Annotated in this window: 50 protein-coding genes and 1 pseudogene (2 of these 51 running past the window's edge); 33 read left to right on the plus strand and 18 right to left on the minus strand. The window is 56.7% G+C overall.

From position 1 onward, the window contains the following. The 3 genes from yieE to cirA form a co-directional block, all read left to right on the plus strand. Window positions 1–297, plus strand: partial view of a DNA-binding transcriptional regulator YeiE gene (gene yieE, locus ACHH0Z_RS01290; RefSeq protein ID WP_008500932.1) — the end only. Its footprint begins 570 nt before the window's first position; the window shows 297 of its 867 coding nt (coding positions 571–867); its start codon lies off the left edge, out of view; its stop codon occupies window positions 295–297. 158 nt (window positions 298–455) lie between these two features. Continuing rightward, the gene (locus tag ACHH0Z_RS01295) at window positions 456–1,925 is read left to right on the plus strand and encodes an amino acid permease (RefSeq protein WP_008500931.1); all 1,470 of its coding nucleotides are present in this window, start codon (window positions 456–458) and stop codon (window positions 1,923–1,925) included. Between the two features lie 224 nt (window positions 1,926–2,149). Next, window positions 2,150–4,120 (plus strand): catecholate siderophore receptor CirA, encoded by a 1,971-nt coding sequence (gene cirA / locus ACHH0Z_RS01300; protein WP_045407653.1) that lies wholly within the window; start codon window positions 2,150–2,152, stop codon window positions 4,118–4,120. A 99-nt stretch (window positions 4,121–4,219) separates the two neighbouring features. Here cirA and fghA read toward each other — a convergent pair whose 3' ends face one another. Next, window positions 4,220–5,047: an S-formylglutathione hydrolase gene (gene fghA, locus ACHH0Z_RS01305; protein ID WP_045407651.1), complete on the minus strand. Its 828-nt coding sequence runs from the start codon at window positions 5,045–5,047 to the stop codon at window positions 4,220–4,222. 138 nt (window positions 5,048–5,185) lie between these two features. On the opposite strand from fghA, the gene ACHH0Z_RS01310 reads away from it, so the two are divergent. The 7 genes from ACHH0Z_RS01310 (at window position 5,186) to mglC (ending at window position 13,380) form a co-directional block, all read left to right on the plus strand. Further along, window positions 5,186–6,334, plus strand: a complete 1,149-nt coding sequence (locus ACHH0Z_RS01310; protein WP_045407648.1) for a YbfB/YjiJ family MFS transporter — start codon at window positions 5,186–5,188, stop codon at window positions 6,332–6,334. 102 nt (window positions 6,335–6,436) lie between these two features. Beyond that, entirely contained in the window at window positions 6,437–7,105 is a 669-nt protein-coding gene (folE, locus tag ACHH0Z_RS01315; protein ID WP_008500927.1) for a GTP cyclohydrolase I FolE, read from the plus strand. A gap of 19 nt (window positions 7,106–7,124) precedes the next feature. Next, a complete protein-coding gene (gene yeiB / locus ACHH0Z_RS01320; protein ID WP_023344548.1) occupies window positions 7,125–8,282 on the plus strand; it encodes a DUF418 domain-containing protein YeiB in 1,158 nt (385 codons plus the stop codon). Between the two features lie 155 nt (window positions 8,283–8,437). Next, a complete protein-coding gene (gene galS / locus ACHH0Z_RS01325) occupies window positions 8,438–9,460 on the plus strand; it encodes an HTH-type transcriptional regulator GalS (RefSeq protein ID WP_021241505.1) in 1,023 nt (340 codons plus the stop codon). Window positions 9,461–9,755: 295 nt separating this feature from the next. Then, window positions 9,756–10,754 carry a galactose/glucose ABC transporter substrate-binding protein MglB gene (mglB, locus tag ACHH0Z_RS01330; RefSeq protein WP_008500923.1) on the plus strand — a complete coding sequence of 333 codons (999 nt, stop codon included), beginning with the start codon at window positions 9,756–9,758 and terminating at the stop codon, window positions 10,752–10,754. Window positions 10,755–10,833: 79 nt separating this feature from the next. Further along, a complete protein-coding gene (gene mglA, locus ACHH0Z_RS01335; RefSeq protein WP_008500922.1) occupies window positions 10,834–12,354 on the plus strand; it encodes a galactose/methyl galactoside ABC transporter ATP-binding protein MglA in 1,521 nt (506 codons plus the stop codon). 15 nt (window positions 12,355–12,369) lie between these two features. Beyond that, a complete protein-coding gene (gene mglC, locus ACHH0Z_RS01340) occupies window positions 12,370–13,380 on the plus strand; it encodes a galactose/methyl galactoside ABC transporter permease MglC (RefSeq protein ID WP_008500921.1) in 1,011 nt (336 codons plus the stop codon). A gap of 50 nt (window positions 13,381–13,430) precedes the next feature. On the opposite strand, the gene ACHH0Z_RS01345 is transcribed toward mglC, so the two are convergent. The 6 genes from ACHH0Z_RS01345 to ACHH0Z_RS01370 all read right to left on the minus strand — a co-directional run bounded on the left by ACHH0Z_RS01345 (window position 13,431) and on the right by ACHH0Z_RS01370 (window position 18,784). Next, on the minus strand, window positions 13,431–14,819 hold the full coding sequence (locus tag ACHH0Z_RS01345; protein ID WP_052672913.1) for a glutamine synthetase family protein: 1,389 nt from the start codon (window positions 14,817–14,819) through the stop codon (window positions 13,431–13,433). A 124-nt stretch (window positions 14,820–14,943) separates the two neighbouring features. Next, entirely contained in the window at window positions 14,944–15,660 is a 717-nt protein-coding gene (gene sanA, locus ACHH0Z_RS01350) for an outer membrane permeability protein SanA (protein WP_008500918.1), read from the minus strand. A gap of 127 nt (window positions 15,661–15,787) precedes the next feature. Continuing rightward, window positions 15,788–16,672 carry a cytidine deaminase gene (cdd, locus tag ACHH0Z_RS01355; protein ID WP_045407646.1) on the minus strand — a complete coding sequence of 295 codons (885 nt, stop codon included), beginning with the start codon at window positions 16,670–16,672 and terminating at the stop codon, window positions 15,788–15,790. A 129-nt stretch (window positions 16,673–16,801) separates the two neighbouring features. Further along, on the minus strand, window positions 16,802–17,497 hold the full coding sequence (locus ACHH0Z_RS01360; protein ID WP_008500916.1) for a CidB/LrgB family autolysis modulator: 696 nt from the start codon (window positions 17,495–17,497) through the stop codon (window positions 16,802–16,804). Next, window positions 17,494–17,889, minus strand: coding sequence for a CidA/LrgA family protein (locus ACHH0Z_RS01365; RefSeq protein ID WP_014884558.1), 396 nt, complete (start codon window positions 17,887–17,889; stop codon window positions 17,494–17,496). Before ACHH0Z_RS01365 ends, ACHH0Z_RS01360 begins: the two co-directional genes overlap by 4 nt. Before the next feature lie 190 nt (window positions 17,890–18,079). Beyond that, complete coding sequence (locus ACHH0Z_RS01370; protein WP_045407644.1) at window positions 18,080–18,784, minus strand: type 1 glutamine amidotransferase; 705 nt, start codon at window positions 18,782–18,784, stop codon at window positions 18,080–18,082. A 59-nt stretch (window positions 18,785–18,843) separates the two neighbouring features. On the opposite strand from ACHH0Z_RS01370, the gene ACHH0Z_RS01375 reads away from it, so the two are divergent. The 8 genes and pseudogenes from ACHH0Z_RS01375 (at window position 18,844) to ACHH0Z_RS01410 (ending at window position 29,096) form a co-directional block, all read left to right on the plus strand. Next, window positions 18,844–19,641 carry a helix-turn-helix domain-containing protein gene (locus ACHH0Z_RS01375; RefSeq protein ID WP_025913194.1) on the plus strand — a complete coding sequence of 266 codons (798 nt, stop codon included), beginning with the start codon at window positions 18,844–18,846 and terminating at the stop codon, window positions 19,639–19,641. A 41-nt stretch (window positions 19,642–19,682) separates the two neighbouring features. Then, window positions 19,683–20,615 carry a tRNA dihydrouridine(16) synthase DusC gene (dusC, locus tag ACHH0Z_RS01380; protein ID WP_008500912.1) on the plus strand — a complete coding sequence of 311 codons (933 nt, stop codon included), beginning with the start codon at window positions 19,683–19,685 and terminating at the stop codon, window positions 20,613–20,615. A 359-nt stretch (window positions 20,616–20,974) separates the two neighbouring features. Continuing rightward, window positions 20,975–22,264 (plus strand): carbohydrate porin, encoded by a 1,290-nt coding sequence (locus ACHH0Z_RS01385; RefSeq protein ID WP_391524567.1) that lies wholly within the window; start codon window positions 20,975–20,977, stop codon window positions 22,262–22,264. Between the two features lie 166 nt (window positions 22,265–22,430). Further along, complete coding sequence (gene licT / locus ACHH0Z_RS01390) at window positions 22,431–23,264, plus strand: BglG family transcription antiterminator LicT (protein WP_025913201.1); 834 nt, start codon at window positions 22,431–22,433, stop codon at window positions 23,262–23,264. Window positions 23,265–23,288: 24 nt separating this feature from the next. Then, window positions 23,289–25,254, plus strand: a pseudogene (gene bglF / locus ACHH0Z_RS01395) (PTS beta-glucoside transporter subunit IIABC). Between the two features lie 12 nt (window positions 25,255–25,266). Further along, on the plus strand, window positions 25,267–26,661 hold the full coding sequence (locus tag ACHH0Z_RS01400) for a glycoside hydrolase family 1 protein (RefSeq protein WP_023344541.1): 1,395 nt from the start codon (window positions 25,267–25,269) through the stop codon (window positions 26,659–26,661). A gap of 201 nt (window positions 26,662–26,862) precedes the next feature. Beyond that, window positions 26,863–28,281, plus strand: a complete 1,419-nt coding sequence (gene mdtQ / locus ACHH0Z_RS01405; RefSeq protein ID WP_023344540.1) for a multidrug resistance outer membrane protein MdtQ — start codon at window positions 26,863–26,865, stop codon at window positions 28,279–28,281. Between the two features lie 50 nt (window positions 28,282–28,331). Further along, window positions 28,332–29,096, plus strand: coding sequence for an SDR family oxidoreductase (locus ACHH0Z_RS01410; protein ID WP_008500906.1), 765 nt, complete (start codon window positions 28,332–28,334; stop codon window positions 29,094–29,096). 82 nt (window positions 29,097–29,178) lie between these two features. Here the strand turns inward: ACHH0Z_RS01410 and ACHH0Z_RS01415 are convergent, their stop codons facing one another. Continuing rightward, the gene (locus ACHH0Z_RS01415) at window positions 29,179–29,751 is read right to left on the minus strand and encodes a DedA family protein (RefSeq protein WP_008500905.1); all 573 of its coding nucleotides are present in this window, start codon (window positions 29,749–29,751) and stop codon (window positions 29,179–29,181) included. 157 nt (window positions 29,752–29,908) lie between these two features. Between ACHH0Z_RS01415 and ACHH0Z_RS01420 the strand changes: the two genes are divergently transcribed. Together ACHH0Z_RS01420 and pbpG are read left to right on the plus strand one after the other, a co-directional pair. Continuing rightward, window positions 29,909–30,496, plus strand: a complete 588-nt coding sequence (locus ACHH0Z_RS01420; protein ID WP_023344539.1) for a Yip1 family protein — start codon at window positions 29,909–29,911, stop codon at window positions 30,494–30,496. Between the two features lie 167 nt (window positions 30,497–30,663). Beyond that, on the plus strand, window positions 30,664–31,587 hold the full coding sequence (pbpG, locus tag ACHH0Z_RS01425) for a D-alanyl-D-alanine endopeptidase (protein ID WP_023293820.1): 924 nt from the start codon (window positions 30,664–30,666) through the stop codon (window positions 31,585–31,587). Between the two features lie 83 nt (window positions 31,588–31,670). Here the strand turns inward: pbpG and ACHH0Z_RS01430 are convergent, their stop codons facing one another. Both ACHH0Z_RS01430 and dld read right to left on the minus strand, forming a co-directional pair. After that, window positions 31,671–32,225, minus strand: a complete 555-nt coding sequence (locus tag ACHH0Z_RS01430; protein WP_008500902.1) for a GNAT family N-acetyltransferase — start codon at window positions 32,223–32,225, stop codon at window positions 31,671–31,673. 111 nt (window positions 32,226–32,336) lie between these two features. Continuing rightward, a complete protein-coding gene (dld, locus tag ACHH0Z_RS01435) occupies window positions 32,337–34,085 on the minus strand; it encodes a D-lactate dehydrogenase (RefSeq protein WP_023344538.1) in 1,749 nt (582 codons plus the stop codon). A 189-nt stretch (window positions 34,086–34,274) separates the two neighbouring features. Here dld and bglX point away from each other — a divergent pair, with 189 nt between their 5' ends. The 5 genes from bglX to ACHH0Z_RS01460 all read left to right on the plus strand — a co-directional run bounded on the left by bglX (window position 34,275) and on the right by ACHH0Z_RS01460 (window position 40,471). Further along, window positions 34,275–36,572, plus strand: coding sequence for a beta-glucosidase BglX (gene bglX / locus ACHH0Z_RS01440; protein ID WP_045407638.1), 2,298 nt, complete (start codon window positions 34,275–34,277; stop codon window positions 36,570–36,572). A gap of 147 nt (window positions 36,573–36,719) precedes the next feature. Beyond that, entirely contained in the window at window positions 36,720–37,637 is a 918-nt protein-coding gene (locus tag ACHH0Z_RS01445; protein WP_021241490.1) for an ABC transporter substrate-binding protein, read from the plus strand. 12 nt (window positions 37,638–37,649) lie between these two features. Next, a complete protein-coding gene (locus ACHH0Z_RS01450) occupies window positions 37,650–38,807 on the plus strand; it encodes an ABC transporter permease (RefSeq protein WP_023344536.1) in 1,158 nt (385 codons plus the stop codon). Further along, on the plus strand, window positions 38,800–39,750 hold the full coding sequence (locus tag ACHH0Z_RS01455; protein ID WP_008500897.1) for an ABC transporter ATP-binding protein: 951 nt from the start codon (window positions 38,800–38,802) through the stop codon (window positions 39,748–39,750). The genes ACHH0Z_RS01450 and ACHH0Z_RS01455 overlap by 8 nt, the downstream gene beginning before the upstream one ends. Beyond that, window positions 39,734–40,471 (plus strand): ABC transporter permease, encoded by a 738-nt coding sequence (locus ACHH0Z_RS01460; protein WP_008500896.1) that lies wholly within the window; start codon window positions 39,734–39,736, stop codon window positions 40,469–40,471. Before ACHH0Z_RS01455 ends, ACHH0Z_RS01460 begins: the two co-directional genes overlap by 17 nt. Here the strand turns inward: ACHH0Z_RS01460 and ACHH0Z_RS01465 are convergent. Further along, window positions 40,446–40,559, minus strand: a complete 114-nt coding sequence (locus ACHH0Z_RS01465) for a protein YohO (RefSeq protein ID WP_008500895.1) — start codon at window positions 40,557–40,559, stop codon at window positions 40,446–40,448. The two genes, ACHH0Z_RS01460 and ACHH0Z_RS01465, sit on opposite strands and share 26 nt — an antisense overlap. 69 nt (window positions 40,560–40,628) lie before the next feature. Further along, entirely contained in the window at window positions 40,629–41,369 is a 741-nt protein-coding gene (gene mlrA, locus ACHH0Z_RS01470; protein ID WP_008500894.1) for an HTH-type transcriptional regulator MlrA, read from the minus strand. A 218-nt stretch (window positions 41,370–41,587) separates the two neighbouring features. Between mlrA and ACHH0Z_RS01475 the strand changes: the two genes are divergently transcribed. From ACHH0Z_RS01475 to ACHH0Z_RS01485, 3 genes are read left to right on the plus strand one after another with little or no spacing between them, the layout of a single operon-like run. Beyond that, a complete protein-coding gene (locus ACHH0Z_RS01475) occupies window positions 41,588–43,273 on the plus strand; it encodes a sensor histidine kinase (protein ID WP_032637810.1) in 1,686 nt (561 codons plus the stop codon). Then, the gene (gene btsR, locus ACHH0Z_RS01480) at window positions 43,267–43,986 is read left to right on the plus strand and encodes a two-component system response regulator BtsR (RefSeq protein ID WP_023344533.1); all 720 of its coding nucleotides are present in this window, start codon (window positions 43,267–43,269) and stop codon (window positions 43,984–43,986) included. The genes ACHH0Z_RS01475 and btsR overlap by 7 nt, the downstream gene beginning before the upstream one ends. 46 nt (window positions 43,987–44,032) lie before the next feature. Continuing rightward, entirely contained in the window at window positions 44,033–44,503 is a 471-nt protein-coding gene (locus ACHH0Z_RS01485) for a DUF1456 family protein (protein ID WP_008500891.1), read from the plus strand. 110 nt (window positions 44,504–44,613) lie between these two features. Here the strand turns inward: ACHH0Z_RS01485 and metG are convergent, their stop codons facing one another. Next, a complete protein-coding gene (gene metG / locus ACHH0Z_RS01490; protein ID WP_045407636.1) occupies window positions 44,614–46,647 on the minus strand; it encodes a methionine--tRNA ligase in 2,034 nt (677 codons plus the stop codon). Window positions 46,648–46,784: 137 nt separating this feature from the next. Between metG and apbC the strand changes: the two genes are divergently transcribed. Further along, window positions 46,785–47,894 carry an iron-sulfur cluster carrier protein ApbC gene (gene apbC, locus ACHH0Z_RS01495; RefSeq protein WP_008500889.1) on the plus strand — a complete coding sequence of 370 codons (1,110 nt, stop codon included), beginning with the start codon at window positions 46,785–46,787 and terminating at the stop codon, window positions 47,892–47,894. Window positions 47,895–47,986: 92 nt separating this feature from the next. Here the strand turns inward: apbC and ACHH0Z_RS01500 are convergent, their stop codons facing one another. Together ACHH0Z_RS01500 and ACHH0Z_RS01505 are read right to left on the minus strand one after the other, a co-directional pair. After that, window positions 47,987–48,472 carry a GNAT family N-acetyltransferase gene (locus ACHH0Z_RS01500; RefSeq protein ID WP_008500888.1) on the minus strand — a complete coding sequence of 162 codons (486 nt, stop codon included), beginning with the start codon at window positions 48,470–48,472 and terminating at the stop codon, window positions 47,987–47,989. Next, window positions 48,417–48,749 carry an RcnB family protein gene (locus ACHH0Z_RS01505; RefSeq protein ID WP_008500887.1) on the minus strand — a complete coding sequence of 111 codons (333 nt, stop codon included), beginning with the start codon at window positions 48,747–48,749 and terminating at the stop codon, window positions 48,417–48,419. Before ACHH0Z_RS01505 ends, ACHH0Z_RS01500 begins: the two co-directional genes overlap by 56 nt. Before the next feature lie 487 nt (window positions 48,750–49,236). Between ACHH0Z_RS01505 and ACHH0Z_RS01510 the strand changes: the two genes are divergently transcribed. From ACHH0Z_RS01510 to ACHH0Z_RS01525, 4 genes are all read left to right on the plus strand, one after another. Beyond that, entirely contained in the window at window positions 49,237–50,373 is a 1,137-nt protein-coding gene (locus ACHH0Z_RS01510) for a polysaccharide export protein (RefSeq protein ID WP_032637807.1), read from the plus strand. Window positions 50,374–50,375: 2 nt separating this feature from the next. After that, the gene (locus tag ACHH0Z_RS01515) at window positions 50,376–50,807 is read left to right on the plus strand and encodes a protein-tyrosine-phosphatase (protein WP_021241484.1); all 432 of its coding nucleotides are present in this window, start codon (window positions 50,376–50,378) and stop codon (window positions 50,805–50,807) included. A gap of 17 nt (window positions 50,808–50,824) precedes the next feature. Then, complete coding sequence (locus ACHH0Z_RS01520) at window positions 50,825–53,005, plus strand: polysaccharide biosynthesis tyrosine autokinase (protein ID WP_023344530.1); 2,181 nt, start codon at window positions 50,825–50,827, stop codon at window positions 53,003–53,005. A gap of 76 nt (window positions 53,006–53,081) precedes the next feature. Continuing rightward, complete coding sequence (locus ACHH0Z_RS01525) at window positions 53,082–53,597, plus strand: protein disulfide oxidoreductase (protein ID WP_023325651.1); 516 nt, start codon at window positions 53,082–53,084, stop codon at window positions 53,595–53,597. Window positions 53,598–53,634: 37 nt separating this feature from the next. Here ACHH0Z_RS01525 and ACHH0Z_RS01530 read toward each other — a convergent pair whose 3' ends face one another. The 3 genes from ACHH0Z_RS01530 to ACHH0Z_RS01540 all read right to left on the minus strand — a co-directional run. Continuing rightward, window positions 53,635–55,101, minus strand: a complete 1,467-nt coding sequence (locus ACHH0Z_RS01530; protein WP_023344528.1) for an aspartate aminotransferase family protein — start codon at window positions 55,099–55,101, stop codon at window positions 53,635–53,637. Window positions 55,102–55,119: 18 nt separating this feature from the next. Continuing rightward, window positions 55,120–56,496: a diaminobutyrate--2-oxoglutarate transaminase gene (locus ACHH0Z_RS01535; RefSeq protein ID WP_014884533.1), complete on the minus strand. Its 1,377-nt coding sequence runs from the start codon at window positions 56,494–56,496 to the stop codon at window positions 55,120–55,122. Window positions 56,497–56,828: 332 nt separating this feature from the next. Next, window positions 56,829–57,319: the 3' portion of a LacI family DNA-binding transcriptional regulator gene (locus tag ACHH0Z_RS01540; protein WP_045407634.1), read on the minus strand. The gene runs 517 nt beyond the window's last position; only the last 491 of its 1,008 coding nucleotides appear in the window; its start codon lies beyond the right edge, outside the window; its stop codon occupies window positions 56,829–56,831.

The following is a 57,319-nucleotide window of genomic DNA, read 5'->3' on the forward strand; positions in this document are numbered from 1 at the left end:
CGCGAGCAGGGCTCCGGCACGCGTGAAATTGTCGATTATCTGTTGCTTTCCCATCTGCCGCATTTCCAGCTGGGGATGGAATTGGGGAACTCAGAGGCGATTAAGCACGCGGTGCGCCACGGGTTGGGTATCAGCTGTCTTTCCCGGCGCGTTATTGCCGAACAGCTGGAAACCGGATCGCTGGTGGAGATTCCCGTTCCGCTTCCGAAACTGGTGCGCACGCTGTGGTGCATTCATCATCGCCAGAAACACCTTTCCAGCTCCCTGCAGCGTTTTCTGCGCTATTGCGAAATCTGACATCGTCCCTCACCCCAAAGGGAAGAGGGAAAAATTATGCTTTACTTATAATCCTGGCCGCGTCATGAAGCTCTCTTATAACTGAGTATTTCTGCCGGAAGGAACGCGGATCGTCTGCTACAATCGCGCCTCATTTATTAAATGGACAGCATTTTCATATGGTTTCAGAAATTAAAACCACAGAAGCGCCCACGCTACGTCGTGAACTCAAGGCGCGTCACCTGACGATGATCGCCATTGGCGGCTCCATCGGTACAGGTCTTTTCGTTGCCTCTGGCGCAACGATTTCGGCAGCCGGCCCGGGTGGGGCACTTTTCTCTTATATCCTGATTGGCCTGATGGTGTACTTCCTGATGACCAGTCTCGGCGAACTGGCCGCGTACATGCCGGTATCCGGTTCGTTCTCGACCTACGGTCAAAAATACGTTGAAGAAGGCTTCGGCTTCGCGCTGGGCTGGAACTACTGGTACAACTGGGCGGTCACCATCGCAGTTGACCTCGTTGCCGCACAGCTGGTGATGAACTGGTGGTTCCCGGATACGCCGGGCTGGATCTGGAGCGCCCTGTTCCTGGCCGTCATCTTCCTGCTGAACTACATCTCCGTGCGCGGTTTCGGCGAAGCGGAATACTGGTTCTCTTTGATCAAAGTGGCAACCGTCATCATCTTTATCGTCGTCGGTGTGGCGATGATCGTTGGTATTTTCAAAGGCGCTGAACCTGCGGGCTGGAGTAACTGGACAATAGGCGATGCGCCGTTTGCCGGTGGACTGTCGGCAATGATTGGCGTGGCAATGATTGTCGGTTTCTCCTTCCAGGGAACCGAGCTGATTGGCATTGCTGCCGGTGAGTCAGAAAACCCGGAGAAGAATATTCCGCGCGCGGTTCGTCAGGTCTTCTGGCGTATCCTGCTGTTCTATGTGTTCGCGATCCTGATTATCAGCCTGATCATTCCGTACACCGATCCAAGCCTGCTGCGTAATGACGTCAAAGACATTAGCGTCAGCCCGTTCACGCTGGTCTTCCAGCATGCCGGCCTGCTTTCAGCCGCAGCAGTGATGAACGCCGTTATCCTGACCGCCGTACTTTCTGCCGGTAATTCCGGAATGTACGCGTCCACACGTATGCTCTACACGCTGGCATGCGACGGTAAAGCACCGCGTATTTTCGCGAAGCTGTCCCGTGGCGGCGTACCGCGCAACGCACTGTACGCCACAACGGTGATTGCCGGCCTGTGCTTCCTGACCTCTATGTTTGGCAACCAGACGGTGTACCTGTGGCTGCTTAACACCTCCGGGATGACGGGCTTTATTGCCTGGCTGGGGATTGCCATTAGCCACTATCGTTTCCGCCGTGGCTACGTTAAACAGGGTTATGACGTTAACCAGCTGCCGTATCGCTCAGGGTTCTTCCCGCTGGGTCCCATTTTCGCCTTCATTCTGTGCCTGATTATTACGCTGGGACAGAACTATGAAGCGTTCCTGGCGGACACCATTGACTGGGGCGCCGTCACGGCAACCTACATTGGTATTCCGCTGTTCCTCGTCATCTGGTTTGGCTACAAGCTGACGAAAGGAACACACTTCGTTCGCTACAGTGAAATGGAATTCCCGGAACGATTTAAACAATAATCGCACTTCCTCTCTCTTAGCCCGCTCGTTTGAGCGGGCTTTTTTATTTCCGCCTCCTGTAACAAAGATATATTTCTTAACAATTTAATTGATAATAATTATCGTTTGCTTTATCGTTATCAAGAATAAGCGTGTCACCGACCCACCGGAGATGTGGGCGGCAAGGAAGACGCTGTGAGCAATGATGATTTGATTGAGTTGTATTTACCTCATGGAGATATGGAATGTTTAGGTTGAATCCCTTCGTCAGGGGAGGACTTTGTGCGTCCGCAATGTCCCTGGCCCTGCCTGTTATCGCAGCGGAATCCGGCGACACAATGGTTGTCACGGCTTCCGCGACCGAGCAAAACCTGAAAGACGCACCGGCAAGCATCAGCGTGATTACCCAGGAAGATTTGCAGCGCAAACCCGTTCAAAATCTGAAAGATGTGTTACGGGATGTGCCGGGCGTGCAGCTCACGAGCGAAGGGGACAACCGTAAAGGGGTAAGTATTCGCGGGCTGGACAGCAGCTACACGCTGATCCTGATCGACGGCAAGCGCGTCAATTCCCGTAACGCAGTGTTCCGCCATAATGATTTCGACCTCAACTGGGTGCCGGTTGACGCCATCGAACGAATCGAAGTGGTGCGTGGGCCGATGTCCTCGCTTTATGGCTCCGATGCGCTGGGCGGCGTGGTGAACATTATCACTAAAAAAATCGGCCAGAAATGGACGGGCACCCTGAGCGCTGATTCCACAATTCAGGAACATCGCGATCGTGGTGATACGTACGACGGCCAGTTCTATACCAGCGGTCCGCTGGTGGACGGCCTGCTGGGGCTGAAAGCCTACGGTAGCCTCGCAAAGCGTGAGAAAGACGGTCAGCAGAAATCTTCTACCACGGCGAGCGGTGAAACACCGCGCATTGAAGGCTTCACCAGCCGCGATGCGAATGTGGAGTTCGCCTGGACGCCGTCTGAAAATCACGACTTTACGGCGGGCTACGGTTTCGACCGTCAGGATCGTGACTCGGATTCCCTCGACAAAAACCGCCTTGAACGTCAGAACTACTCTCTCAGCCACAACGGCCGCTGGGGCATCGGCAACAGCGAGCTGAAGGTTTACGGCGAGAAGGTGGATAACAAAAACCCGGGCAACAGCAATCCGATCACCTCCGAGAGCAACGCGGTAGACGGGAAATACGTGCTGCCGCTGGGCGACATCAACCAGCTGATGACCTTCGGCGGCGAATGGCGTCACGATAAGCTGAAGGATCCGGTCAACCTGACGGGCGGCTCCAGCAGCAGTACGTCGACAAGCCAGTATGCCCTGTTCCTGGAGGACGAGTGGCGTATTTTTGAACCTCTGGCGCTGACCACCGGCATCCGTATGGACGACCATGATACCTACGGCGACCACTGGAGCCCGCGCGCCTATCTGGTCTACAACGCGACCGATACCGTCACGGTGAAAGGGGGCTGGGCGACCGCGTTTAAAGCGCCGTCACTGCTGCAGCTGAGCCCGGACTGGGTCACCGGATCGTGCCGCGGTGCCTGTGAGATTGTCGGTAACCCGGATCTGAAGCCGGAAACCAGCGAGAGCTTCGAGTTCGGTCTGTACTACAGCGGGGAAGAGGGCTGGTTAGAGGGCGTGCAGGCCAGCGTGACCACCTTCCAGAATAACGTCGATGACCGCATCAGCATCAGCCGTACGGCCAATGCGAAACAGGCGCAGAGCTACCCTAACTACGTTGGCCTGAATGCGGACGGTGAGCCGATATTCCGCTACTACAACGTCAACAAGGCGCGCATCCGCGGGGTGGAGACCGAGCTGAAATTCCCGCTGGCGGACGACTGGAAAGTGACGCTGAACTACACCTACAACGACGGTCGTGATATCAGCAACGGCGGCAACAAGCCGCTGTCCGATCTGCCGTTCCACACCGCCAACGGGACCGTTGACTGGAAGGCGACGCAGGACTGGTCGTTCTATGTTCAGGGCAACTACACCGGTGAGAAACGCGCGCTGACCAGCAGCGACCCAACGCCGGGTGGCTATGTTATCTGGAATACCGGCGCCGCGTGGCAGGCGACGAAAAGCGTGAAGCTGCGCGCGGGCGTGCAGAACCTGCTGGACAAAGATCTGAGCCGCGACGATTACAGCTACACGGAAGATGGCCGTCGCTACTTTGTCGGCGTGGATTATAAGTTCTGATGTAGCCTTGATGCCCGGCGGCGCTTCGCTTACCGGGCCTACAAAATCCACGAATGTAGGCCGGGTAAGGCGAAGCCGCCACCCGGCAATCGGCCGCATTTACCCGAACAAATGCTCCGCATGGAAGCGGAGATGATCCTCAATAAAGGACGCGATGAAATAATAGCTGTGATCGTATCCCGGCTGAATGCGCAGCGTCAGCGGCCAGTCCTTCTGGCGTGCCGCTTCTGCCAGCACCGCAGGCTGCAGCTGACCGGCGAGGAACTGGTCCGCATCACCCTGATCGATAAGGGTGGGAATGGCCTCTTCAGCTTTGCTGGCCAGCATCAGCGCGCAGCTGTCCCATGCCTGCCATTTTTCCGCATCCTCACCCAGATAGTGTGTGAAGGCTTTCTGCCCCCACGGCACCTGCGTTGGGTTCACAATTGGCGCAAATGCCGACACGCTGACGTATTTCCCCGGATTTTTCAGCGCCATGATGAGCGCCCCGTGTCCGCCCATCGAGTGGCCGCTGATCGCGCAGCGCTCGCCAACCGCAAACTGCGATTGCACCAGCGCAGGAAGTTCATCGCGAAGGTAATCATACATGCGGTAGTGGCGCGCCCAGGGCTGCTCGGTCGCATTGAGATAAAATCCGGCGCCTTTGCCCAGGTCGTATCCGGCATCGTCGGCCACATCGTCGCCACGCGGGCTGGTGTCTGGCATCACCAGCGCAATGCCCAGCTCGGCGGCAATACGCTGCGCGCCGGCTTTGGTGGTGAAGTTTTCGTCGTTACAGGTCAGGCCGGAAAGCCAGAACAAAACCGGCGGGTTATCCGTCGGCGGCAGGAAAATGCTGAACGTCATTACACAGTTCAGAGAGGTGGAGTCGTGCCGCCAGCGCTGCTGTCGACCTTCAAAACAACGGTGCTCTTCGAGCAGTTCCATGCAGGGCTCCTTAATGAGAATGCGTATTCATAAAAACCATAATACAGTCTTTTCATTGACCTGTGAGTAACTTTCACTTTCGCCAGACGGCGAGATGCTGCATCATAAATTTACTTTTCTTTAACAATTGGAGCGGTCATGGCGCTGCGTATTGCGCTCAGTGGGTTTGTCGTTCTGGTGGTGGCGATGGGGATAGGGCGCTTTGCCTTTACGCCTCAGGTACCGCTGATGATTGCTGCCGGACAGCTTACGCTGACCAGCGCGGGTCTGGTGGCGGCGATGAATTATCTGGGCTATCTGGTGGGTGCGTGGGATGCGATGCGTGCGCACCGCTTCGTTGAAACGCGCCTCTGGCTGGGCATCACCGGCGCGGTGGCGCTGACGCTGCTCTCCGCGGCGGCGGAGAACGCCGTCGTGCACGGCCTGCTGCGCTTTGTCATCGGCTGCATGAGCGGCTGGTCGATGGTGCTGATTGCTGCCTGGACCAACGAGCGGCTGGGACAGCTGGGTAAACCGGGGCTCAGTGCGGCTGTCTTTGCCGGACCGGGGGCGGGCATTGCCCTGAGCGGGCTGCTCGCCGTCTATATTCAGGCGAAGTCCCTGTCGGCCGGGGCGGCATGGCAAATCTACGGCGTGCTGGCGCTGGTGCTGATTGCCCTGGTGGCGCGCTACCTGCCGCGATCCGGGCAGCTCCATCGACCCGGCACCGCGCCGGAGCCGCTGGTGCTGACGGCGGATTTAACGCGTCTGGTCTGGAGCTACAGCCTGGCCGGGTTTGGCTATATCCTCCCGGCGACCTTCCTGTCGCAAATGGCGGCAGTGCGTTTTCCCGGCAGCCTGTTTGCCCAGTTTGTCTGGCCGATTTTTGGTCTCGCTGCCGTAGTGGGCATTGGGCTCAGTATTCTGTTACGCCATACCTCAACGGCTAATCGCAGGCTGGCGATCGTACTGTGGTTACAGGGCGCAGGCGTGCTGGCGGCCTGGCTGCTGCCGGGGATTGGCGGGCTGCTGACGGGCGGGCTGCTGGTGGGCGGCGGCTTTTTGTGTGCCGTGCAGCTCTCTCTTTTATACGGCCGCGAGCTGGCGCCAAACCACACGCGTTATATGGCAGGCCTGCTCACCACCGGGTATGCGATTGGGCAGTTGATTGGTCCGGTCACCTCGGCGTTATCAACCTGGCTCACCCACCGGCTGGAGCCCGCGCTGGGGCTGGCGGGCATTGCGCTGTTCGTTGGAGGAGCGCTTGTCTGGAATCGTCACGCTGAAAGGCAACAGCAATCGCAATAATTATCGTCGTGAATACTGGATTATGTGCGCCGCCTCACGCACAATGAACGCATACTTTTGCCACAACGAGGGCAAAAGACGCCACACCTGCAGGAGAACAAAATGTCATCACTCAGTAAAGAAGCTGCCCTGGTCCACGAAGCCCTGGTTGCGCGCGGTCTTGAAACGCCACTGCGTCCGCCCGTACAGGACTTGGACAATGAAACCCGCAAGCGTCTGATTGCCGGTCACATGACCGACATCATGGAGCTGCTGAATCTCGATCTGAGTGACGACAGTCTGATGGAGACGCCGCACCGCATCGCGAAAATGTACGTCGACGAAATTTTCTCCGGCCTGGATTACGCCAACTTCCCGAAAATCACCGTCATTGAAAACAAGATGAAAGTGGATGAGATGGTAACGGTCCGCGATATCACGCTGACCAGCACCTGCGAACACCATTTCGTGACCATCGACGGTAAAGCGACCGTGGCGTATATCCCTAAAGACACGGTGATTGGCCTGTCGAAGATCAACCGCATCGTGCAGTTCTTCGCTCAGCGTCCGCAGGTGCAGGAGCGCCTGACCCAACAGATCCTGACCGCGCTGCAAACGCTGCTGGGCACTAATAACGTGGCCGTCTCTATCGACGCGGTTCACTACTGCGTGAAAGCGCGCGGCGTGCGCGATGCCACCAGTGCGACCACCACAACCTCGCTGGGCGGTCTGTTTAAATCGAGCCAGAATACCCGCCAGGAGTTCCTGCGCGCCGTACGTCACCACAACTAAGTCTGACAGGGCAGGAACCATGGAGCGAAACGTCACGCTCGATTTTGTTCGCGGCGTCGCCATTCTCGGTATCCTGCTGCTTAATATCACCGCCTTCGGTTTGCCGAAGGCGGCGTATCTCAATCCCGCGTGGTATGGCGACATTACCCGCAGTGATGCCTGGACCTGGGCAATCCTCGATCTCTTTGCGCAGGTCAAATTCCTTACGCTCTTCGCCCTGCTGTTTGGCGCAGGCCTGCAGCTTCTCCTCAAACGTGGTACGCGCTGGATCCAGTCGCGCCTGACGCTGCTGGTTATCCTCGGTTTTATCCATGGCCTGTTCTTCTGGGACGGCGATATTCTTCTCGCGTATGGGTTAGTCGGGCTCATCTGCTGGCGCCTCATTCGCGATGCGCACAGCGTTAAAAGCCTGTTCAACACCGGCGTGATGCTCTATGTCATGGGGCTTGGGGTACTGCTGCTGCTGGGGATGATCTCCGGGGAGACGACGAATCGTGCCTGGATCCCGGATGCCGCTAACCTGCAGTACGAACAGTTCTGGAAGCTGAAGGGCGGTACGGAAGCGATAAGCAACCGCGCGGATATGCTGGGGGATAACCTCCTCGCGCTGGGCGCGCAATACGGCTGGCAGCTGGCGGGCATGATGCTGATGGGCGCGTCACTGATGCGCACCGGCTGGCTGAAAGGGGAATTCAGCCTGCGTCACTATCGTCGCACAGGCGCCGGTCTGGTGCTGCTCGGCGTGCTGATTAACCTCCCGGCGGTGATAGCGCAGTGGCATATCCACTGGGATTACCGCTGGTGCGCGTTCCTGCTCCAGGTGCCGCGTGAACTGAGCGCGCCGTTCCAGACCATCGGCTACGCGGCGCTGATCTACGGCTTCTGGCCCTCGCTTTCTCGTCTGTGGATGGTCAGCGCTATCGCCTGCGTGGGACGCATGGCGTTAAGCAATTACCTCCTGCAAACGCTAATCTGCACCACGCTTTTCTATCGCTTTGGCCTGTTTATGAAATTCGACCGCCTTACGCTGCTGGCGTTTGTTATTCCGGTCTGGGCAGTAAACCTGGCGTTTTCTGTGCTCTGGCTACGCTATTTCCGCCAGGGACCGCTGGAGTGGGTATGGCGTCAGTTAACCGCACGTGCTTCAGGGATATCATTGAAAAATACATCCAGATAACGATCTGGATCACAATCATTAACAAAACGGATGTAAGCGTTTTCATGACTGTGAGCTTCTTCACGTAGTCCCCTTTCTCTCGCTGCCAAAATAGCCACCTTGCTAAACACAGGGGGTGTCTGTGAGTTGCTGCAATCCTTTGAAGGATGGTGAATATGATCACCATTCGTGACGTCGCCCGTCAGGCGGGCGTTTCTGTGGCTACCGTCTCACGCGTGCTGAACAATAGCGCGCTGGTCAGCCCTGAAACCCGAGAAACCGTAATGAAGGCCGTGACCCAGCTCGGGTACCGGCCAAATGCCAATGCCCAGGCGCTTGCGACGCAGGTCAGCGACACCATCGGCGTGGTGGTGATGGATGTCTCGGATGCCTTTTTCGGCGCACTGGTGAAAGCGGTCGATATGGTCGCCCAGCAGCATGAGAAATATGTCCTGATCGGCAATAGCTATCATGAGGCGGAAAAAGAACGCCATGCCATTGAAGTGCTGATCCGCCAGCGCTGTAACGCCTTGATTGTCCACTCAAAAGCCTTGAGCGATGAAGAGCTAACCGGATTGATGGAGCAGATCCCGGGCATGGTGCTGATCAACCGCATCGTCCCCGGCTATGCCCACCGCTGCGTCGGGCTGGATAACGTCAGCGGCGCCATGATGGCCACGAAAATGCTCATCAATAACGGGCATCAGCGGATCGGTTATCTGGCCTCCAGCCACGCGATTGAAGATGACGAACTGCGGCGCGAGGGGTGGCAAAACGCCCTGAAAGAGCATGGCATTACGCCATCCGAGAGCTGGGTGGGAACCGGCACGCCGGACATGCAGGGCGGTGAAGCGGCGATGGTAGAGCTGCTGGGCCGCAATCTGCAATTGTCTGCGGTGTTTGCCTATAACGACAGCATGGCGGCAGGCGCCCTGACGGCGCTGAAGGATAACGGCATTGCGGTGCCACAGCATTTGTCACTCATTGGTTTCGATGATATCCCGATTGCCCGTTACACCGACCCGCAGCTGACAACCGTGCGTTACCCGATTGCCTCTATGGCGAAACTGGCGACTGAGCTGGCGTTACAGGGGGCAGCAGGCGTGCTGGATCCGGGGGCAACACACTGTTTCATGCCGACTTTAGTGCGTCGCCACTCCGTCGCGGCCCGGCAAATTGTGGTTCCGATCACTAACTGATTACATGTGGTGATGTAACCGTTTTCAATCTGTGAGTAAATTCACAGTATCTTAACAAGGCGCTGACTATGATGTCAGCGTTTTAGGGGCTGAAACGCTATGTAACAGTGATTATTCACTTTCACTATAGCCAATGTGCCGCAAACAACGAATAAAACGCATTTCTGGAGCGTTACCGAACACGGAAGAGAGAAATTTTATAAGTGAACCTCGGCTGTCAGTAACGTTTTATTAACATCTGCCCGCCGCTCGTTATTCACAAGAACTACCCTGCATAAAAAAAACCGGAGATACCATGAATAAGAAGGTGTTGACCCTGTCTGCTGTAATGGCAAGCATGCTTTTTGGTGCAGCAGCGCACGCTGCGGATACCCGTATTGGTGTGACCATCTATAAATACGACGACAACTTCATGTCTGTTGTGCGTAAAGCGATTGAGAAAGATGCGAAAGCAGCGCCAGACGTTCAGCTGCTGATGAACGACTCCCAGAATGACCAGTCCAAACAGAACGACCAGATCGACGTTCTGCTGGCGAAAGGCGTGAAAGCCCTGGCCATCAACCTGGTTGACCCGGCTGCAGCAGGCACGGTTATTGAAAAAGCGCGCGGCCAGAACGTGCCGATCGTCTTCTTCAACAAAGAACCTTCCCGTAAGGCGCTGGATAGCTACGACAAAGCGTATTACGTCGGTACCGACTCCAAAGAGTCCGGTATTATTCAGGGCGATCTGATCGCGAAACACTGGGCGGCGAACCCGAACTGGGACCTGAACAAAGACGGTCAGATTCAGTTCGTGCTGCTGAAAGGCGAACCTGGCCACCCGGATGCTGAAGCCCGTACCACCTACGTTATCAAAGAGCTGAACGACAAGGGCCTGAAAACCCAGCAGCTGGCGTTAGATACCGCGATGTGGGATACCGCTCAGGCGAAAGATAAGATGGACGCGTGGCTGTCCGGCCCTAACGCCAACAAAATCGAAGTGGTTATCGCCAACAACGATGCGATGGCAATGGGTGCGGTAGAAGCGCTGAAAGCACACAACAAATCCTCTATCCCGGTATTCGGCGTAGATGCGCTGCCAGAAGCGCTGGCGCTGGTTAAATCCGGTGCGATGGCCGGTACCGTGCTGAACGATGCCAACAACCAGGCGAAAGCCACCTTCGACCTGGCGAAAAACCTGGCCGATGGCAAAGGTGCGGCAGATGGCACCAACTGGAAAATTGACAACAAAATCGTTCGCGTACCTTACGTGGGCGTAGACCAGTCCAACCTGGCTGAGTTTATCGGTAAATAAAAGAGTTAACTTGTCTTCACTGGGCGCAACGAATTGCGCCCTTTTATAACGCGATATGCGAGGCCAACAAGGTATAATTATGGTCAGCACAACAACTCAGTCATCCGGTGAATACCTGTTGGAAATGAGCGGTATCAACAAGTCATTTCCCGGCGTTAAGGCACTCGATAATGTTAATTTAAAAGTGCGTCCTCACTCTATTCATGCCTTAATGGGGGAGAACGGTGCGGGTAAATCAACATTATTAAAATGTCTTTTTGGGATCTATCAAAAAGATTCTGGCAGCATTCTTTTTCAGGGGAAAGAGATCGATTTCCATTCAGCGAAAGAAGCACTGGAAAACGGTATCTCGATGGTTCACCAGGAATTAAACCTGGTGCTGCAGCGTTCAGTCATGGATAACATGTGGTTGGGGCGTTATCCCACCAAAGGTGTTTTTGTCGATCAGGACAAAATGTATCGCGACACCAAGGCGATTTTCGACGAGCTGGATATTGATATCGATCCGCGCGCCCGCGTGGGAACATTATCCGTCTCCCAGATGCAGATGATCGAAATTGCCAAAGCGTTCTCCTATGATGCGAAAATTGTCATCATGGACGAACCGACATCCTCATTAACGGAAAAAGAGGTTAACCACCTTTTTACCATTATTCGTAAGCTGAAAGATCGCGGCTGCGGCATTGTGTACATCTCCCACAAAATGGAAGAGATCTTCCAGCTGTGCGATGAGATCACCATCCTGCGCGACGGCCAGTGGATTGCCACGCAGCCGCTGGAAGGGCTGGACATGGACAAGATCATCGCCATGATGGTCGGCCGTTCCCTGAACCAGCGCTTCCCGGATAAAGAGAACAAGCCGGGCGAAGTGATCCTGGAAGTGCGCAATCTGACTTCGTTACGTCAGCCGTCTATCCGCGATGTTTCCTTCGACCTGCACAAGGGTGAAATCCTGGGGATTGCTGGTCTGGTGGGGGCAAAGCGTACCGATATCGTGGAAACCCTGTTTGGCATTCGTGAGAAAGCCGAAGGCACCATTACGCTGCACGGTAAGAAAATCAATAACCACAACGCCAACGAAGCCATTAATAATGGTTTTGCGCTGGTGACGGAAGAGCGTCGTTCGACCGGTATTTATGCTTATCTGGATATTAACTTTAACTCGTTAATTTCTAACATTCGCAATTACAAAAACAAAGTCGGGCTGCTGGATAATTCCCGCATGAAAAGCGATACCCAGTGGGTGATTGACTCCATGCGCGTGAAAACGCCAGGCCACCGCACCCAGATTGGTTCGCTGTCAGGCGGTAACCAGCAGAAAGTGATTATTGGCCGTTGGTTATTAACGCAGCCAGAAATTCTGATGCTGGATGAGCCGACCCGCGGTATTGACGTCGGCGCGAAGTTTGAAATTTATCAGCTGATTGCCGAGCTGGCGAAAAAGAATAAAGGGATCATTATCATTTCTTCCGAAATGCCGGAACTGTTAGGGATCACGGACCGTATTCTGGTTATGAGCAATGGTCTCGTTGCCGGTATTGTTGACACCAAAACGACAACGCAAAATGAAATTTTGCGTCTTGCGTCTTTGCACCTTTAAGATCAGGGGCTCCTCATGAGTGCGTTAAATAAAAAAAGTTTTCTCACTTACCTGAAAGAAGGCGGTATTTACGTTGTTCTTTTAGTCTTGCTGGCAATCATCATTTTCCAGGACCCTACGTTCTTAAGCCTGCTAAACCTGAGTAACATTCTGACCCAGTCCTCCGTGCGTATTATCATTGCGCTGGGCGTGGCGGGTCTGATCGTGACCCAGGGGACGGATCTTTCTGCCGGTCGTCAGGTAGGTCTGGCGGCGGTTATCGCGGCAACCCTGCTGCAGTCGATGGAAAACGCCAACAAGGTCTTCCCGGAAATGGCCACCATGCCGATTTTCGTGGTGATCCTGATTGTCTGCGCCATCGGTGCGGTGATTGGTCTGATCAACGGTATTATCATCGCCTATCTGAACGTGACGCCATTTATCACCACCCTGGGCACGATGATCATCGTTTACGGTATCAACTCCCTGTACTACGACTTCGTCGGTGCTTCGCCCATCTCGGGCTTTGACAGCGGCTTCTCGACCTTTACGCAAGGGTTTATCGCGCTGGGCAGCTTCCGCCTGTCGTACATCACCTTCTATGCGCTGATTGCGGTCGCCTTCGTCTGGATCCTGTGGAACAAAACGCGCTTTGGTAAAAACATCTTCGCTATCGGCGGTAACCCGGAAGCGGCGAAAGTGTCCGGCGTAAACGTCGCCCTGAACCTGCTTATCATCTATGCCCTGTCCGGCGTGTTCTACGCCTTCGGCGGGATGCTGGAAGCGGGCCGCATCGGCTCTGCAACGAACAACCTTGGCTTTATGTACGAACTGGATGCGATCGCAGCCTGCGTGGTGGGCGGCGTCTCCTTCAGCGGCGGCGTGGGTACCGTACTCGGCGTGGTGACCGGTGTGATCATCTTCACCGTCATCAACTACGGGTTGACCTACATCGGCGTGAACCCGTACTGGCAGTACATCATCAAGGGCGCCATCATTATCTTCGCGGTTGCGCTGGATTCACTGAAGTACGCCCGTAAGAAGTAATCGTCCCTCGCCATACCCGGCCCGCTCACCGAGCGGGCTTTTTTTATGCCCTATGCCAGATGGGACTCCTCCTGCGTCACAATCCGCTCAAACCAGTCGAGTTCAGAAAGCTTGCAGGCGACCCACTGTTCGGAAAAGGCGTCGCCCAGGCTGTCGGTGAGATACTGACAGCGGGCAAAGGCCTCAATCGCCTCCTGCTGGAACAGCGGCAGTTCGGGTTGGTCGTGCTGCGGCTCAGGGAGATCCCCCTCGTCGATATGTTCCAGCCCGTACAGCATGCCGGTCAGGATAGTGGCTGCCACCAGATACGGATTCGCATCGGCCCCGGCCAGCCGGTACTCGATACGACGGTTGCTCTCATCCGAGCAGGGAATACGCAAGGCGGCGGAGCGGGTGTTATAGCCCCAGGAGTTAAAGACGGGTTCCGTCAGGTTTTTACGCAGGCGACGAAACGCGTTGACCCCCGGCGCAAGAATGGCGACGGAGGCGGGCATCAGCGCCAGCTGGCCCGCGATGCACAAGCGCATCATGCTGCTCAGCGCGTTGACCGGCGAGGCAAAAACGTTTTCGCCACGGCTGTTGTTCAGGCTGAAATGGATGTGCAAACCGCTGCCGGAAAGCTCGCTGAACGGCTTAGCCATAAAATTGGCCTGAAGACCGTGCTTTTCAGCGACATAGCGGGTCAGGCGGCGCAGGGCCAGCACGTTATCACAGACCTCTACGACGCGCTGGCTGTGCTTCAGGTTTAATTCGTACTGTCCGGGCTCGGCTTCCGCTACCACCCCTGACAGCGGGATGCGCTGCAGGTGCGCCAGCTGTTCCAGCTCGTCAAACAGCGCCGCGTGCGCCGACGAGGCATCCATGTGAAAACAGCCCTGATTTTGCGGATCGCGATCGCCCTGTCCCGTCAGATAGAACTCGATTTCCGGGGCAATAACCGGGAAGAGGCCGTGCTGGTGGAAGCGGGCCACGACGTTCTGCAGTATCGCGCGCGGCTCAAGCGGGCAGGGATTACCGTCGCTGTCTTTCATCGTCAGCAGGATCTGCGCGTTGTGCTCCGGATCCTGCGGACAGGGACGCAAAGAGCCGGCGACAGGGACGCACAGCCGGTCGGGTTCATCATAAAGCGGGGCGGCGATGTTTCCCTTCTGGTCCATGGAGTAGACGGAAAGCGGAAAATAACAGCCTTTTTCCAGGCTCAGCATGCTCTCTACCGAGAGGCGCTTGCCGCGCATCGTGCCGTTGATATCGTTCAGGTAAACGTCAACATGTTTCGTCTGCGGGTAACGTTCCAGATAATCGGCCACTTCCACGGCAACGTTGTGCTGCAGGGCGTCAATTTTTTCATCCAGCCAGAGGCCAGAATTAAGTGCGCCAGGGAGTGATAAGCCGGGAAAGTTAAAGTACGGGCGGAGACTTTTGAGGAAAAACGCATTCATTATCGAGTTCATAGTCATTCTTCAATGAAGCCGTAGCGGCAGTGAACTCAGCTTAAAAGAGCCGACGTAAAGGGGAGATAAAAAGCGTCAGGCCCGGCGTAAAGAAAGTATAAAGGCGGCTCTGTTATTTCTCTTTTTTCTGCATATCCAGCAGCTGCTCGGGCGTGACGGCAGGATAACCCTGCGCGTCTTCCGGCACTTCGTGCATCGCCGGAATCGGCACCAGCGGGCCTAAAAAGCGTGGTTCGCGCTTAAAGATATACAGATCGGCCAGGGCACCAAAGCGGGCGCCGAACTCGCGGACGCGCACGCTCAGCATATCTTTTGGCGACGGCACCGCGTAGCACTGCGCCTGAATGCCCATGTGCAGGGCGATAAACAGCGCGCGCTCGCAGTGGAAGCGCTGGGTGATGATGATGAAGTCGTTGGTGTCGAAGACCTTGCGCGTGCGGACGATGGAGTCCAGGGTGCGGAAGCCCGCATAGTCGAGCACGATATCGGCAGGATCCACGCCCGCGGCAATCAGGTCCTTACGCATCGTCACCGGTTCGTTATAGCTTTGCAGGGCGTTATCGCCGCTCAGCAGCAGGTAGTTCACCTTGCCGCTGTTGTAGGCGTTCAGCGCGCCCTGAATGCGGTAACGGTAATACTGGTTGATGACGCCGGTGCGGTAATACTTGGCGGTGCCGAGCACCACGCCAACCTGACGATAGGGCAGGTCCTGCAGGTCGTCAAAGATGTAGGGGGCGGTTTTCCAGCTCATCCAGCGGTCGAGGCCGAGCACGATCAACAGCAGTATGCCGACCAGGACAGACAGGCTGTAAAAAACGCGCTTTAACATGCAGATGGCTCGTACCGAAGGTGAAATTTAACTCAGGCTACTTTACCCGCCTGGTTAGCGCAAGAAACAGCGACTCAACTGAGGGGTTTTTCAGCAAACTGGCGGGCATTTCTGCCCGCCGGAAGGGTTACGCCAGCAGCACGCGGTCAATCGTCGTACAGCCCAGCGCTTTAAGCGTTGCGGCAGTGGCATCCCACTGAATCAGCGGCGCATCGGCAATTTCAGCCAGAATGGCGCGCTGAATGTCAGGATAATCATAGCCGTTCAGGCTCAGCAGGTTGAGTGCGCCCTGCAGCGGCGGCAGCGTTGGGTTAAACGCGGCGTTTTCCGCATAGCTGCCGGTGAAGATTCGGCCATCGCGGCACTGCAGCGCCACGCCGCTCGGGGACGTGCTGTACGGCGTGTGGCTCTTGTTGGCGGCGGCAATCGCCGCCTGGCTCAGGTCATCGCCGGACAGGGCGAAACCGTGGTCCTGCTCGTCCATCAGCAGGGTTTTGATCTCCAGATCTTTCGGGCCAAACGCGTCAGGCAGATAATCCGCCAGCGTGTGCGGCGCGCGACCCGGCAGGTTGATGCGCAGCTGCAGCCCGCTGTTCAGCTCGTTCATAAACTGACGGCAGTGGCCGCAGGGGGTGTAGTTCACGGTAATGGCGCTCAGCGCTTTTTCACCGCGCAGCCAGGCGTGGCTGATGGCGCTCTGCTCGGCGTGAACGGTTTGCTGCATGGTTGCGCCCAGGAACTCCATATTGCCGCCGAAGTACCAGGTGCCGCTGACGCCGCGCGCAATGGCCCCGACGTTGAAGTGGGAGAGATCGGCCCGCGCGCAGGCGGCAGCCAGAGGAAGCAGTGCGAAAGCCAGCGCGTCTTCGTCCAGTCCCGTTGCCTGTTTCAGCATCGTGACCTGCTCCGCGGTCAGCAGGGCGGGGAAGTGCGCATCTGCCAGAACGGGAGCAAGGGCTGACTGCAAATTCTCTGCAAGCTGGACGAAAGCAGCTTGAAAACGTGGGTGCATGGCGTTTGCCTCATAAAGGTTAATGGATCGGTAGTTTACGGAGCCGTCAGGGCTTTATATGTGATCCACTTCTCATTATGTATGCAACTTATGAAATCAAAATAAAATTTGCGCGACGCATCGCAAATTTTAGCCCATCACTGCCAGAATCAGCGGGAAAATGAACGGGGCCAGCAGGGAGGTAATAATCCCGCAGATCACCAGCGCCAGGGAGCTAAACGCCCCTTCCTGATAATCCAGCTCCGCGCAGCGGGCAGTGCCCAGCGCGTGCGAGGCGGTGCCCATCGAGAGCCCCCGTGCCGCCTTAGTATGAATACGCATCGCGTTCAGCAGGGTGTGGCCAAACACCGCGCCGAGAATACCGACGAAAATGACGCACATCGCGCTGATGGCCGGAATGCCGCCGAGGCTGCCTCCAACCGCCATCGCGATAGGCGTGGTCACCGATTTAGGCAGAATAGAGGCGGCAATTTGCGGCGAGGCCCCCATCAACAGCGCCACCGACGTACCGGTGATCATCGCCACCAGGCTGCCCACAAAACAGATGGTAATGATGGATTTCCAGCGGGCGCGGATCTGGTGCAGCTGCTCATATAAAGGAAACGCCAGCGCCACGACGGCGGGCTGCAGCAGGTCGTTTAAGATTTTGCTGCCGGCAAAGTAGCGTTCGTAAGGGATGCCGGTGAGCAGCAGGAACGGAATAATCACCACCATCGCCACCAGCAGGGGGTTCAGCAAGGGCATTTTGAAACGCGCGGCAAGCTTACGTGCGGCGAAAAAGACTGCAAGGGTGAGCGGCAGGGACCACCAGATATTGTCCATCATTTTTTTGTTTTCTCCCCAATCACGTTACGTTCGCCATGCACCAGATGTGAACTCCAGCTCACCACCAGGAAAACCACCAGCGTACTCACCGCGCAGGAAACAACAATCGGGCCGAACTGGGCTTTGAGCAAATCAAAATACTGCATGACCCCGACGCCGATAGGCACGAAAAGCAGCGCCATATAGCGAATGAGGACGAAGCAGCCGGGATTGACCCACTTTGCAGGCAGGATTTGCAGCGCCAGCAGCACGAAGAGGATCAGCATGCCGATAATGCTGCCGGGAATGGTGATGGGCAGCAGCGACGCGATGAAAATCCCGGCATACAGGCAGGCGTAAATCAGGACGAATGCGCGCAGATATTGCCAGATAATGTTCAGTGATTTGCTCATGGTGATAGTCCTTGCTGAAACGCATTCATCATACAATTAAACCTAAAAATGTGCCACGGATCACATCATGAATTTTGAGCATACCAGACATTCCGGAATGGAACGTCCGGTATCACCTTACTGGTGCAGGCTACAGTTTAGAGGAAAGGGATTGCGCTGGCGAAGTAACGCGCCAGAGAAGGCATCAGCGTCAGGCGGTCAGCTTATCGAGAAAAGCAAACAGCACCTGGTTCATTTCGCGATAATCATGCGAGCGGAGTTTTTCCGCCGTTTCGACAAAACGGAATTCACCCGCGCGGCGGAGGTCATTCTGCGAATGCTCAATCAGCAACTCTACCACCTCCGGCGTCAGCTCCATATGGCACTGAAAACCGTAAACCCGTTCGCCATATTGCACGATCTGACGGGGACAGCCCTCGCTGTAAGCGAGCACCTTAGCCTGTGGCGTCAACCCTGGCATGTCGTTATGCCAGTGACCGACGCTCAGCTCGTGGCCAAAATTCTCAAACAGCGGGTTCGCCTTGCCTGCATCTGTGAGCCTGACGGGAAATTTGCCGATCTCTTTTTCCGGGCTGTGGCAAAACGCGGCGCCCAGCGCTTCGCCGATAAGCTGTGAGCCCAGACAAACGCCTATCACCGTTTTACCTGCCTCTATCGCGCGGCTGATGAGTGCCTTTTCCGCCTGCGCATCAAACCAGGGGCATTCCTCACGCGTGGTGGCGGGTGACTGCGGGCCTCCCATGATGATAAGCAGGTCTGTGCCCCCCAGTTCCTCAGGTAACGGATCGCCCTGATACACTCTGGTGTAGCTCAGACTGCAGCCGCGACTTTTCCCCCAGATTTCATAGGCGCCTGGCGCCTCGAAATGTTCATGAATAATAAAATGGATGTGCATTGCGTCTCTCTCTGGTTACGTGTACAAGCAGCATCATAAGAGGAAGGGGGGAATGTGAAATGCCAACCGTTATCGATAAAACGCCAATTCACGACGATGCTATCGGATGGTCAAGAGGGGCAATTCGCTATACGCGCGGCGAAGTCGATCCGCCTCACCAGCATTCGCAGGGACAACTTTTGTTTGCCATCAAAGGAGTCATGCTGGTCGAAACCGGCAGCCAACGCTGGGTCATACCGCCGCAGCGCGCGCTGTGGATCCCTCCCTTTCAGGAGCATACCTACAGCGTGTTATCCGCAACGGAGCTTCGCGCGGTCTGGTTTAGCCCGGCACTGATTTCGCAATGCGAACCTTTTAAGCGGAAAGACGAGGTTCACGTGATTATGGCCACAGCGTTGTTCAAAGAGCTGATTGCCGGGCTGTTCAGCGCGGAATACCGGCCGGCAAGCCAGCGCAGCATGGCCGTTTTGCTGCTCGACATCCTCAGCGAGACGCAGCAGATTTCAGCCGAACTGCCGATGCCCGTGGATGAGCGCTTACATCGCGTGGCCTGTGACCTCATTGCCAACAATCTCTGGGATCTCTCTCTGGAAAGGCTGGCGGAACGGGCCGCGATGTCTGAACGCACATTTTCACGTGCGTTTATCAACGATACCGGCTTTAGCTTCCGGGCTTGGCGACAGCGCGCAAGGATTTGTGCCTCGCTGGATCTCCTCGCCAACGGATACCCGGTTAAGCAGGTGGCCTGGATGCTGGGGTTTTCCGGCCCGGCGGCATTTGCGGCGGCGTTTCGCGCCATTGTTGGGGCAACGCCGGGTGACTTTCTGCCTGAACAGAAGCGCTTCCCAGCGATATAGAGAGCGGCTACTATAGCGCGTCTTTTTTCACAGGTACTGCTATGCGTGTTTTACTGGCCCCAATGGAAGGCGTGCTCGACTCCCTCGTGCGCGAGCTTCTGACCGAGGTGAACGACTACGATCTCTGCGTGACGGAGTTTTTGCGCGTGGTCGATATGCTGTTGCCGGTAAAATCCTTCTTCCGGCTTTGCCCCGAGCTGCACAACCAGAGCCGGACCTCTTCCGGCACGCTGGTGCGGATTCAGCTGCTCGGCCAGTACCCGGAATGGCTGGCGGAAAACGCCGCCCGCGCGGTTGAGCTGGGCTCTTACGGGGTAGATCTCAACTGCGGCTGTCCGTCGAAGCTGGTGAACGGCAGCGGCGGCGGGGCGACGTTGCTGAAAGATCCCGAGCTGATTTACCGCGGCGCGAAAGCCATGCGCGAGGCGGTACCCGCGCATTTGCCGGTGACGGTAAAGGTGCGCCTGGGGTGGGACAGCGATGCCCGACAGTTCGAGATCGCCGATGCGGTGCAGCAGGCCGGGGCCACCGAGCTGGTGGTGCATGGCCGCACTAAAGAAGATGGCTACAAAGCCGATCGCATAAACTGGCAGGCGATCGGTGAGATCCGCAAACGCCTCTCCATTCCGGTGATCGCCAACGGCGAAATATGGGATTACGAGAGCGCGCAGGCCTGTCTGCAGGCCACCGGCTGCGATGCGGTAATGATCGGCCGCGGCGCGCTGAATGTGCCCAACCTCAGCCGGGTGGTGAAATATAACGAACCGCGTATGCCCTGGGCAGATGTCGTCACGCTGCTGCAAAAATACAGCCGTCTGGAAAAGCAGGGCGATACCGGTTTGTATCACGTCGCGCGTATTAAGCAGTGGCTGAGTTATTTACGCAAAGAGTACGAGGAAGCGCTGGAATTATTTCAGGAGATTCGTACTTTACAGACGTCGGCTGATATTGCGCGGGTGATTCAGTCCAAATAATAAGCGTTAAATTGCTCACACTTTTTTAAAACAGAAAACAGTTCAGGTTTTCAACGTGGCGCGACGGTGTTAAGGTGCCACTGTTTTCAACGCAGGATTGTGACTGGTTAACAGGCAAAACCTAAGCGTTCCACAGCATTTTCGCTGTGGGGCGCTTAGGTTTTTTTTTGCCTGTCATTTACGCAGGAGAGATATTTGGCTTAGCGCTTTTTAATGATTCTTAAAAAAAGAAATATCGACAGGAAATAGAAAAATTTCCTGCGGCCGGTTACGCACTCAATACTCAATCACAGGTTGTTATCATGGCATATAAAAATAAACTCTATGCGTTCGCCTTATTGGCGATATCCCCGCTGTCGATGGCGCAAGACTGGAACGGTACGGTATTAGGGTTGGAAGCTCCGCCGGAGCCTGTGCTGGGCGAAATGCTCGGCATACGTAAAATCCTTAACGATAACGGTTTTACCTATAACCTCGGATACCTGAATGAAATTGGCTGGAACGGCGGTGGCGGATATAACCACGACTCCCACGTGGCCTATATTGACCAGTTCGCGCTGACCTTCAACCAGGATCTGGAGCGCTGGACCGGTATCCCGGACGCGCGTATCGAGGGGAACATCGTCAACCGCAACCACAATGACGATCTCACCACCAAACGCGTGCAGGACCCGCGCGTCAACTTCAACGATCTGACCCAGGAGAGCTGGGGCGGGCAGTCGATTACCCGTCTGGGCTGGCTGACCTTTGCCCGCAGCTTTGACGACCGGCGTCTGACCTGGCGCATCGGGATGATGAACAAGGTGCAGACCTTCGATCAAATTATCCCCTGTGATTTCCAGCTGCTGTCCCAGTGTGGCGGGAAGTCAGCCAACTCGCTGACCTGGAACAACTGGAACGTGCATACCTGGGGCACCACGCTTGCCTATAAACTCACGCCGACGCTGACCTTAAAAGGCGGCGTGATGGAGCAGAATCCGCAGGCCGCCAGCCGCAGCCATGCCTGGAGCTGGTCGACGAAGGGCAGCAAAGGGGTCTTACTGCCGGTTGAAATCGAAGCGCGTCCGCTGATTAACGGCCTGCCGGGCGCGTACAACCTGGGCGTGGTGTTTACCAACGCGCCGCAAACCGATCTCTATCGCGGCAAATCCGGCGGGGCGGGCGCGACGGACCCGGACGGATTCGATACCCACAACCGGACCTGGTTCATGTACGCCGGGCTGAACCAGCAGCTTACGCAGCATCAGGATGACCCGAATCGCGGGTTGAGCTCCTCGTTCAGCATGAGCCTTGCGGATCAGAGCACTAACTACATGCATCAGGTTTATGCCGCCTCGCTGCGCTACCGCGGACTGTTTGATGCGCGACCGGAAGACTGGATTGGCTTTGGCTTAACCTGGATTGATATGAGCAGCCAGTACGCCCGCAACCAGCGTTACCTGAACAGCCTGAGCGGCGTGAGCGACTACAACAATCCGGCCTGGCACCCGGTGCCGGGCCATTCCCTGAACGGCGAGTTTTACTACCGCTTTCGTCCGGTGTCATGGCTTGAACTGCAGCCGGGCATTCAGTACTGGCACCATCCCGGCGGGGTCAGTCGCACCCAGGATGCCTGGGTCACCGAGCTGAAAACGGTGGTGACCTTCTGATATCACGGTAGCAAGTTCGATCCGCGTCACGTTTCTGACGCGTGACGCATTGAGGCTACGAATGAAACTGATAGAGTGCCAGAACTGGATTGTTACTGCTTAGGCAGGCAAAACCTGATTTTCTGGCATCTGCCGGAGGTCAGGTTTTTTTGTTTCTGGGGTTCAGATGAAAATCGCCAAGATACTCAATAATAACGTGGTGGTTGTTCAGGATGAGCGCGGGCGCGAACAGGTGGTGATGGGCCGTGGGCTGGCCTTTCAGAAGCGCGTCGGAGAAGCGCTGGATACCGCGCGGGTTGAAAAGGTGTTTGCGTTACAAAGCGATGAACTGGTGCGTCGGCTCGGCGAGCTGCTGAGTCAGATTCCGCTGGAGGTGATGACCACCTGCGACCGCATCATCGGGCTGGCGGCGCAGCGGCTGGGCAAGCTGCAGGAGAGCTTGTATATCACCCTCACCGATCACTGCTACTTTGCGATTGAGCGGCAGAAGAACGGGTTGGCCATCAAAAACGTGCTGCTGTGGGATATTAAACGGCTGTATCCGAAGGAGTTCGAATTAGGGCAGGAGGCGCGGGCCATTATCGCCAGACGCCTTAACGTCGAACTGGAGGAGGATGAGGCCGGTTTTATCGCGCTGCATCTGGTCACCGCGCAGCTTAACAGCGAAATGCCGGAGGTGATGCACGTGACGCGGGTGATGCAGGAGATCCTGCAGCTGGTGAAGTATCAGCTGCAGCTTGAGTATGACGAAGAGTCGCTCAGCTACCAGCGTTTCGTCACCCACCTGAAGTTTTTTGCCCAGCGGATGCTCAGCCGCACCGTGGTGGAAGATGACGATGTCTCGCTGCATACGGCAGTCAAAGACAACTACGCGAAGGCGTGGAAATGCGCCGAGAAAATTGCGCAGCACCTGAACAAAAGCTACCAGCGTGAGCTGACAACCGAAGAAATTATGTTCCTCGCCATTCATATCGAGCGGGTGAGAAAAGAGGGGCGTTAAGCCTCAAAACAGGATTGTTACTGCATCACGCAGGCAAAACCTGAGCGCGGCCTTCGTCAGAAGGTCGTTCTCGGGTTTTTTTATTTTTGTACTCAGTCAACAGGTGCCTGCGGGCATCGGATGTAAGGAAATCGAGATGGAATACCAGGCGTTAGCGAAGGATATTCTCGGCCACGTTGGCGGAAAAGAGAACATCGTCAGTCTTGTGCACTGTGCGACCCGGCTTCGCTTCAAACTGAAAGAGAATCAACGGGCGGATGCGGAAGGGCTCAAGAAAAACCCGGGCGTGATCATGGTGGTCGAAAGCGGCGGCCAGTTTCAGGTGGTGATTGGCAACCACGTTCACGACGTCTGGCAGGCGGTGCGCAATGAAGCAGGCCTGACCGACGATGCCCCTGTCGTGGAAGAGAAGGGCGAAAAGGGGAACCTGCTGGGCCGCCTGATTGACATCGTCTCCGGGATCTTTACCCCGTTTATCGGCATTCTGGCCGCGTCCGGTATTCTGAAGGGGCTGCTGGCGCTGGCCGTGGTCTGCGGCTGGCTCACGACCGAGAGCGGCACGTATAAAATCTGGTTTGCCGCCAGCGATGCGCTGTTTTTCTTCTTCCCGCTGGTGCTGGGCTATACCGCCGGGAAAAAGTTCGGCGGCAACCCGTTTATTACCATGGTGATCGGCGGGGCGCTCACCCATCCGGTGATGATTGCGGCATTTAACGCCAGCCAGCAGCCGGGGGCGGTATCGGAAGCCTTTTTGGGCATCCCCGTCACGTGGTTCAACTACAGCGCGTCGGTGATCCCGATTATTCTCGCCGCGTGGGTCAGCTGCTGGCTGGAAAAACAGAGCACCAGGCTGCTGCCTTCCTCGATGAAAAACTTCTTCGCGCCGCTGATCTGTCTGGGCGTGACCGTGCCGCTGACTTTCCTCGTTATCGGGCCGCTGGCGACCTGGCTGAGCCAGATGCTGGCGAACGGCTATCAGACTATTTACGTTCTGGCACCGTGGCTGGCGGGCGCGGCGATGGGCGCGCTGTGGCAGGTCTGCGTTATTTTTGGCCTGCACTGGGGGCTGGTGCCGCTGATGATCAACAACCTGGCGGTGCTGGGGCATGACTCAATGCTGCCCATGCTTTTGCCTGCGGTGTTTGGCCAGGTGGGGGCGGCGCTGGGCATTTTTCTGCGTACCCGCGATGCGCGTCAGAAAATGCTGGCCGGTTCATCCGTGACGGCAGGTATTTTTGGTATCACCGAACCCGCAGTGTATGGCGTAAACCTGCCGCTGCGCCGTCCGTTTATCTTTGGCTGCGTGGCTGGCGCTATCGGTGGGGCGATTGTCGGCTTCAGTGACACCCACGTTTACTCCTTCGGCTTCGCCAATATCTTTACCATCGCCCAGATGATTCCGCCGGGCGGCGTGGACGCCACGCTGTGGGGAGGCATTATCGGCACGGTGGTGGCGCTGGTGCTGAGCTGCGGCCTGACGCTGCTCGCCGGTATGCCAGGAAACACCGCGCCAGAGAATGTGGTCTCCGCGGGCGAAAACGATGTGCTATCGCCGATGACCGGTACCGTTCTTGCTCTCGACCAGGTGCCGGATACCACGTTTGCCAGCGGCCTGCTGGGCAGCGGCGCCGCGATTATTCCCTCCGATAACAAAGTGGTTGCCCCGTTTGCCGGTGTGGTGGCTTCGCTGTTCCAGACCAAACACGCCATCGGCCTGCTCAGTAACAGCGGGATTGAAGTGTTGATCCACGTGGGTATCGACACCGTGAAGCTCGACGGCAGGCCGTTTACCGCCCATGTGAAGGTCGGTGACAAGGTGCAGCCCGGCGATCTGCTGCTGGAGTTTGACCGACAGGCGATTATCGATGCCGGATACGACCTGGCGACCCCGATTATTATCAGTAACAGCGACGAGTATCGCGAGGTGGCGACCGTGGCGGCAACGTCCGTCATTGCCGGTGCGCCGTTACTCAGCGTCAGTCATCAATAACAGGAGAACGTGATGAAAACTTTCCCGGACGATTTTTTATGGGGTGGCGCGGTTGCCGCGAATCAGGTAGAGGGTGCGTATCTGGAGGAGGGGAAAGGGCTGTCCACCTCTGACGTTCAGCCGCAGGGTGTCTTCGGCCCGGTAGTTGAGCGCGTCCCTGGGGACAGCGGCATCAAGGATGTCGCCATCGACTTCTATCATCGCTACCCGGAAGACATCAAGCTGTTCGCCGAGATGGGCTTTAGCTGCCTGCGCGTCTCCATTGCCTGGACCCGCATTTTTCCGAACGGTGACGAGCAGCAGCCGAACGAGGCGGGGCTGGCGTTTTACGACCGGTTGTTTGACGAGCTGGCCGCGCACAACATCACGCCGCTGGTGACGCTGTCGCACTATGAAATGCCGTGGGGGCTGGTGAAGCAGTACGGCGGGTGGGGCAGCCGTCAGACTATCGGCTTCTTTGAGCGCTATGCCCGTACCGTGTTTGCGCGCTACAAAGAGAAGGTCAAGCTGTGGCTGACCTTCAACGAGATCAATATGTCTCTGCACGCGCCGATGACCGGCGTCGGTCTGCCGGAAACCAGCAGCAAAGGGGAGGTGTACCAGGCGATCCACCACCAGCTGGTGGCCAGCGCGCTGGCGGTGAAGGCCTGCCATGAGATTATCCCGGATGCCAGAATCGGCAACATGCTGCTGGGCGGCCTGATGTATCCGCTGACCTGCAAGCCGGAAGATGTTCTGGAGACGCTGCAGGAAAACCGCGCGTGGCAATTCTTTGGCGACGTGCAGTGCCGTGGCGCCTACCCGGGCTATATGCAGCGCTTCTTCCGCGACAACGGCATTCAGCTAGAGGTCACTGACGCCGACCGCGAGGCGCTGAAATCTACCGTCGATTTTATCTCCTTCAGCTACTACATGACGGGCTGCGTCACCGCGGATGAAGCCCTCAACCAGCAGGCGCGCGGCAACATCCTGAGCATGGTGCCAAACCCGCATCTGGCCAGTTCCGAATGGGGCTGGCAGATTGACCCCATCGGCCTGCGTACTCTGCTAAACGTGCTCTGGGATCGCTATCAGAAGCCGCTGTTTATCGTGGAAAATGGCCTCGGGGCGAAGGATAAACCGGACGCAGACGGCGTGGTGAAGGACGACTACCGCATCAGCTACCTTAACGACCATCTGGTGCAGGTGCGTGAAGCCATTGAAGACGGCGTTGAGGTGATGGGCTACACCAGCTGGGGGCCCATCGATCTGGTAAGCGCATCAAAAGCTGAACTCTCTAAGCGCTACGGCTTTATTTACGTCGATCGCGATGACAGCGGGAAAGGCACGCTGGCGCGCAGCCGTAAGAAAAGTTTCTACTGGTATAAAGAGGTTATTGCGACAAAAGGCGCTTCGCTGAAAGTTTAATAAAGCGATCAACCTGACAGGGGATGTTCACACTGTCGGGTTGATTATTTTTTATTTGCATAATTCAATTTAAATAATAATTCTGGTGAATATTTTTCCGTATATTTAAATCTATGACAATTTACGCATTGCCACGCATTACTAAAAAAATAAAGAGAATAAAGCGTAATTTGCGCCTTTATTTTTTGAGTTTATGGCGTCATGAAACGTTCTCTTATTTTATCTCTGAGTGCTCCCTTCGTTTTTATTCTGGCTGCCTGTGCGCCTGAACATGCCACGGTATCTCCCATTAAAACGCAAACCACGGCGGCGTCGGTGAATACGGTTCTGAATCATCAGGACTGGCCGAAAAATGAGTGGTGGAAAGCATATAACGATCCGGAACTTAACGGGCTTATTGCGAAAGCATTAAGCGATGCGCCGGATATGCAGATTGCCCGTCAGCGAATTACGCTTGCAGAAGCCCAGGCCAAAGCGGCTATGGCTGCCGACGGTCCGCAGATTGATTTTTCAGCGGATGCCGAACGTCAGAAAATGTCCGCCGAGGGGCTGATGGGGCCCTTTGCCATTACCGACCCGGCGGCAGGGACAACCGGGCCGTGGTACACCAACGGCACCTTTGGCCTGACGGCAGGCTGGGATCTCGATCTGTGGGGAAAAAATCGCGCGCAGGTCGAAGCCCGGATTGGCAAAGTGAATGCGCAAAAAGCGGAGCTGGAGCAGACCCGTCAGCTGCTGGCCAGCAGCGTGGCGCGGCTCTACTGGGAGTGGCAAACGCAGGCCGCCGTGGGGGAGGTCCTCGCGCAGATTAAACATGAGCAGGACAATATTATCGGTGCCGATCGCGAGCTGTATCAACACGGGATCACCTCCTCCGTGGAGGGCGTTGAAACGGATATCAACGCCAGCAAAACCGAAGAGCAGCTGGCCGAAGTCAACGGGAAAATGAAAGCCATTGAGGCGCGCCTGGTCGCGCTGACGAACGCCTCCTCTGTGAAGCTGACGCGGCACGCTTTGCCAACGGTGGAAGCCTCGCTACCGTCGACGCTCGGCTATGAACTGCTGGCACGCCGTCCGGATCTGCAGGAGGCGCACTGGTATATCGAAGCCTCCATGAGCGAAGTGGAGGCCGCCCGAGCGGCGTTTTATCCTGACGTGAACCTGATGGCGTTCTTACAGCAGGATGCCCTCCATCTGAGCGATCTGTTCCGTTCGTCCGCGCAGCAGATGGGCGTGACCGCCGGGCTGACGCTGCCGATTTTCGACAGCGGCAGGCTTAACGCCGGGCTGGATATCGCTCAGGCGCAGAACAACCTTTCAGTAGCCAACTACAACAAAACGGTGGTAGAGGCCGTTAATCAGGTGGCACACACGGCCAGTGAAGTCGAAACGCTCATAGCGAAAAACAGCCACCAGCAGCAGGTTGAAAAAGATGCGGCACGGGTTGTGGCGCTGGCGCAGGCGCGTTTCAGCGCGGGGATCGTTGCGGGCTCCCGGGTCAGTGAAGCCAGAATACCGGCCCTTAAAGAGCACCTCGAAGGATTGCTGCTGAAGGGGCAGTATGTGGACGCCACGCTGCAGCTGACCTCCGCGCTGGGCGGTGGCTATCATCATGGCTAAAAAAGGTCATTAACTATACTTACCTCTTTGCAGTTTTTCAGGAGGTGAGTATGACCAGAGTAGCGATTGTGACCGCATCGGATTCCGGGATCGGTAAAACCACGGCCCTGATGCTGGCAGAGCGCGGGTTTGATATTGGCGTCACCTGGCACTCGGATGAGAAAGGGGCGCTGGAAACCTGCCGTGAAGTCGAAGCGCAGGGGCAGCGCGCGGAGGCTGTCCACCTTGATTTAAGCACCCTGCCGGAAGGCGCTGAGGCCATAGAGACGCTGATTGCGCGCTTTGGCCGGCTGGACGTGCTGGTCAATAATGCAGGGGCGATGACCAAAGCGCCGTTCCTCGAGATGCCGTTTGACGACTGGCGGAATATTTTCACCGTCGACGTGGACGGTGCGTTTCTCTGTTCACAGATAGCCGCAAGGCAGATGGTGAAGCAGGGGGAAGGGGGGCGGATTGTGAACATCACCTCGGTGCATGAACACACGCCTCTGCCGCAAGCGAGTGCCTACACGGCGGCAAAACACGCGCTCGGCGGCTTAACCAAATCCATGGCGATGGAGTTGGTGAAGCACAACATTCTGGTGAACGCCGTCGCGCCGGGCGCGATTGCCACGCCGATGAACGACATGGACGACAGCGAAGTGAAGGAAGGCTCCATGCCGGAAATTCCGCTGGCCAGGCCGGGCCACACGAAAGAGATTGCCAGCCTGGTGGCGTGGCTGTGCGACAGCGACGCCAGCTATACAACAGGGCAATCGTTTATCGTCGACGGGGGCTTTATGCTGGCGAACCCGCAGTTTAAGCCGGAGGGATAGATTCCCCTCTCCCTGTGAGAGAGGGTATTTTTAGTTCCCTCTCCCTGTGGGAGAGGGTTAGGGTGAGGGCATCAGGCCGCACTCACTCCTCATCCCGCGTCTTTTCCCGATGCTTCAGCCACAGTCGCACCGCAATCACCGCCACGACCACCAGAATCAACCACGCCCAGTGCTTCAGGTGCTGGTCGAGATTATGCAGCCAGGGCGCAATCACTTCGCCCCCTACATAACCGAGCGTCGTAAAGATCAGCGCCCAGGCAATCGCGCCCACAATATTGAGCGGCAGAAAAATTTTGGGCGGCAGATGGCTGGCGCCAATCAGTATCGGCCCGATAATGCGAAAGCCATACATAAAGCGCGTGCCAATAACGAACAGGTAGGGATGACGTTGAATGAGCCGCTGAGCGCGGCGGATTTTCTTCTGATGCTTTGCGAAACGCTTGAGCAGCGTGGGCCCAAAGCGCAGCCCCAGAAAGTAGAGCAGCTGATCGCCTATCATCCCGCCCAGCGCGACCGCGGCAACGACCAGCGGGAACTTCAGTAACCCCTGATGCGCGGCGACGCCCCCTAACAGCGTGATGGTTTCACCTTCTGCCACGCTGCCGATGACCAGCGCGGCATAGCCATATTGCTCAATGAGTGCGTTAATATCCATTACGTAACGGTTTTCTCCCTCTGCGTGCCTCGTTTAATCATATACCCCTTGAATCAACGGCGGGGAAATCAACGGAAATTTCCCACTGTACATAAAATAATCTAAAGCCTGCATTATACTTAAGGTATCGCTGACGGGCCGACAACAAGGGGGCGCTATGAACCATGTCTGGGGACTTTTCTCCCATCCCGATCGTGAAATGCATGTCATTAAAAGTGAGAACGAAACGGTCTCGCATCATTACACGCACCACGTGCTGCTGATGGCCGCGGTGCCGGTAATATGCGCTTTTATCGGAACGACACAAATCGGCTGGAACTTCGGTGACGGCACCGTGGTTCAGCTTTCCTGGTTTACCGGACTCTATCTTGCCATCATCTTTTATGGCCTGATGCTGGCGGGGGTGGCGGTCATGGGGCGCGTCATACACTGGATGGCGCGTAACTATCCGCAGCGTCCATCGCTGGCGCACTGTATGGTCTTTGCCGGGTATGTCGCGACCCCGCTGTTCTTAAGCGGTATTGTTGCGCTCTATCCACTGGTCTGGCTGTGCGCGCTGATCGGTACCATTGCCCTCTTTTACACCGGTTATCTGCTGTATCTGGGGATTCCTACCTTTCTGAATATCAATAAAGAAGAGGGGCTGAGCTTCTCGAGCTCAACGCTCGCCATCGGGGTGCTGGTGCTGGAGGCGCTCCTGGCGCTGACGGTGATTCTTTGGGGTTATGGATACCGTCTCTTCTGAGTTCACTGCATTGCTGGCGTAAATGCCAGCAATGCAGCATCCGTTCACGATTATCCTCTGGCGACAACGCCCGCTGACGGCTATGATGCCGAGGCCAGCCTGTGTTTATCTAACAACCCAGGCGGTGTACGTCATAACGTGCGTGAATAATTATCAGAAGTCTCACCATGCTGAAATTCCGAGTCTCTTTACTTAGCCTGGCTCTGTTGCTGGGTGCGTCCGCAGTCGTACCGGCCGTCGCCAAAACGCCCGCGGTGACCACCGCTGCTGCTCAGCCGCAAATTGCGTCCGGCAGCGCGATGATTGTCGATCTCAACACCAATAAGGTGATTTACGCCAGCCATCCGGACCTGGTGCGACCGATCGCCTCAATTACCAAATTAATGACCGCGATGGTGGTGCTTGATGCCCATCTGCCGCTGGACGAAAAACTGAAAGTGGATATTAGCCACACGCCGGAGATGAAAGGGATCTACTCCCGCGTGCGGCTGAACAGTGAGATCAGCCGTAAAAATATGCTGCTGCTGGCGCTGATGTCGTCTGAAAACCGCGCGGCGGCGAGCCTGGCGCACCACTATCCGGGCGGCTACGACGCGTTTATCCGCGCGATGAACGCGAAAGCCAAAGCGCTGGGGATGAACAATACGCACTATGTGGAACCGACGGGGCTGTCGATCAACAACGTCTCCACGGCGCGCGATCTGACGAAACTGCTGATTGCCAGCAAACAGTACCCGCTGATTGGTCAGCTCAGTACCACCCGTGAAGAGATGGCGACCTTTGCGAACCCGGCCTATACGCTGCCGTTCCGCAATACTAACCATCTGGTATACCGGGATAACTGGAATATTCAGCTAACCAAAACCGGCTTTACCAACGCGGCCGGACACTGTCTGGTGATGCGCACCGTATTTAACGGTAAGCCGGTGGCGCTGGTAGTGATGGATGCCTTCGGCAAATACACGCACTTCGCGGATGCGAGCCGCCTGCGTACCTGGATTGAAACAGGAAAAGTGCAGCCTGTCCCGGCCGCGGCATTGACGTATAAAAAGCAGAAAGCGGAGCAGATGGCGACGGCGCAGAACGACTGAGCCGTCTGTCAGCGCCGGGTGGCGGCTTTGCCTTACCCGGCCTACAAACACTAAAAACGGTAACCCAGGTTACCGTTTTGCGTTTATTCCGGCAGCGTCCAGTCACCATCGTTGAGCGGGCGCTGCATAATCACCGTATCCCGCCAGTCGCCTTTCTTATAGCCTACGCTGCGCAGCTGACCGACAATCACGAAGCCATGTTTTTTATGCAGACGTAACGAGCCGGCATTGTTATTGCCATCTCCTACCACGGCAATCATCTGCCGCCACGGCCCTTGCTCGCAGCGTGCGATCAGCGCATCCATCAGTGCCGTGCCAAAACCGCGCCCGGTGATGCTGGCATCCACGTAAATCGACTCTTCCAGGGTATAGCGGTAGGCGTGTCGCGGTCGGTAAGGGGTGGCATAGCAGTAGCCCACCACAATGCCGCGGTACAGCGCGATAAGCCACGGTAAACCGTTCTCCGCCACGCTTTTCATGCGATGACGCATTTCGTCAATAGTCGGGGGGACTTCTTCAAATGACGCGCGCCCGTGAAGCACATGCCAGGCATAGATCGCGGCAATGGCATGCACATCATCGGGACGGGCGTCGCGCACTTCCAGCTCGGTCTCGGATAAAACATCAATAGCCGACATGATGTGCCTGCTCCTCTTATCGAAGGCCGGAGAAACGTTTCTCCGGCGATAAGCGATTACTCTATTACGATTAAGGAGCGCTTAACAATCTCTCAAATTTGGCTGTAGGAATTAATCAGACGTTTGCGTTATGTGCCGCTCCGCGTCTGCGCTCTCTTTCCAGTATTTCTTCCGCGTTGTTTTACCGATGCCGGGATTCATGCTGTTTGTAGGGTCATTCTCGCGATAAAACTGCTTAAGTGCGTCAGGGGCTTTATAAAGATGTCCGACGTTGTGTTCCGCAGGATATTGTGCGCCGCGTTCACGCAGAAGGGCGAGCATCTGCTCCTTCAGTTCGTGTGCATCGACCCCTTTCTTGACGATGTAATCCTGATGGAAGACATAGCACATAAAGTGGCCGTAATAGAGCTTGTGCACCAGCTTGCTGTCGATTTCCGGCGGCAGGTGTTCAAACCACTCGGTGTCGTTACGCCGCAGGGCGATATCGAGCGCCAGAATATCTTCCACCTCTTCGGAATGTACTGCCTGATATCGGATGGCGGCCCCTGCGGCGGCAAAGCGGTGCAGGAAGGCTTTGCTGCCCTCTTCAGGCGTACAGGCAAAGAAATCCCCTTCGGCCGTTTTAAAGAATTCGGTCAGCCAGCTCTGCGCTTCGGCAATTCCGTCTCCGGCCATTTTCAGCAGCAGGTGATGTTCGTACCTGTCGCGCCAGGTTTTCATCCTCTCCGGCAGATGCGCCGGGAAAACGTTGCCCAGCTTCTGCATAAAGCGGTCGGTGAAGTGGGGTTTGAACAGCGACACTTTCTCCAGCATCGCGTCGGTACGGCCCTTCATGGTGAAGAAGAACGGCATTTTGTCGGTGCCGAGCTTGTCGATCATCAGGAACGTGTCTTTGCCGTAGCGCTCGGCGATGTCGTAAATGTCCCGGTGCATGTATTCGCCCGCCACCGGCAGATGGGTGAATTCGCCCAGAATATGACGGCGGATCTCCGTCAGAACCTCAGGCTGGTTGGTGCCGATGTAGAATACCTGCTGCTTTTTCTCGGCCGGGAAGGTGTCCAGACGTACCGCAAAAACGGCCAGCTTGCCCGCGCAGCCGGAGGATTCAAACAGGCGATCCGGGTCGGCGTTGTAGCGCGCCGGCGTATCGGCATTGATATCCCGCACGCGGGTCACGTAGTCATGATCGTGCGCATGGCGACCGTCGTGCTGAACGTCTTCATCCTTCACGCGATCGTCGTCGAGCTTGCTGAGGATCTGTTCTGGCGTGACGCCGAGATCGATTCCCAGGTGGTTCACCAGCGTCAGCTTGCCGTTTTCGTCAATACGGGCAAACAGGGACATCTCGGTATAGGCGGGACCGCGCTGCACCAGCGAGCCGCCAGAGTTATTGCAGATCCCACCGACCACCGAGGCGCCAATGCAGGAGGAGCCGATCACCGAGTGCGGTTCGCGGCCCAGCGGCTTAAGCGCTTTTTCGAGGGAGTAAAGCGTGGTGCCCGGGAACGCGAGCACCTGCTCGCCTTTATCCAACAGGTGCAGCTTGTCGAGGCGCAGGGTGCTGATAATCACGATGTCACGATCGTAATCGTTGCCGTTCGGCGTGGAGCCTTCGGTCAGGCCGGTGTTGGCCGCCTGCATTAAAATAATCTTGTCGGCGGCGACGCAGGCGCTCAGGACGCGCCACAGCTCCAGCAGCGTGCCGGGGAAAACCACCGCCAGCGCCTCGCCCTGACCGGAGCGGAAGCCCTTGCGGTAGCGGGCGGTTTTAGCCGGGTCGGTAAGCAGGTGAGAGGAGCCAACCAGGCGCGACAGTTCGTTAATAAAGGTTTTGTTATCGTCAGTTCGAACAGAAGACATCTTCCACTCCTTGTGGTGGGGCAAATTTCTCGCTGTAAAGCATAGCGCGATTAACTGTTAAGCGGTCGAGTATTCACGAGAAAAATCAGAGAATAACCCTGCAACGATCGGAGGGTTTGTGGCACACTGCGCTTTTCGCACGGTATGGCCGAGATCGTCCGGCGGTTATTGATGAGAGAGTAAAACGACATGAAATGGCTATGTTCTGTAGGTGTCGCCGTCAGCCTGGCGCTGCAACCTGCGCTGGCAGAGGATTTGTTTGGCAATCACCCGCTCACGCCTGAAGCGCGGGACGCGTTTGTCACGGAATTGCTCAAGAAAATGACGGTCGATGAGAAAATCGGCCAGCTGCGTCTGATCAGCGTCGGCCCGGATAACCCGAAAGAGGCCATCCGCGAGATGATCAAAGACGGGCAGGTAGGGGCCATCTTTAATACCGTCACCCGCCAGGATATCCGCAAGATGCAGGACCAGGTGATGAATCTCAGCCGCCTGAAAATTCCCCTGTTCTTTGCCTATGACGTGGTGCACGGCCAGCGAACCGTCTTTCCCATCAGCCTCGGCTTAGCGTCTTCCTTTAACCTCGACGCGGTGAAAACCGTCGGGCGCGTGTCGGCTTATGAAGCGGCGGACGACGGCCTGAACATGACCTGGGCGCCCATGGTGGACGTCTCGCGCGATCCGCGCTGGGGCCGCGGCTCGGAAGGCTTTGGTGAAGATACGTATTTAACCTCCACGATGGGTAAAACCATGGTGGAAGCGATGCAGGGCAAAAGCCCGGCGGACCGCTACTCGGTGATGACCAGCGTCAAACACTTTGCGGCCTACGGCGCGGTGGAGGGCGGTAAAGAGTACAATACCGTCGACATGAGCCCGCAGCGCCTGTTCAACGACTACATGCCGCCGTACAAGGCAGGGCTGGATGCGGGCAGCGGCGCGGTGATGGTGGCGCTGAACTCGCTGAACGGCACGCCTGCGACCTCTGATTCCTGGCTGCTGAAAGACGTGCTGCGCGACCAGTGGGGCTTTAAGGGCATCACCGTTTCCGACCACGGCGCGATTAAAGAGCTGATCAAACACGGTACCGCCTCCGATCCGGAAGACGCGGTGCGCGTGGCGCTCAAGTCCGGCATCAACATGAGCATGAGCGACGAGTATTACAGCAAGTACCTGCCGGGGCTGGTGAAGAGCGGCAAGGTGACGATGGCGGAGCTGGACGATGCCACCCGTCACGTGCTGAACGTGAAATACGACATGGGGCTGTTTAACGATCCGTACAGCCACCTGGGTCCGAAAGACTCCGACCCGGCAGATACCAACGCTGAAAGCCGCCTGCACCGCAAAGAGGCGCGTGACGTCGCGCGCGAAAGCCTGGTGCTGCTGAAGAACCGCCTCGACACGCTGCCGCTGAAAAAATCCGGCACCATTGCCGTGGTGGGTCCGCTGGCCGACAGCAAGCGCGACGTCATGGGCAGCTGGTCTGCGGCGGGCGTGGCTGACCAGTCCGTGACCGTGCTGACCGGTATCAAGAGTGCCGTCGGTGAAAACGCCAAAGTGGTTTACGCCAAAGGGGCGAACGTCACCAACGATAAAGATATCGTGACCTTCCTCAACCAGTACGAGGAAGCGGTGAAGGTCGATCCGCGCACGCCGAAGGAGATGATTGACGAAGCGGTGAACGCCGCGAAGCAGTCTGACGTCGTTGTTGCGGTTGTGGGTGAAGCGCAGGGTATGGCGCACGAAGCCTCCAGCCGTACCGATATCACCATTCCACAGAGCCAGCGCGATCTGATCGCCGCCCTGAAAGCCACCGGCAAGCCGCTGGTGCTGGTGCTGATGAACGGTCGTCCGCTGGCGCTGGTGAAGGAAGACCAGCAGGCTGACGCCATTCTGGAAACCTGGTTCGCCGGTACCGAAGGCGGTAACGCCATCGCCGACGTGCTGTTTGGCGATTACAACCCGTCGGGCAAGCTGCCGATGTCCTTCCCGCGCTCCGTCGGGCAGATCCCGGTTTACTACAGCCACCTGAATACCGGTCGCCCGTACAACGCCGACAAGCCGAACAAGTACACCTCTCGCTACTTCGACGAAGCTAACGGCCCGCTCTATCCGTTTGGTTACGGCCTGAGCTACACCACTTTCAAGGTCTCCGACGTGAAAATGTCGGCGCCGACCCTGAAGCGTGACGGCAAGGTCACCGCCAGCGTTGAGGTGACCAACACCGGCAAGCGCGAAGGGGCTACGGTGATCCAGATGTACGTGCAGGATGTCACCGCGTCGATGAGCCGTCCGGTGAAACAGCTGCGCGGCTTCGAGAAGGTCACGCTGAAGCCGGGGGAAACCAAAACCATCAGCTTCCCGATCGACGTGGATGCGCTGAAGTTCTGGAACCAGCAGATGAAATACGATGCGGAACCGGGCAAATTTAACGTCTTTATCGGCATGGACTCCGCCCGCGTGAATAAAGGCGAGTTCGAGCTGCTGTAACCTTTCCCTCCTTTGCCTCCCCCCGTCCTGCGGGGGAGGCGTCTTACCTTATGCTAAAAAGGCATTTTGACGGTTAATTCCGCCGTTTTAAGCTACGCTTTTCTCTCAAGCCTCTGAAAAAGGCAGCAAAAAAATGAGGATAGCGGAATGACGATTGCAAAGGGGATGTTGGGATCTGCGGTGTTACTGGCGGCGCTGAGCCTGCCGTTACAGGCGGCGGAGCCGGTAAAAGTGGGTTCGAAGATCGATACCGAAGGCGCGCTGCTCGGCAATATCATCTTGCAGGTGCTGGAAAGCCACGGCGTGAAAACGGTCAATAAAGTTCAGCTTGGCACCACGCCCGTCGTGCGCGGCGCGATAACCTCCGGCGAGCTGGATATCTACCCGGAATACACCGGCAACGGCGCATTCTTCTTCAAAGATGAAAACGATCCGGCATGGAAAAACGCCAAAGCCGGGTATGAGAAAGTCAAAAAACTCGACGCGGAACAGAACAAACTGGTCTGGCTGACCCCGGCACCGGCCAACAATACCTGGACTATCGCCGTGCGCAAGGACGTGGCGGAGAAAGGGAAGCTGACTACCCTGGCGGATCTCAGCCGCTACCTGAAAGAGAAGGGCGACTTTAAGCTTGCGGCGTCGGCGGAGTTCATCGAGCGTCCTGACGCGCTGCCCGCGTTTGAAAAAGCCTACGACTTCAAGCTCGACCAGGCGCAGCTGCTCTCGCTGGCGGGCGGGGATACCGCGGTGACCATCAAAGCGGCGGCACAGCAAACTTCCGGCGTTAACGCGGCCATGGCCTACGGCACCGACGGCCCGGTGGCGGCGCTTGGCCTGCAGACCCTGACCGATCCAAAAGGCGTACAGCCAATTTATGCGCCGACCCCGGTGGTGCGTGAGGCGGTGCTGAAAGCGTACCCGGACATTGCAGAATGGCTCAAACCGGTATTCGAAAAGCTGGATGAAAAAACGCTGCAGCAGCTGAATGCCAGCATTGCCGTCGAGGGGCTGGATGCCAAAAAAGTGGCCGCAGACTTCCTGAAACAACAAGGGCTTGTGAAGTAACGGGAAAAGGCTGTGCCAATAAAATGTCATAACCGCGTCCTGCTGCTGCTGGCCTGCGTGGCCATCGCAGCGGTCGCGTTACCGTTTGTCAACGTTGCCCCAAACCGTCTGATGTCGGGGGAGGGAAAAGCGCTCTGGCAGGTCTGGTCGTTTACGCCGGGGTGGCTGGCGGCGGCGCTGGGCGCGTGGGTGATCCTGTCGCTCTGGCAGGGACGCCTGGCCCAGTGGCTGACGCTGCTTCTCTCTGAAGGGCTGTTTATTCTCCTGTTCTGGAGCGCCGGGCTGGCGGCGACGCATATGGCCTCGGCGGAAAGTCCGCTGGCGAGAACCACTATCGGCAGCGGCCTGTGGCTGTGGCTGGCGCTCTGCCTGCTGGCCTGCAGCGATGCGATTCGTCGACTCATCCCCAGCGCCGTCTGGCGATGGGTGTTCAATGCGCAGATATGGTGTATTCCTTTACTCCTGCTGTTCAGCGGTGAGCTGAACAGCCTCTCGCTGTTAAAAGAGTACGCCAACCGTCAGGAGGTGTTTGATGATGCCCTCGCGCAGCACCTGACGATCCTCTTCGGTACGCTCTTTCCGGCGCTTCTGGTTGGGATCCCCCTTGGTATGTGGTGCTATCGCCATCCTTCACGCCAGGGCGGGGTTTTTACCGTGCTCAATGTTATCCAGACCATTCCTTCCGTCGCGCTGTTTGGCCTGCTGATTGCGCCGCTGGCCGGGCTGGTGAAGTCGTTTCCGGCGCTGGGAATGCTGGGAATAGCCGGAACGGGATTAACGCCCGCGCTTATCGCGCTGGTGCTGTATGCCCTGCTGCCGCTGGTACGCGGCGTGGTCGCGGGCTTAGGTCAGGTCGCACCTGACGTGCTGGAAAGCGCCCATGCGATGGGAATGAGCGCGCGGCAGTGTTTCTGGAAAATTCAGCTGCCGCTGGCGCTGCCCCTGCTGTTGCGCAGCCTGCGGGTGGTGGCAGTCCAGACCGTCGGCATGGCGGTGATTGCGGCGCTGATTGGCGCGGGCGGCTTTGGCGCGCTGGTCTTCCAGGGGCTGCTGAGCAGTGCCCTGGATCTGGTGTTATTGGGCGTGGTGCCCACGATTGCGCTGGCGGTTGTCGTCGACGCACTGTTTGCCTTATGGCTCGCGCTGCTCGGGAGAAGAGCCAATGATTGAATTTCATGATGTCAGTAAAACCTTTGCCGGTCGCCCCGCGGCGAGCCACCTGAACCTGAACTTTGCCGAGGGGGCGTTTTCCGTGCTGATTGGCACCTCCGGGTCGGGCAAATCCACCACCCTGAAGATGATCAACCGGCTGGTGGAGCATGACAGCGGGCTGATCCGCTTTGCCGGGGAAGAGATCCGCAGCCTGCCGGTGTTGGAGCTGCGCCGTCGGATGGGCTATGCCATACAGTCTATCGGCCTGTTTCCGCACTGGACGGTGGCGCAGAACATCGCCACCGTGCTGCAGCTGGAGAAATGGTCGCGGACGAAAATCGCCGAACGTGTTGATGAGCTGATGGCTCTGCTGGGGCTAGAGCCCGCGCTGCGCGACCGCTATCCGCACCAGCTTTCCGGCGGGCAACAGCAGCGCGTGGGCGTGGCGCGTGCGCTGGCGGCCAACCCGCAGGTGCTGCTGATGGACGAACCCTTCGGCGCGCTGGATCCGGTCACGCGCGGGGCGCTGCAGGCGGAGATGACCCGCATTCACCGCATTCTTGGACGCACGATCGTGCTCGTGACGCACGATATTGATGAAGCTCTGCGCCTGGCCGACCATCTGGTGCTGATGGATCATGGCGAAGTGGTGCAGCAGGGCTCGCCGCTTGAGCTGTTAACCTGGCCGAAGAATGACTTTGTGCGCGAGTTTTTTGGCCGCAGCGAGTTGGGCGTCAGGCTGCTCTCCCTGCGAACGGTGAGCGACTATATGCGTCGGGAGGCGGCGCCGGTGAGCGGCGAACCGCTGCAGGCGCAGATGAGCCTGCGGGATGCGCTCTCCGCGTTTGTCGCGCGCCAGTGCGAAGTATTGCCCGTTTCTGATGCCCGGGGCGCGCCGTGCGGCACCTTACACTTTCGCGATCTGCTGGCCGGGGAGGTGACGCGTGAAGGCACTGCGTGATCCGCTTCTCTGGCTGGTAGCGCTCTTTGTCGGCTTACTGTTTCTGATGCCCCACAGCGCGGCGCTGTTTAACAGTCTCTTTCCCGGGCTGCCGCGGCCGGTGTATCAGCAGGAGAGCTTCATTAATCTCGCCCTGGCGCATCTCTGGCTGGTGGCGCTCTCAAGCGCCATCGCGGTTGTGCTGGGCGTGGGGGCGGGCATCGCGGTCACGCGGCCCGCGGGCCGGGAGTTTCGCCCGCTGGTGGAGACGATTGCGGCCATCGGACAGACATTTCCCCCGGTGGCGGTGCTGGCGATAGCGGTGCCGGTGATGGGCTTTGGCCAACAGCCTGCCATCATTGCGCTGATTCTGTACGGCGTATTGCCGGTGCTGCAGGGCACGCTGGCGGGCCTCGCGGCGGTACCTGCGTCCGTGCTGAGCGTGGCGGAAGGGATGGGGATGAGTCGCGGTCAGCGGCTGCGCAAGGTTGAACTGCCGCTAGCGGCACCGGTTATCATTGCCGGGATCCGCACGTCGGTCATCATTAACATTGGGACGGCGACCATTGCGTCGACGGTCGGCGCTAATACGCTGGGCACGCCGATTATTATCGGCTTAAGCGGGTTTAATACGGCGTATATTGTGCAGGGAGCGCTGCTGGTTGCGCTGGCGGCAATCGTCGTCGATCGCGCTTTTGAGCGGCTGGCGCTGTACCTCAGCCGACACCGCCGCGAACAATAAACGAGTACCCTGCCAGCATCACGCCGCCGATACCGCTTACGGCCATCAGGACAAAAAGGGTAATAATGGCCAGTTTGGTTGCCTTCATCATGTGCTCCTGTTGTTAACGGAACAATTATACGGTGAAGCGCAGCTGTTAATGAACCATTAAATGCCGTTATGGCTCATCCGGACCAAGGGAATAGACCGGGTAACCATTCTCACGCCATTCCGTCAGCAGCTGTTGCTGCGAGGCGGACGGCACTTCGCCACACCAGACCAGCAGGGTCTGGCCGTCGAAAAACTCAGGTCTGAGCTGCGCCAGCGAGTGCGCCAGAACATCCACGCGCCAGCCCTTCTGGGTGGCAATCCACGCTTCCAGCCACAGGCGGGTGGTATCGTGTACGTTCCAGCCGACAACCAGCGCATCTTTTCCGGCTTTGTTCTTCGCTGAGGCAAGGCAGACGGCAATGTAGTTGATCAGCACGCCGTCGAGCATGCTGAGCAGCGCCTGCAGGGTGGACTGCTGGCACTGCAGGCGTCGCCGGAGTGGAATGAAAAGATGGGAGATCAGCGTCTGCGCCGGGTAATCGCGACCCTGCTCTTTTATCCATCCACGCAGGCGCTGCAGGTTGCCCGCCTGCAGGAGTCGCAGCAGAGTTTCCTGTTGTTCGCGCCAGAGATGTTGCGTATCCGGGTCGTCGTGGCTCAGCAGGGACTTCACTTTCCCAACCTGCACGCCGTTGTCGATCCAGCTTTTGATTTCGCGAATGCGGTCGATATCGTCATCATTAAAAAGGCGATGCCCACCGTCGGTCCTCTGCGGTTTGAGTAATCCATACCGTCGCTGCCACGCCCGTAGGGTAACGGGATTGATATCACAAAGGAGTGCCACTTCACCGATCGTGTAAAGCGCCATATTCGCCCCCTGGCTTACGCGTCCCCAGCTTAACTGTAGACCCACTTTGCCGAACCAGGAAGAATTGATTGTTTTTTGCACAAAGAATGCGAAGCGTATGCGATATTCTGAAAAAGGTGTGATAACGGGCACGATTTTGCGCTTTTTTGGGATGCTTCAAAGAAAGTTGAGCCGCATCCGTGTATGTTACGCGTTTTTTAGCGTGTGCGGTTTTGAGTATGTACGAGTTTAACCTGGTGCTGCTGTTGCTTCAGCAGATGTGCGTGTTTCTGGTCATTGCCTGGCTGATGAGCAAAACGCGCCTGTTTATCCCGCTGATGCAGGTCACCGTCCGTCTGCCGCACAAATTCCTCTGCTACGTCGTATTTTCCATATTCTGCATTATGGGGACCTGGTTTGGTCTTCATATCGAAGACTCTATTGCCAATACGCGCGCTATCGGCGCGGTGATGGGCGGGCTGCTCGGCGGTCCCGTCGTCGGGGGGCTTGTCGGTTTAACCGGGGGGCTGCATCGCTATTCCATGGGCGGGATGACGGCGCTGAGCTGTATGATCTCCACGATCGTTGAAGGGCTTCTCGGCGGCCTGGTGCACAGCTATATGATCAAGCGCGGTCGCCCGGATAAAGTCTTCAGCCCGCTCACCGCCGGTGCCATTACCTTTGTGGCCGAAATGGCGCAGATGGCGATCATTCTGCTGATTGCCCGTCCGTTTGAGGATGCGCTGCACCTGGTCAGCAGCATTGCCGCTCCGATGATGGTGACCAATACCGTGGGCGCGGCGCTGTTTATGCGCATCCTGCTCGACAAGCGCGCCATGTTTGAGAAGTACACCTCGGCCTTTTCCGCCACGGCGCTGAAGGTTGCCGCCTCGACGGAAGGGATCCTGCGCCAGGGGTTCAACGAAGAGAACAGCATGAAGGTGGCCCAGGTGCTCTACAAGGAGCTGGATATCGGCGCGGTGGCGATAACCGATCGGGAAAAGCTGCTGGCCTTTACCGGTACGGGCGACGATCACCATCTGCCGGGCAAGCCGATCTCCTCAGCCTATACGCTGCGCGCCATCGAAACCGGCGAGGTGGTGTATGCCGACGGTAACGAAGTGCCTTACCGCTGTTCGCTGCATCCCCAGTGCAAGCTGGGCTCCACGCTCGTGATTCCGCTGCGCGGCGAGAATCAGCGGGTGATGGGCACCATCAAGCTGTATGAGGCGAAAAACCGTCTGTTCAGCTCCATCAACCGCACGCTGGGGGAGGGGATCGCCCAGCTGCTGTCCGCGCAAATCCTCGCCGGGCAGTATGAGCGGCAGAAAGCCCTGCTGACGCAGTCGGAGATTAAGCTGCTGCATGCGCAGGTCAATCCGCATTTCCTGTTTAATGCCCTCAATACGCTCAAAGCGGTGATCCGCCGCGACAGCGATCAGGCCGCGCAGCTGGTGCAGTTTCTGTCGACCTTTTTCCGCAAGAACCTGAAGCGGCCGTCGGAGATTGTGACCCTCGCCGATGAGATTGAGCACGTAAATGCCTATCTGCAGATTGAGCAGGCGCGTTTCCAGTCGCGTCTGCAGGTGTCGCTCTCCGTGCCGGACGAGCTGGCGTATCAGCATCTTCCGGCCTTTACCCTGCAGCCGATTGTGGAAAACGCCATTAAGCACGGTACATCACAGCTGCTGGGAAGGGGGGAGATAACCATTGCCGCCAGCCGATTCAACCATCACCTGGTGCTGGATATTGAAGATAATGCCGGGCTTTATCAGCCTTCGGCCTCCGGCGGTTTAGGGATGAGCCTGGTGGATAAACGCCTGCGCGCCCATTTTGGCGATGACTATGGCATTACCGTCGCCTGCGAGCCCGACCGATTTACCCGTATTACCGTACGACTGCCGCTGGAGGAAAACGCATGTTAAGAGTGCTGATTGTGGATGACGAGCCGCTGGCACGGGAAAACCTGCGCGTTCTGCTGCAGGAGCAGCCGGATGTTGAGATTGTGGGGGAATGCGCCAACGCCATTGAGGCTATCGGCGCGGTGCACAAGCTGCGCCCGGACGTGCTGTTCCTCGACATTCAGATGCCCCGCATCAGCGGGCTGGAGATGGTCGGCATGCTTGACCCGGAACATCGTCCCTACATCGTGTTTCTGACGGCGTTCGACGAATATGCCGTTAAGGCCTTTGAGGAGCATGCGTTTGATTATTTACTCAAGCCGATTGAAGAGAAGCGTCTGGATAAAACGCTCACCCGTTTACGCCAGGAGCGCACCGTGCAGGACGTCACGCTGCTGGCGGAGAACCAGCAGCCGCTGAAGTTTATTCCCTGCACCGGGCACAGCCGGATCTATCTTCTGCAGATGGATGATGTGGCCTTTGTCAGCAGCCGCCTGAGCGGGGTATTTGTTACCAGCGCGGAAGGGAACGAAGGGTTTACCGAGCTGACCCTGCGCACGCTGGAGAGCCGCACGCCGCTGATTCGCTGTCACCGCCAGTACCTGGTGAATATGGCGCATCTGAAGGAGATCCGCCTGGAAGATAACGGCCAGGCCGAGCTGGTGCTGCGCGCCGGGCAAACCGTCCCGGTCAGCCGCCGCTACCTGAAGAGTTTGAAAGAGGCGATTGGGCTGTAAAGCTGGTACACTGCGCGCCATTGCATCATCGACATTCGAAGGCTCTATGCTAAGTAACGATATTCTTCGTAGCCTGCGCTACACCCTGAAAGCGAACAATAACGACATGGTGCGCATTCTTGCGCTGTCCGACATGGAATCCACGTCTGCGAGTTTTGACACGTGGATGACCAAAGAAGACGAAGAGGGGTTTGTCCGCTGTCCTGATATCATTCTGTCGGGCTTCCTGAACGGCCTGATTTACGATAAGCGCGGCAAAGATCCGGCCGCGCCAGAGCTGGCGCTGGAGCGTCGGGTGAACAACAACACGGTGCTGAAAAAGCTGCGTATCGCGTTCTCGCTGAAAACGGACGATATCGTGGCGATCATGACCGAGCAAAAATTCCGCGTATCCGTGCCGGAAGTGACCGCCATGATGCGCGCGCCGGATCATAAAAACTACCGCGAGTGCGGCGACCAGTTCCTGCGTAATTTCCTGCGCGGGCTGACCCACCGGGTGCATCACCCGAAGGCGTGATGTTTAGCCGGGTGGCGGCTTCGCCTTACCCGGCCTACAAAACCCGTAGGCCCGTGCAGGCGTAGCGCCGCCGGGCAAAAAAAAGCCGGAGATAATCTCCGGCTTTTTTGTTATTTCACCTGCTGGCCAGGCTTCGCGCCTTCGTCAGGGCTTAACAGGAAGATATCTTTCCCGCCAGGGCCTGCGGCCATCACCATCCCCTCAGAGATGCCGAAGCGCATTTTGCGCGGCGCCAGGTTGGCGACCATCACGGTCTGACGGCCGATCAGCACCTGCGGGTCCGGATAGGCAGAACGGATGCCGGAGAAGACGTTGCGCTTCTCGCCGCCCAGATCCAGCGTCAGGCGCAGCAGCTTGTCAGAGCCGTCCACAAACTCCGCGTTCTCGATCAGCGCCACGCGCAGGTCGACTTTGGCGAAATCATCGAAGGTAATGGTTTCCTGAATCGGATCGTCCGCCAGCGGGCCGGTGACCGGTGCCGCAGCCGCCTTCACTTCTTCTTTGGATGCTTCTACCAGGGCTTCAACCTGCTTCATCTCGATGCGGTTGTACAGCGCTTTGAAGGTGTTGACCTTGTGACCGAGCAGCGGCTGCTGAATAGCATCCCAGGTCAGTTCGGTGTTCAGGAACGCTTCAGCGCGGGCTGCCAGCTGCGGCAGAACCGGCTTCAGCCAGGTCATCAGCACGCGGAACATGTTCAGACCCATGGTGCAGATCGCCTGCAGGTCGGCGTCACGGCCTTCCTGTTTCGCGACCACCCACGGAGCCTGCTCGTCCACATAGCGGTTGGCAACGTCGGCCAGCGCCATGATTTCGCGAATCGCTTTACCGAACTCGCGGCTTTCCCAGACTTCGCCAACCGCAGCGGCGGCATCGGTGAAGGTTTTATACAGCTCAGGATCGGCCAATTCGGCAGAAAGCACGCCGTCAAAGCGCTTGGCAATAAAGCCCGCGTTACGGGACGCCAGGTTCACCACCTTGTTCACGATGTCCGCGTTCACGCGCTGCACAAAATCTTCCAGGTTCAGGTCGATATCGTCGATGCGGGAAGAGAGCTTCGCGGTGTAGTAGTAGCGCAGGCTGTCCGCGTCGAAGTGGTTCAGCCAGGTGCTGGCCTTGATGAACGTCCCGCGGGACTTGGACATCTTGGCGCCGTTCACCGTCACGTAGCCGTGAACAAACAGGTTGGTTGGCTTGCGGAAGTTGCTGCCTTCCAGCATGGCCGGCCAGAACAGGCTGTGGAAGTAAACGATGTCTTTGCCGATGAAGTGGTACAGCTCGGCGGTAGAGTCTTTCTTCCAGTATTCGTCGAAGCTGACGGTGTCGCCACGCTTGTCGCACAGGTTCTTGAAGGAGCCCATGTAGCCGATTGGCGCGTCCAGCCAGACGTAGAAGTATTTACCCGGCGCGTTCGGGATTTCAAAGCCGAAATACGGCGCATCGCGGGAGATATCCCACTGCTGCAGGCCGGATTCAAACCATTCCTGCATCTTGTTCGCCACCTGCTCCTGCAGCGCGCCGCTGCGGGTCCATGCCTGCAGCATTTCGCTGAAGGACGGCAGGTCGAAGAAGAAGTGCTCTGAGTCACGCATCACAGGCGTGGCGCCGGAAACCACGGATTTCGGCTCGATAAGCTCGGTCGGGCTGTAGGTCGCGCCGCACACTTCGCAGTTATCGCCGTACTGGTCCGGGGATTTACATTTCGGACAGGTGCCTTTGACGAAGCGGTCCGGCAGGAACATGCCTTTTTCCGGATCGTACAGCTGAGAGATGGTGCGGTTTTTGATAAAACCGTTCTCTTTCAGACGGGTGTAGATCAGCTCCGACAGCTCGCGGTTTTCGTCGCTGTGCGTGGAGTGATAGTTGTCATAGCTGATGTCAAAGCCTGCAAAATCGGTCTGATGCTCCTGACTCATTTCGGCAATCATCTGCTCCGGGGAGATCCCCAGCTGCTGCGCTTTCAGCATGATCGGCGTGCCGTGGGCATCGTCCGCACAGATGAAGTTAACCTCGTGGCCGCGCATTCGCTGGTAACGGACCCAGACATCAGCCTGGATATGCTCCAGCATGTGGCCGAGGTGGATTGAGCCGTTGGCGTACGGCAGTGCGCACGTTACCAGAATTTTCTTCGCGACTTGAGTCATAGTAGGCATTACTTCTTTTAACTGTGAAAAGGGTTTTTGATATTACCAAAAGGGGCATTATTAAGTAAGCACAAACCACGGCCTTTCAGGTAAACTTGTTCATCTAAGGTCTTATTCACAAGAACAAAGGAGTCGGGATGAGTTCTCAATCCCAGGCCAAATCACCGGAAGCCTTACGAGCAATGGTCGCCGGGACGCTGGCTAACTTTCAGCATCCAACCCTGAAGCACAATCTCACTACGCTGAAAGCGTTACACCACGTTGCCTGGCTGGACGACACGCTGCACGTTGAGCTGCAGATGCCGTTCGTCTGGACCAGCGCCTTTGACGCGCTGAAAGAGCAGACCAGCGCCGAGCTGCTGCGCATTACCGGCGCGAAGGCAATCGACTGGAAGCTGAGCCACAGCATCGCCACGCTGAAGCGCGTGAAAAACCAGCCTGGCGTCAACGGCGTGAAAAACATCATTGCCGTCAGCTCGGGCAAGGGCGGGGTGGGGAAATCCTCTACCGCCGTAAACCTGGCGCTGGCGCTGGCAGCGGAAGGGGCAAAGGTCGGTATTCTGGATGCCGATATCTACGGCCCGTCTATTCCAAACATGCTGGGCGCGGAAAACCAGCGTCCAACCTCGCCCGATGGGACCCACATGGCGCCGATCATGGCGCACGGTCTGGCGACCAACTCCATCGGTTACCTGGTGACTGACGATAACGCCATGGTCTGGCGCGGCCCGATGGCCAGCAAAGCGCTGCTGCAGATGCTGCAGGAGACGATGTGGCCGGATCTGGATTATCTGGTGCTGGACATGCCGCCGGGGACCGGTGACATCCAGCTCACGCTGGCGCAGAACATTCCGGTGACGGGTGCCGTTGTGGTGACCACGCCGCAGGATATCGCGCTGATCGACGCCAAAAAAGGCATTGTGATGTTCGAGAAGGTGGAAGTGCCGGTGCTCGGTATCGTTGAGAACATGAGCATGCACATCTGCAGCAACTGCGGTCACCACGAACCTATCTTCGGTACGGGCGGGGCAGAAAAACTGGCTGCGAAGTATCACACCCAACTGCTGGGACAGATGCCGCTGCACATTACCCTGCGTGAAGATCTGGACAGCGGCAAGCCGACGGTCGTCAGCCGTCCGGACAGCGAATTTGCAGAGATGTATCGTCAGCTGGCGGGTCGCGTTGCGGCGCAGCTTTACTGGCAGGGCGAAGTCATCCCGGGCGAAATCGCGTTCCGCGCGGTGTAATACCTCTTCTCTTAGTGCCGGGTGGCGGCTTCGCCTTACCCGGCCTACGAAATACGGTTTTGTAGGTCAGGTAAGCGAAGCGCCACCTGACTTTACCCAAGCCGATAGTGCATCAAATAATACTCTCCCTCCGGAGAATCCCCCGTCGCCTCAATGTGCCAGCCGTGCCGCTGGTAAAACGCGACAGCCCGCGCATTCTTCACCAGACACTTAAGCGAACCTGTACTGGTAAACGTCTTCTGCACCTGTTCCAGAAGCATTTTCCCGACGCCGTGGCTTTGATACTGCGGGTCAACAAAGAGGTTGTGCAGAAAATTATCGTTCGCCCAGACGGAGGCAAAGCCCAGGCGATGGCCGTTCTGCGTGGCAACCCAAATCACTTCGTCACGGGTGGCCGCGTCAAAGTCTTCCAGCTGCCAGTCTGAACTGTCCAGCCATGGCCAGGCCTCACGCCGGGCGTGGAGAAAGAGCGTGCGCAGGAAAGGACGATCGCTTTCCTGCCAGGGGCGGATCAGAATGGTCTTAGCGGTGATAGAAAATATCTCCGTTATAGGCTTTGTAGATTTTGCCGTCCGCATCGCCGATCAGCACGTAGTTCTCGCCCATGTAGGTCCAGTGGGTTCCGGCATCTGGGGCCGGCAGGTTACGCAGCTGGTACTGTTTGATGGTGTACTCCGGCGTTTGATACTGCGCCGGCGCCGTGTCGCCAATCTTGAATTTCGTGAAGTCAGCGATGAACTCTTGTTCTTCATAGGCCTTGATGCCGGAGGGTGCAGCGGCCGTTTGCGGGGCAGAGAATGCGGATCCCGCCAGAGACAGTAATACACCCAGAAGCAGCAGTTTACGCTTAGCCATTTTTTCTCCAGTGATATCGTTACAGATACTTTTCGTCTGCGGGACGTCGAAAGCGAAGCAGACAGTCCATTTTAAGTATCAACGCAGGGGATGTTTGAAAAAAAATGTAACAAAAGTGGACGGTTTTGTGTAGCCCAATTGCGTGATGTTTATCAGTATCGGGAATATTGTCGATGCATTATATTTTTAATATTTATCATTTCATTAATTAATTCTGAAAATAACTTTCCATATCAAAGTTAGAAAGCGAGGCGAATGCTTTCTCTCTGAAGAGCATTTAATATTGCCTCCGGATGAAGCGTGCTGACATCCGTTTTTTAACCAGGTCGAGTATAGGATCTGTTTTTTAAAGCGCGGGTGAGGTGTGTTTTATAAGGGCAGGAAGTTCATCTCTCATAAGCATAATTGATTACATTTCATGGGGTTGGATTGGGTCTTTTTACAGGCTTAACGATAAACGCAACGTTAAAAAGAAATATTTATATTAATGAAAAGTACAACTGCATTTTCGCTGTTATTTCTCAGTATTAGTCAGTTAACAGGGTGCGTTTTTTCACCTGGTCAGAGCTTAAGTGTGTCAGATAAGAAAGTTATTTCGGCGGAAGAGGCAAATTATCAGCTTGATAAGCGCGTGGAAATTTTTCCGCTGACGCCGGAGTGGATTGAAAAACTGCGCCCGCCCGTGTCGAAATCTCAGGCAAATCCTAATCTGGACAAGCAGATCAAAAACTGGGAATACCGTATTGGTGCAGGCGACATTCTGACGGTCACCGTCTGGGATCACCCTGAATTAACAACGCCCGCAGGACAATATCGTAGCGCGAGCGATACAGGCAACTGGGTCAACGCTGACGGTACGCTCTTTTATCCCTATGTCGGTAAACTGCGGGTGGCAGGAAAAACGGTTTCACAGGTACGTGAAGAGATTACGGCTCGACTGGATAGCGTCATTGAGAGCCCGCAGGTGGACGTCAGCGTAGCCTCCTTCCGTTCACAAAAAGCCTACGTCACCGGAGAGGTGGAAAAATCGGGTCAACAGCCGATAACCAATATTCCGCTGACGGTGATGGATGCGATTAACGCCGCGGGTGGGCTCTCGGCGGATGCCGACTGGCGTAACGTCGTGCTCACACACAATGGACAGGACGCCCACCTCTCACTCTATGCCCTGATGCAGCATGGCGATTTGACCCAAAATAAGCTGCTTTATCCTGGCGATATCCTGTTTGTTCCCCGGAACGACGCGCTGAAAGTGTTCGTAATGGGCGAGGTGGTGAAACAGAGCACCCTTAAGATGGATCGTAGCGGCATGACGTTGGCCGAGGCCCTGGGCAATGCCGGGGGGCTTAACCAAAATATGGCCGATGCAACCGGCATTTTTGTTATTCGCCAGGTATCGAAAAAAGGTGACACCGACAAAATCGCCAATATCTATCAGCTGAATGCGGAAGATGCTTCAGCCATGGTGCTGGGTACGGAATTCCAGCTTGAGCCGTATGACATTGTCTACGTCACCACGGCACCGCTATCGCGCTGGAATCGCGTGATCTCCCAACTGGTGCCCACCATCAGCGGCGTACATGACCTGACCGAAACCGTTCGTAACATCAGATCGTGGCCGTAGTCATGTTCCATTCAATCTTAGTGGTCTGCACCGGCAATATTTGCCGCTCACCCATTGGTGAGCGGCTATTGCGTCAGCAATTACCCGGCAGGCAGGTCACCTCTGCAGGTATTTTCGGACTAGAAGGACGCCCGGCGGATGCGAGTGCGCAGGCTGTGGCCTTGCGTCACGGCCTTTCGCTGGAGGGGCACGTTGCCCGCAGGGTGACGTGCAGTCTGTTGCAACAGTCCGACTTGATTCTGGTGATGGAGCCGGAACACCTTCGTTTTATTGCCACAATGGCCCCGGAGAACCGGGGAAAATCGCTGCTATTTGGACAATGGCTGGAAACCCAGGACATTCCCGACCCGTATCGCAAAAGCCGTGAAGCCTTTGAATATGTTTTCGGGCAATTGGGGAAAGCCAGTCAGGAATGGGCTCGTCGTTTGAGTTAACAAGGAATGAAGCCGTAATGTCGTCTTCTAAATCAGACAAATATAGTGCTGCGACACCGCAGAATAACGAAATGGATCTCATTCAGTTGCTTGCTGAGATGTTCGATCACCGGGTAATGATCGCGTGCGTTACGCTTCTGTTTACGGTATGTGCGGGGATCTACGCCTTCAGCGTCACGCCGGTTTATCAGGCCGATGCCCTGGTGCAGGTCGAAGCGAAGCAGGGCAACGCGCTGCTCAAGAACCTGACCTCGCTCAGATCCGATCTCTCACCCGATGTCGCTCCAGAACTTTTACTCCTTAAATCACGGATGGTCCTCGGACAGACCGTTGATCGGTTAGGGCTGACCTACGAGGTTAATAGGCGCTTGTTCCCCGTCATTGGGGCTTTCTGGGAGCACGTTCACGGGCGCAACCCCGCTGAAATCACGATTGGCTCGCTGAATATTCCGTCTGTGGAGGGGGATCCACAAACGCTTTTACTCACTGTTCTCGAGCAAGGGCGATATCGTCTTGAGGGACAAACGCTTGAGGCAGAAGGCATTGTTGGAAAAGCGCTACTTAAAGAGGGCGTCTCTCTTCTGGTGACCTCCCTCAATGCGGCACCGGGAACCCAGTTTACCCTCAACATCGTTACCAGGCTTGAGGCGATCAACGCCATTCAGAGCAGACTGACGGTTGTGGAGTCGTCGAAACAGAGTGGAATGATCGCCTTAACGTTAACGGGTGACGATCCCGGCAAGACCGCTACGGTACTTAATACGATTGCCGAAAATTTTCTCAGCCAGAACATTGCGCGCCAGGAAGCTAAAGATTCCCGTAGCCTCACGTTCTTACAGGATCAGTTACCTAAAATCAGTCGCGAACTGGATGAAGCCGAGGCGCGACTGAATGCTTATCGAGAGCAAAGCGATTCGGTCGATTTATCTCTTGAGGCAAAGTCGGTTCTTGATCAGGTGGTTAACGTGGAAAATCAGCTTAACGAGCTGACGTTTCGCGAGGCAGAAGTATCCCAGCTGTTCAAAAAGGGCCATCCCACCTACCGTGCTTTACTGGAGAAAAAACAAACGCTTGAGCGGGAACGCGCGCGCCTGTATAGCCGCGTCTCCTCCATGCCATCCACGCAGCAGGAAATATTACGCCTGAGTCGTGATGTTGAATCCGGGCGCGCCGTATACATGCAGTTGCTGACGCGTCAGCAAGAGCTGAGCATCTCGCGCTCCAGCGCTATCGGGAATGTGCGGATCATAGACCCGGCGGTGACGCAGCCGGCCCCTGTCAAACCGCGCAAAGCCCTCATCATTCTGTTTGGTATGATGATAGGGCTGCTCCTCTCTGCCGGAACGGTTTTAGTGCGTTCCGCCTTCAAGCGGGGCATTACGTCGTCAGAACAACTGGAAGAGTTCGGGATGCCGCTGCTGGTAACGCTTCCGCGCTCGGTATGGTTATGGAAAAAAACGCACCTGCGCAGGAGAAACCTGTTTACTTCCCACTGGAAGCACAGGATATCCAACGTGCCTTTCCTGCCCATTGACCGTCCGGCTGATACGTTTGTCGAGGCGATGCGTGGGCTGCGCACCAGTTTGCATTTTACCATGATGGATACCGCAAACCGGGTTGTCGTGGTGTCTGGCCCCACGCAGGACTGCGGAAAGACGCTGGTCAGTACTTCACTGGCGTCGATTGTGGCACAGGCCGGACAGCGGGTGCTGTTTGTTGATGCGGATATGCGCAAAGGGTATGTCCACAATGTGTTCAGGCTGAACAATCATCGGGGGTTGTCCTGCGTGCTCGACGGAACCGTTGAGTGGCAGGAGGCGGTTCAACGCTTTGAGAAAGGCGGTTTTGATGTACTGACCTGCGGACCCCAACCTACGCATCCCGTTGACCTGCTCATGAGTGAACGCTTCCAGGATGTGATGGCGCAGATTGAAAAGCGGTATGACATCGTGATTATCGACACTCCACCTGTGCTTGCCGTGACGGATGCTTTGCTGATCGCCAGAGCAGCTGCCACTACGCTGCTGGTCGCCCGCTTTGGTAAAACCAGCGTGAAAGAGATCGAGACCAGCCTTAAGCGTATGGAACGGATGAACGTAAAGGTGAATGGCGTGATCCTTAATGACATTGTGAAATCGGCGGCGCTCTATTACAACTCGGGGTATAGCGCTTACGACTATGGCTATACCCGGGAGTAACCCTGACGCGACATTTCTTTACAGCGTGATGGTGTATTGCCCGTTAAGATGACCTTCGTTAAAACACGAGGTCACAATGGATAACCGCAAAATCAATCGACTGCGCCGCTGGGCGCGGGAAGGAGTCATACTCGTTCTGCTGACGCTGGCCGTGGCGTGGGGAGTTGATCAATACCGAAAACCGACACTCCCCGCCAGTTTTAGTGCAACACCGATGACGAGCATCGACGGAAAAATGCATGATATTGCGGCGCTCAGCCAGGAGCGTCCGCTGCTGATCTACGTCTGGGCGACCTGGTGCAGCATTTGCCGTTACACCACGCCTGCGGTTAATCAGCTGGCAGAAGAGGGCGGGAACGTGGTGAGTATCGCCATGCGCTCTGGTGATAACGCAAAGCTTGCACGCTGGGTTGACAAGAAACAGCTGAAAATGCCGGTGATAAACGATGAAAACGGTGCGCTGTCGCAGGCGTGGCAGGTGAGCGTGACGCCGACGTTAGTCATTGTATCGAAGGGGAACGTGGTCAGTACCACAACGGGCTGGACGAGCTACTGGGGATTAAAAATCAGGATGTGGTGGGCGGGCTTATAAGAATAACCCCTCTCCCGGCGGGAGAGGGGGTTTTGTATTACTTAGCCAGAACTTCCTGCGCGGTGCGCTCAACCAGAGAGAGCAGGATTTTGATATCTTCCAGCGTCACGGTTGGGTTCAGCAGCGTCAGCTTCAGGCAGGTCACGCCGTTATGCTCGGTCACGCCGACGTTTGCACGGCCGGATTCCAGCAGCGCATCACCAATTTTCTGGTTCAGCAGGGCGATACCGGCATCATCTGCCTGCACCTCGCCACGGAAGCGGAACAGCACGCTTGCCAGCTGCGGCTGCATAACCAGTTCCAGCGCAGGCTGCGTTTTCACGTACGCCGCAACCTGCTGTGCCAGGGTCACGCCGTGATCGATGATCGCCGCGTATTGCTCCTGACCCAGCGCTTCCAGGCTCATCCACAGCTTCAGCGCGTCGAAACGACGGGTGGTCTGCAGCGATTTGGAGACCAGGTTCGGCACGCCGGCTTCTTCGTCGAACTCAGAGTTCAGGTAAGCCGCCTGATAGCGCATCAGCTCATAGTGGCGCGCTTCTTTCAGCAGGAACGCGCCGCAGCTGATGGTCTGGAAGAACTGCTTGTGGAAGTCCAGGGTGACGGAATCCACCAGCTCAATGCCGTCCAGGTAGTGACGATACTGCTCAGACATCAGCAGCGCGCCGCCCCAGGCCGCATCAACGTGTACCCAGATGTTCTGCTTCGCCGCCAGTTCAGCAATGGCGCGCAGCGGATCGATAGCGCCGGCATCGGTGGTACCTGCCGTTGCGACGATCGCCAGAATCTGCTCGCCGTTCGCATTGCACTGTTCGATTTTCGCCGCCAGATCGGTCAGATCCATGCGGGAGAATTCGTCCGTTTTCACCTGCACCACAGACTGGTAGCCCAGACCCATCAGCGCCATGTTTTTCTGCACGGAGAAGTGCGCGTTTTCAGAGCACAGTACGCGGATCTTACGCAGATCGCCCACCAGACCGTCCTGCTGAACGGAGTGACCCTGACGCGCAAAGAACGCATCGCGCGCCAGCATCAGGCCCATCAGGTTGCTCTGGGTTCCGCCGCTGGTGAAGACACCGGCGTCGCCAGCCTGATAACCCACGCGGGTACGCAGCCACTCGATCAGTTTGATCTCGATGATGGTTGCGGACGGGCTTTGATCCCAGGAGTCCATACTCTGGTTAGTGGCGTTGATCAGCACTTCCGCCGCCTGGCTTACGACCAGGCTTGGGCAGTGCAGGTGCGCCACACACTGCGGGTGATGAACGGACAGGCTGTCTTTCAGGAAGAACTCCACGGCGCGTTCAATCGCCGCTTCGTTGCCCAGCCCTTTCGGGTTGAAATCCAGCTTAATACGGTCGCGCAGTTCCGCGACCGTTTTGCCCTGGTACATCTCAGGCTGTTTCAGCCACTGCATTACAGCCTGAGTGCTTTGTTCAATCGCCTGCTGGTAAGCTTCAATGCTCTGCGCAGAGGAGAACAAAATTGGGTTTGAATCAGACATCGTAATCAATAACTCCGGTTACGCCGGGCGAACGCCCGCAGCAAGCAGTGCCTGCTCAAATTTATCCAGGAAGATCTTCAGCTCTTCATCGCTGATCAGCAGAGAAGGCAGCAGACGCAGAACGATACCGTTACGACCACCGCGCTCCAGAATCAGACCGGCTTCGAAGCACTTCTTCTGAATCAGTGCAGACAGCTCGCCGTCGCCCGGGAAGCAGCCCATGTGATCAGCGGCTTCGTGCGGCTTAACGATCTCAATACCGATCATCATGCCCAGACCGCGAACGTGACCGATAACCGGATAACGTTTCGCCATCTCTTTCAGCTGGCCTTTCAGCCATTCGCCCTGTGCCGCCACTTTGCCTGCGATGTTCTGGTCTTTCAGGATTTTCAGCGTCGTCAGACCGGTTGCCATCGCCAGCTGGTTGCCGCGGAAGGTACCGGTGTGGTGACCTGGCGCCCATGCGTCGAACTGCTTTTTGATACCGAGTACGGCCAGCGGCAGACCGCCACCGACGGCTTTAGACATCACGATGATGTCTGGCTCGATGCCCGCGTGTTCGAAGGCGAAGAATTTACCGGTACGGGCAAAGCCAGCCTGAACTTCGTCGAGGATCAGCAGAATGCCGTGTTCCTGAGTCACTTTACGGATGCGCTGCAGCCACTCAGCCGGAGCCGGGTTCACGCCGCCTTCGCCCTGAACCGCTTCCAGGATCACCGCAGCAGGTTTACGCACGCCGCTTTCAACGTCGTTGATCAGGTTATCGAAGTAGTAAGTCAGCGCTTTCACGCCCGCTTCACCACCGATACCCAGCGGGCAACGGTATTCGTGCGGGTAAGGCATGAACTGCACTTCTGGCATCATACCGTCTACCGCTTCTTTCGGAGACAGGTTGCCGGTCACCGACAGTGCGCCGTGGGTCATACCGTGGTAACCACCAGAGAAGCTGATGATACCGCTACGGCCGGTCACTTTTTTCGCCAGCTTCAGCGCTGCTTCAACGGCGTCAGCACCGGATGGACCGGTGAACTGCAGGCAGTACTCTTTGCCCTGACCAGGCAGCAGAGAGAGCAGGTATTCGGAAAACGCGTCTTTCAGAGGCGTAGTCAGATCCAGAGTATGTAACGGCAAGCCGCTGGTAATGACATTTTGGATGCTTTTCAGCACATCAGGATGGTTATGGCCAAGCGCAAGGGTCCCTGCACCTGCTAAACAGTCAAGGTATTCTTTATTATCTGCATCGGTGATCCACACGCCTTCTGCTTTAGTGATGGCTAAAGGCAGTTTGCGCGGATAACTCCTGACGTTAGATTCAAACTCGGCCTGACGGGCCAGATAGGTTTCGTTGCTTTTGTGGGCATCTACGGTGTCAATACGGACTTTATCCGTCATCATATCACTCCTACAACCGCCGCTTCGTTATGAGCCACGATTGAATAAAAAGTTAAAAAACAGAAGGGGCCTGAAAAAAACGCCGCCAATATAGAGCCTTTTGCCACGGGGCTCAATGGTTAATTTGTTTACTGTTTTGTGACACGTGTGTATAGCGAGGAAATATCCCCTTTTTTAAAATGAAAATTGTATTTTATGCCAAATAAAAACAGCTAGTTACAGGCTATTTGCCCGGTGTGTAAAGCCGCAGAAAAGAGTGTGACAAATCGTGCCATTGAACGGCATAAAAGGAGGGAAGCTTTCCCTGTTTATCCGGCAGGTGCAGAAAACGGTGCTCACGTTGCCTGTGTAACGGAATCACGCAGTAAAAATGGACTTTCTACGCGCGTGGTTTCCTGATGTTCTTCACCGTTAATAATATGCAGGGCGCTCAGGCGACCAATTTCATAGTGCGGCAGTTGTACCGTCGTGAGAGGAGGAAGGAACAACTCCCCAATGCCCACCATATTGTCATAGCCGATCACCGCGACGTCGTCCGGTATACGAAGCCCTTGTCCCAGTAGCGTCTGGTACACCATAAACGCGATACGATCGTTACCGCAGATAACGGCGTCGAACCTGGGAATGCCATTCTGCATGTGCGCCAGCAACACGGCCGGAATGTCGCGATAGTGCTCATCGCCGAGTGCCATATAGCAGTGCTCCAGGCTGTCCGGATCGAGCCCCGCTTCACGGCATGCACGCTCCAGCCCCTGACGACGGCGGGTTGTGGCCAGATGCCTCTCAGGTAAATGCAGGCAGAGAGGGCGTCGATAACCCTCCGCGA

Source organism: Enterobacter cloacae complex sp. 2024EL-00227 (assembly GCF_043945315.1).
GTDB lineage: Bacteria > Pseudomonadota > Gammaproteobacteria > Enterobacterales > Enterobacteriaceae > Enterobacter > Enterobacter roggenkampii.

Coding starts and splice junctions, on each gene's coding strand:
- cdd (WP_045407646.1), bottom strand. CDS start 16,672: ATGCACCCACGTTTTCAAGCTGCTTTCGTCCAGCTTGCAGAGAATTTG.
- ACHH0Z_RS01415 (WP_008500905.1), bottom strand. CDS start 29,751: ATGGATATTAACGCACTCATTGAGCAATATGGCTATGCCGCGCTGGTC.
- apbC (WP_008500889.1), top strand. CDS start 46,785: ATGAGTTCTCAATCCCAGGCCAAATCACCGGAAGCCTTACGAGCAATG.
- ACHH0Z_RS01430 (WP_008500902.1), bottom strand. CDS start 32,225: ATGTCGGCTATTGATGTTTTATCCGAGACCGAGCTGGAAGTGCGCGAC.
- ACHH0Z_RS01445 (WP_021241490.1), top strand. CDS start 36,720: ATGACGATTGCAAAGGGGATGTTGGGATCTGCGGTGTTACTGGCGGCG.
- mglB (WP_008500923.1), top strand. CDS start 9,756: ATGAATAAGAAGGTGTTGACCCTGTCTGCTGTAATGGCAAGCATGCTT.
- ACHH0Z_RS01465 (WP_008500895.1), bottom strand. CDS start 40,559: ATGAAGGCAACCAAACTGGCCATTATTACCCTTTTTGTCCTGATGGCC.
- dusC (WP_008500912.1), top strand. CDS start 19,683: ATGCGTGTTTTACTGGCCCCAATGGAAGGCGTGCTCGACTCCCTCGTG.
- ACHH0Z_RS01370 (WP_045407644.1), bottom strand. CDS start 18,784: ATGCACATCCATTTTATTATTCATGAACATTTCGAGGCGCCAGGCGCC.
- ACHH0Z_RS01310 (WP_045407648.1), top strand. CDS start 5,186: ATGGCGCTGCGTATTGCGCTCAGTGGGTTTGTCGTTCTGGTGGTGGCG.
- ACHH0Z_RS01420 (WP_023344539.1), top strand. CDS start 29,909: ATGAACCATGTCTGGGGACTTTTCTCCCATCCCGATCGTGAAATGCAT.
- sanA (WP_008500918.1), bottom strand. CDS start 15,660: ATGTTAAAGCGCGTTTTTTACAGCCTGTCTGTCCTGGTCGGCATACTG.
- mlrA (WP_008500894.1), bottom strand. CDS start 41,369: ATGGCGCTTTACACGATCGGTGAAGTGGCACTCCTTTGTGATATCAAT.
- yeiB (WP_023344548.1), top strand. CDS start 7,125: ATGGAGCGAAACGTCACGCTCGATTTTGTTCGCGGCGTCGCCATTCTC.
- ACHH0Z_RS01485 (WP_008500891.1), top strand. CDS start 44,033: ATGCTAAGTAACGATATTCTTCGTAGCCTGCGCTACACCCTGAAAGCG.
- ACHH0Z_RS01375 (WP_025913194.1), top strand. CDS start 18,844: ATGCCAACCGTTATCGATAAAACGCCAATTCACGACGATGCTATCGGA.
- ACHH0Z_RS01295 (WP_008500931.1), top strand. CDS start 456: ATGGTTTCAGAAATTAAAACCACAGAAGCGCCCACGCTACGTCGTGAA.
- fghA (WP_045407651.1), bottom strand. CDS start 5,047: ATGGAACTGCTCGAAGAGCACCGTTGTTTTGAAGGTCGACAGCAGCGC.
- bglX (WP_045407638.1), top strand. CDS start 34,275: ATGAAATGGCTATGTTCTGTAGGTGTCGCCGTCAGCCTGGCGCTGCAA.
- ACHH0Z_RS01365 (WP_014884558.1), bottom strand. CDS start 17,889: ATGAGCAAATCACTGAACATTATCTGGCAATATCTGCGCGCATTCGTC.
- ACHH0Z_RS01475 (WP_032637810.1), top strand. CDS start 41,588: ATGTACGAGTTTAACCTGGTGCTGCTGTTGCTTCAGCAGATGTGCGTG.
- ACHH0Z_RS01530 (WP_023344528.1), bottom strand. CDS start 55,101: ATGTCTGATTCAAACCCAATTTTGTTCTCCTCTGCGCAGAGCATTGAA.
- licT (WP_025913201.1), top strand. CDS start 22,431: ATGAAAATCGCCAAGATACTCAATAATAACGTGGTGGTTGTTCAGGAT.
- ACHH0Z_RS01520 (WP_023344530.1), top strand. CDS start 50,825: ATGTCGTCTTCTAAATCAGACAAATATAGTGCTGCGACACCGCAGAAT.
- ACHH0Z_RS01515 (WP_021241484.1), top strand. CDS start 50,376: ATGTTCCATTCAATCTTAGTGGTCTGCACCGGCAATATTTGCCGCTCA.
- ACHH0Z_RS01510 (WP_032637807.1), top strand. CDS start 49,237: ATGAAAAGTACAACTGCATTTTCGCTGTTATTTCTCAGTATTAGTCAG.
- pbpG (WP_023293820.1), top strand. CDS start 30,664: ATGCTGAAATTCCGAGTCTCTTTACTTAGCCTGGCTCTGTTGCTGGGT.
- ACHH0Z_RS01385 (WP_391524567.1), top strand. CDS start 20,975: ATGGCGCAAGACTGGAACGGTACGGTATTAGGGTTGGAAGCTCCGCCG.
- ACHH0Z_RS01455 (WP_008500897.1), top strand. CDS start 38,800: ATGATTGAATTTCATGATGTCAGTAAAACCTTTGCCGGTCGCCCCGCG.
- ACHH0Z_RS01410 (WP_008500906.1), top strand. CDS start 28,332: ATGACCAGAGTAGCGATTGTGACCGCATCGGATTCCGGGATCGGTAAA.
- ACHH0Z_RS01400 (WP_023344541.1), top strand. CDS start 25,267: ATGAAAACTTTCCCGGACGATTTTTTATGGGGTGGCGCGGTTGCCGCG.
- mglC (WP_008500921.1), top strand. CDS start 12,370: ATGAGTGCGTTAAATAAAAAAAGTTTTCTCACTTACCTGAAAGAAGGC.
- ACHH0Z_RS01505 (WP_008500887.1), bottom strand. CDS start 48,749: ATGGCTAAGCGTAAACTGCTGCTTCTGGGTGTATTACTGTCTCTGGCG.
- cirA (WP_045407653.1), top strand. CDS start 2,150: ATGTTTAGGTTGAATCCCTTCGTCAGGGGAGGACTTTGTGCGTCCGCA.
- mdtQ (WP_023344540.1), top strand. CDS start 26,863: ATGAAACGTTCTCTTATTTTATCTCTGAGTGCTCCCTTCGTTTTTATT.
- dld (WP_023344538.1), bottom strand. CDS start 34,085: ATGTCTTCTGTTCGAACTGACGATAACAAAACCTTTATTAACGAACTG.
- ACHH0Z_RS01535 (WP_014884533.1), bottom strand. CDS start 56,496: ATGATGACGGATAAAGTCCGTATTGACACCGTAGATGCCCACAAAAGC.
- metG (WP_045407636.1), bottom strand. CDS start 46,647: ATGACTCAAGTCGCGAAGAAAATTCTGGTAACGTGCGCACTGCCGTAC.
- btsR (WP_023344533.1), top strand. CDS start 43,267: ATGTTAAGAGTGCTGATTGTGGATGACGAGCCGCTGGCACGGGAAAAC.
- folE (WP_008500927.1), top strand. CDS start 6,437: ATGTCATCACTCAGTAAAGAAGCTGCCCTGGTCCACGAAGCCCTGGTT.
- galS (WP_021241505.1), top strand. CDS start 8,438: ATGATCACCATTCGTGACGTCGCCCGTCAGGCGGGCGTTTCTGTGGCT.
- ACHH0Z_RS01345 (WP_052672913.1), bottom strand. CDS start 14,819: ATGAATGCGTTTTTCCTCAAAAGTCTCCGCCCGTACTTTAACTTTCCC.
- ACHH0Z_RS01525 (WP_023325651.1), top strand. CDS start 53,082: ATGGATAACCGCAAAATCAATCGACTGCGCCGCTGGGCGCGGGAAGGA.
- ACHH0Z_RS01360 (WP_008500916.1), bottom strand. CDS start 17,497: ATGATGGACAATATCTGGTGGTCCCTGCCGCTCACCCTTGCAGTCTTT.
- ACHH0Z_RS01500 (WP_008500888.1), bottom strand. CDS start 48,472: ATGCGGACGGCAAAATCTACAAAGCCTATAACGGAGATATTTTCTATC.
- mglA (WP_008500922.1), top strand. CDS start 10,834: ATGGTCAGCACAACAACTCAGTCATCCGGTGAATACCTGTTGGAAATG.